We start from the raw sequence: 56,623 nt of genomic DNA, 5'->3' as shown, positions 1-56,623 counted from the left end.
TCGGCACGGCGGTCGTCCTGGCGGCCATGCGCGCGCGGCGGGTCGGCCGGCTGGTGCTGGCCTCGTCGATGGTCGTGTACGGCGAGGGGGCGTACCACCTGCCGGGCGCGAGCACCGCCGTGCGGCCGGCGCCGCGTCTGATCCGGGACCTGGAGGCGGGCGTGTTCGATCCGCGCGATCCTGCGACCGGGGCCGTGCTCGTGCCGGGTTCGATCGACGAGACCGGCGCGACCGATCCGCGAAACGTCTACGCCCTCACCAAGCTCGCCCAGGAGCACCTCGCCGCCAGCTGGGTGCGCGAGACGGGCGGCAGCGCGGCGCTGCTGCGGTACCACAACGTCTACGGCGCGGGGATGCCGCGCGACACGCCGTATGCGGGCGTCGCCGCGATCTTCCGTTCGGCGCTGGCTCGGGGCGAGGCGCCGCGGGTCTTCGAGGACGGGCGGCAGCGGCGCGATTTCATCCATGTCGACGACGTCGCGGCGGCGAACCTCGCCGCGGCGGAGTGGACGGCTGCCGTCGGGGCGACCGCACGCCCGTTCAACATCGCCACCGGACGGGTGACGACGGTCCACGGGCTGGCGAGCGCCCTGGCGGACGCGATGCACGGACCGGATCCGGTGGTGACGGGGGAGTACCGGGCGGGCGACGTGCGCCACATCACGGCATCCGCCGACCGCGCCCATCGCGAGCTGGGGTGGCGTGCCGAGGTCGACCTCGGGGCGGGACTGGCCGGCTTCGCCGCCGAGCACACCGGCTGACGGCCCGGTCAGAGCGCGCGGGCGCCTTCGGCCGGAAGACGGATGTCGAAGCGGCAACCCACGGCGAGGTTCTGCACCGCGACGTCGCCGCGATGGGCGTGGACGATCCCGCGCACGATGGCGAGTCCCAGTCCCGCGCCGGGAGGCGCCGCGTCCCCGGCGCGCGGCGTGCGGGCCGACGACCCGCGCCAGCCCGCGTCGAACACGCGCGAGAGGTCCGCTTCGGGGATGCCGGACCCCTCGTCGATGACCGAGACGGTCGGATGCCCGTCCACCACCTCGGTGCGCACGGTCACGGGCGTTCCCCGCGGCGTGTGCTGCGCGGCGTTCATCACGAGGTTGCCGATCGCGCGCGAGAGCTCGGCCGGGTCGACCGACACCACCAGGTCGTGGTCGAGGGTGCTGTCGACGACGACCTGCCGGTCGCGGATCGCGGGGCGCACGTCGGCGACCGCGTCGCTGACGACGTCGAGCAGCGAGACGTCCATCAGGGTCAGCGGCCGCGATCCGGACTCGAGGCGGGACAGCTCGAACAGATCGTCGACCATGCCGGCCAGCAGGTCCACCTGGCTGCGCATCTGCCGCAGGTAGCGCTCCGGCTCGTCGGTCATGCCGTCCTCGAGGGCCTCGGCCATGGCGCGGATGCCGCCGAGCGGCGTGCGCAGGTCGTGCGAGATCCAGGCGACCAGCTCGCGCCGCGACGCCTCGAGGCGCGCTTCGCGCTCGCGCGACTCCTTCAGCTGGGCGCTCGTCTGGGCCAGGGCCGCCTCCAGGCGCGACAGCTCGGTGCCGACCGTGAGCGGCGACGCCGTCACGACCTCGCCCTGCGCCATGCGCTCGACGGCGAGCGACAGTGCGCGGGAGTTCCGCACGATCCACCAGCACACCGCCGCGCCCACGAGGGCCGAGCTCAGGCCCGCCGTGATCGACACCGCGATCGCGACGACCAGATCGTGACCGGACAGGTACATCATGTTGGCGACGGTGATCATGCTGATGACCACCGACGCGACCCCCGCCAGCAGCGCGACGATCAGCTGCACGAACAGACGCACGTGGCGCAGCATCAGCAGCACGAGGACGCACGCGCCGCCGACCGCGAGGCTGACGATCGAGGTCAGCGCGGTGACGGTGAGCAGATCGGTCAGGTTCACGGCGCGGGGCGGTCCTGCTCGTGAGGCGCCTCGCCCGAGGGCTGGAAGCGGTAGCCGACGCCCCACACGGTCACCAGGTGCCGCGGGTTGGCGGTGTCGGGCTCGATCTTCTCTCGGAGCCGCCGCACGTGCACCGTCACGGTCGACAGATCGCCGTACGTCCAGCCCCACACCGACTGCAGCAGGGTCTCGCGGTCGAAGGCCTGCTGGGGTCGCCGGACCAGGAACGCCAGCAGATCGAACTCGCGCACCGTCAGCGACAGGTCGCGGCCGTCCATCCGGGCGATGCGCGCCGCCGGGTCGACGAAGAAGCGGCCGATCGAGACCGGGTCCTCGGATGCGGGCTCGGCGAGCGTCCGGCGCAGCACCGACTGCACGCGAAGCACCAGCTCGCGCGGTGAGAAGGGCTTGGTGACGTAGTCGTCCGCCCCCGCCTCGAGCCCGCTGATGCGGTCGTCCGCCGAGGTCCTCGCCGTCAGCATCAGGACCGGGGTGTCGCGCTGCTCGCGGATGCGGCGGCACGTCTCGATGCCGTCGACGTCCGGGAGCATCAGGTCGAGGACGACCAGGTCGGGGGAGAGCTCGGCGACCCGCTCGAGCGCCTCGCGCCCGTCAGCCGCACGGTCCACCAGGAAGCCGGCCGCCCGCAGGTAGGTCGTCGCGACCTCGGCGACCGTGTCGTCGTCCTCGACGACGAGCACGCTGCGCCCCGCGAGGTCTCCCGCGGGCGCGACCGGATCGGCGATGCTCATCACGCCTTCACCCTACGACCGTGCGCGCCTGCGGCACACGGTGCGCGCGGCTCTCGAGAGCACCGTTCCGTGTTCCGTAATGGTTGCCCCCCTGACGCGGAGCGCCGGGGGCTCTACGGTCGGATCATGGAGTCCGTGGACATCGTCCTCCCGTGCCTCGACGAGGCCGCGGCGCTGCCGTGGGTGCTCGGGCGCGTCCCGGCGGGCTGCCGGGCGATCGTGGTCGACAACGGGTCCACCGACGGCTCCGCCGGGGTCGCCCGCGACCTCGGGGCGACGGTGGTGACCGAGCCGCGGCGCGGGTTCGGCGCCGCCGCCCACGCGGGTCTTCTGGCGGCGACGGCACCGTTCGTGGCGTTCTGCGACGCGGATGCGTCGCTGGACCCCGACGAGATCCCCGCCCTGGCCGCCCTCGTGCGGGACGGCGAGGCGGACCTCGTCCTCGGGCGTCGCCGCCCGACGACACGCGGCGCGTGGCCCTGGCACGCACGTGCGGCCAACCGCGTGCTGGGCGCCCGCATCGGCCGGGTGGCCGGCATCCGGCTCCACGATCTCGGCCCGATGCGGGTCGCACGCCGCGAGGACCTGATCGCCCTCGAGCTGCAGGACCGCCGCAGCGGCTATCCGCTCGAGATGGTCCTGCGCGCGGCGGCGGCCGGCTGGCGGATCGCCGAGCGGGACGTCGCCTACCGGCCGCGCGTCGGGGCGTCGAAGGTGACCGGCACCGTCCGTGGCACGCTGACGGCGGTGGGGGACATGTCCCGCATCCTGTCGGAGGCGTCGCGATGAGCGCGGGGGTCACCGTCGCGGTGGTCGCGAAGGAGTGCCGTCCCGGCCGGGTCAAGACCCGTCTGACCCCGCCGCTGTCGCCCGAGCAGGCGGCCACGGTCGCGGAGGCGGCCCTGCAGGACACGCTGTCGACGCTCACGGCGCTTCCCGCCGCGAGGCGCGTGCTGTTCTGGGACGGGCCGGCCCGGAAGACCCCCGACGCCGCGGCATGGGAGACGATCGCCCAGCCGGGCGGCGATCTGGACGAGCGACTGGCGTTCCTGTTCGACGCGGTGACCGGTCCGACGCTGCTGGTCGGCATGGACACGCCCCAGATCGACGCCCTGATCCTGGAGGCCCCGCTCACGGCGTGGCCCGATCAGGTCGACGCCTGGTTCGGTCCGGCCGCCGACGGCGGCTTCTGGGCGCTGGGACTGCGCGAGCCGGACGGGGCCCTGGTGCGGGGCACGGCGATGTCGCGCGCGGACACCGGCGCGGAGCAGCTCACGCGCCTGCTCTCCGCCGGTCTGCGGGTGCGCTTCCTCGAGGAGCTCACCGATGTCGACGACGCGGCGTCGGCCGCGTCGGTCGCCGACCAGGCCCCGGAATCGCGTTTCGCTCGGGCATGGCGCGCCGCGGCCCTGGAGCTGCGATCGTGACCGCGCGACGCCCCGGAGAGACGACGTTCGCCTCGGGCGGCGGCGAGCCCTGGGGCTTCGCGCTGCAGGGCGAAGGCGGCGGCCGGCTCCACCTGCGACGCGTCGCCGGCGACACGATCGAGGAGGTGTGGTGGGTCGACGCGCTGTGCGGTCCGGCCGACGCCGCGGACCTGTCGATCCTGGGAACGGCCGAGGGGCCGCTGCTGGACGTCGGATGCGGGCCGGGACGCATGGTGCGCGCCGCAGCGCAGACGGCGTCGGCGGCGCTCGGCATCGACGTGTCGGCCGATGCCGTCTGGCGCGCTCGTGCGGCCGGAACGCCGGCGCTCGTGCGATCGATCTTCGAGCGGCTGCCCCTCGAGGGACGCTGGCGGACCGTGCTGCTGCTCGACGGGAACGTCGGCATCGGCGGAGACCCCGACGCGCTCCTCCGGCGCTGCGGGGAGCTGCTGGCGCCCGACGGGATGGTCGTCGTCGAGACGGCGGCGCCGGCGGACCTGGACGACCGCGCCGTCTTCACGGTCCACGACGATCACGGCCACGTCAGCGCACCGTTCGCCTGGGCGCGTGTCGGGTGGCGCACTGCCGAACGCTGCCTCGCCGCGGCCGGGTTCGACCACTGCGAGCACACCGTCGTGGCCGACCGTCACATCGTGCGCGCGTGCCGGGCGCGCATCGCGCCGGCGATCACCGCGCCGACGGCGATCCCGATCGCCACGACCCAGCAGGCCGAGAGCACGACGACGTAGTCCACGGTGTGGATGGTCTCGTTGCGCGGCCCGAGGGCGCGGACGACGATGCCGGGCACGGCGATGAGCGTGCAGCAGGCTGCGGCGACGAGGGCGCTGCGGGCGACGGCGGCGGCGGTGGTGCCGATGCGCTGCGCGGTGCGGCGGCCGATGAGCGCGACGGCCACCACGAGCGGCGCGACGAGCCCGTCGTGGATCACGATCGCCGCGAGCGCCCAGACCACCACCGACGCGTAGCGTTCGGGCGGAATGGCGACGATGGCCATGACGATCCCGGCGAGGATCAGGGCGACGCCGCTCGCGCCGATGACGATGCGCGCGACGTCGGAGCGGCGCAGGGGCGGATCGACGATGATCACGTCGTCACCTCCACCGAGCTCAGCCACTTGGTCTGCCGCACCCCGGGCCTGCCGGGGGCGATGACGCGAGCGGGGTATCCGTGCTCGATGTCGAGCGTCTCGCCGCCCAGCCGCAGGGCGATCAGGGACCAGGGGTCCGCGACGTACTCGCGGCGCATGCGGGACGTCGCGAACGCGCCGCGGGTCTGCAGGCTCGTGAAGCGCACATCGCTGTCGGGACCGGCTCCGACGAGCGCGATGACGTCCTGCACCCGGACGCCGGTCCACACCGCGTTCTGGCTCCAGCCCTCGACGCACGCGATCGGAAGCTCCACGGTCTGCTGGGGCATCGCGCGCAGGTCGAGCAGCGACAGCTCGGCTGATCCGTCCGGACCCATCACGCTCAGCCGCCACTGCGGGGACCGGGCCGAGGCCATCACGCCGGCCTCCGCGGCCGTCCGGTTGACCGGGAGTCCCTGCGGGCCGATGCCCGGGCGGCGCGGGGCCAGGACGGCCAGCGGAGCGAGCGGAGCCACCGTCTGCCCGGCGGTCGCGAGCGCCACGACCCCGGCCGCGGAGCCGACGGCGATCAGCGCGCCGCGTCGCGAGACGCCCTCGGCGACGGTCGGCGGCCGCTCGAGGTCCGGGTCCGGCGTGTCCGGCCACGTCCGCGGCTCGGTCGGCTCGTCCGCAGAGGGGTCCTCGCGCACGCGACGCCAATGGGCTGCGATCAGCGGGAGCTTGATGGCGATGTGGAGGGTCATCGCCCCGATCAGGACCCAGGCCAGCACGAAATGCACCGCACGGAACGAGAGCGGGAACGGGTACCACTGAGCGATGTTCATCGCGCCCAGCCCGACTTCGAGGAGGGCCGACCCGACCAGCAGCGCGATCGAACCGCGCTCGAGCAGGCTCACCGGGCCGGTGATCGGCGGCCATGCGAACAGCCGCGGGTAGACGCTCCACAGCTTCCCGAGGAGAACGGGGACGAGCGCGAGCCCCGTGATGACGTGCGCGCCCTGGGTCACGCGGTACAGGTGCACCGGACGCGGCAGCAGCGGCAGCCAGTCCACCGGGTTCTGCAGGACGTGGCTGTACAGGCCGGTGGCGAAGCACACGATCAGCAGCACGCCGAGGGCGCGTCCCAGGACCACCGTCGTGCGCGTGCGGCGACCCGGCGTCGACGTGCGGGCGCGGGCCGTGCCGAAGAACCGCTCGAGGCGGTCCGACGCGCGCGCGGTGAGACTGGCCATGTCTCCAGGGAACACCCGGAGTGCGTCCGAGATCCTTACAGTCCGCGGATGCCGCGCCCTCCAGCCATTCGCCGCCGGGGCGACGATAATCGAGGGGTGCCCACCTACCGCGACGAGGCCGTGGTCCTTCGCACCCACAAGCTGGGCGAGGCCGACAGGATCGTGACCATGCTGAGCCGCCGACACGGCAAGATCCGTGCGGTGGCGAAGGGCGTGCGCCGTACCGGGTCGCGCTTCGGCTCCCGCCTCGAGCCGTTCATGGTCGCCGACGTGCTGCTGTACGAGGGGCGGAGCCTCGACGTCGTGCAGCAGGCGGAGTCGCTCGGCTCCTACGGCGCCGAGATCGTCGTCGACTACGGGCGCTACACGGCGGCCAGCGCCATGGTCGAGACCGCCGACCGCCTCAACGAGGCGGAGGCGACGCCCCAGCAGTACCTGCTGCTGGTCGGCGGCCTGCGCTCGCTCGCGCGGGGCGAGCACGCCGCGCGCAGCATCCTGGACTCCTACCTGCTGCGGGCGATGGCGCTCTCGGGCTGGGCGCCCGGACTCACCGGCTGTGCGCGGTGCGGGGCCACCGGCGCCCACACGTCCTTCGTCGCGCAGCTGGGCGGAATGGTCTGCGCCGACTGCGCGCCCGCCGGATCCGCGCGCGTCGACGACGCGACGGCGGGCCTGCTCACCGCGCTCATGGCGGGGGAGTGGGATATCGTCGACGGCGCGTCGCCGCACGCGACCGCCGCCGCATCCGGCCTCATCGCCGCGTACGCGCAGTGGCACCTCGAGCGCGGCATCCGCTCCCTCTCCCACGTCTCATCGGAGCCCTCGCGATGACCCCCAAGCCGTACACCCACCGCGACGCCGTGCCGTACCGCCCGATCGACTGGACCGGCGTCCACCCGCCCGCGTTCCCCGCGGGAGGCGTCCCGAAGCACATCGCGATCGTCATGGACGGCAACGGCCGCTGGGCCAACCGGCGCGGCCTCACGCGCGTCGAAGGCCACAAGGCGGGCGAGGAGGTCCTGCTCGACGTCGTCGCCGGCGCCATCCAGGCCGGGGTCGAGCACCTCAGCGTCTACGCGTTCTCGACCGAGAACTGGGCGCGCTCGCCCGACGAGGTGCGGTTCCTGATGGGCTACAACCGCGATGTGCTCCACCGCCGGCGAGACCAGCTCAACGAGTGGGGCGTGCGCGTGCGGTGGTCGGGGCGCAAGCCGCGCCTGTGGGGCTCGGTCATCAAGGAGCTGCAGTTCGCCGAGCAGCTCACGCGCGACAACGACGTCATGACCCTGACGATGTGCATCAACTACGGCGGTCGCGTCGAACTCGTCGATGCGATGCGGTCGATCGGCGACCAGATCGCCGCCGGCCGGCTCAAGCCGTCGGCGATCAGCGAGAAGCTCATCCGCCGGCACCTCTACCAGCCCGACATGCCCGACGTGGACCTGTTCATCCGCTCCAGCGGCGAGCAGCGCACGTCGAACTTCCTGCTGTGGGAGTCGGCGTACGCCGAGTTCGTGTTCCTCGACACGCTGTGGCCGGACTTCTCGCGCACCGATCTCTGGCACGCCATCTCGCTGTACCTGGATCGCGATCGGCGGTTCGGAGGAGCGGTGGACACTCCCGACGCGCCCGCCGCACGCTGACGATGGCGACCGTGTCCCGCCGCAGGCGGCTGCGGCGCGAGTCGTGGGGATTCGCCCTGGGGTCGGCGTGCTTCATCGTCGGTGCGGTGCCCTGGTACGCCTCGGCCGTCGGGCCGGTGTGGGATGCGGCGACCTTCGTCGCCGGATCCGTGCTGTTCACGCTCGCCGCGCTGATCCAGCTGCTGCTGAGCGGGCGCAGGCCGCCCTGGCGTCCGGGCTCGCGCGCCGACGCTCTGGACTGGTGGTCGGCCGCCGTTCAGCTGGTCGGCACGGTGCTGTTCAACGTCAGCACCGTCGTCGTGCTCGCCGCGGCGGTGCGCGATCCGACGAACGCGGCGGCGGGCTGGTACCCGAACGCGTGGGGATCCATCGCGTTCCTTCTCTCGAGCACGCTGGCGCTGCTGGCGGCGGCCCGGCGCTGGGAGCTGTCGGACCCGGCGGCCCGCACGATGCACGGCGCATGGCTGAACATGGCCGGCTCGCTCGCCTTCGGCATCGCCGCGGTCGGGGCGTTCGTCCTGCCCGCCACGGGCGGGCTCGTCAACGTGCGGTGGATGAACCTCGGGACGGGTCTCGGCGCGCTGTGCTTCCTGGTCGCCGCGATGGTGTCCTTCCGCTCCGACGATGCCCGCCGGGCGGCGACCTGAGCGGATCGTGCGGGGGAGGAACGAGGGGGAGACCGAGGCGTCCAGAGCTCCGGCTCCGGCGATCGACGGTGTCTTCGTCTGTCGGCATCGTCGGCGCAGTCCGATGTCGGAGGTGCGTTCTAGAGTCAGAGCATGGACGAGGACGCGAATTTCGACGAAGCGCTCTCCAGCGGCGACGTCGGCTGGCACGTCGATGACGGCCGCTTCCCGGACACCGAGCCGTACATTCCCGACGACGTGAGCCTCGTCGTCGAGACGGCGAACATGGTGTCGGTGTTCGCCGCCGAGCGGTACCAGCGCATCGACGGGCTCCGCGTTCGCGCCCTCGCGGATGCCGCGCGCTACGGCGACGCGATCGCTCCGGTGATCGAGCGCTCGGTTCGGCTCGAACTCTCGGCGGCGCTGCGCGTCGGCGAGACCGTCGCCGGCGGCATGATGGCCGTTGCGGAAGCTCTCGTCCACCGCTACCCGACGGTGCTCGACGCGCTCGGGCACGCGCAGATCACGGATGATCACGCGCGGGCGCTGGTGGCGGGCGTCGAGGTGCTCGAGCCCGCCCTGGCGGAGAAGATCGTGCCGCCGGCGCTCGCGATCGCCGAGGAGACCACGGTCGCGGCGTTCCGGCGGGCGTTGACCACGCTGATCGAGACCGAGCGCGCCCAGACGCTCGCGGAGCGGCACGCGGAGGCTCTCACGAGCCGGCGTACCGCGGTGGAGAACGTCGGAGACGGGATGGCATGGTTCCACGCGTACCTGCCCGCGGTCGAGGCGCACGCGATCTACGGCCGCATCACGACGATCGCGAAGACCATCACCAGGCAGCCGGGCGAGGACCGCACGCTCGACCAGGTGCGCGCGGATGTGTTCGCCGACCTGCTGATCGACGGCGACACCGGTTGCCTGCCGCCCACCGCGCGCGGGATCCGGCCGACGGTCGTGGTGACGGTGCCGGCGCTGTCGGTGCTGTCCGGTGAGGGCGCCGAGGGTGGTGACCCGGCGGTCGTCGAGGGTGTGGGCCCGATTCCGCTGGAGCGGGCGCGGGAGCTGTGCGGGCAGGCGCGGGACTGGATCCGCGTCCTCACCCACCCCGAGACCGGCATGGTGCTCTCGGTGGGCCGAGACCGGTACGACCCGCCGAAGATGATCCGGGATCTCGTGACGTGGCGCGCCGATCGCTGCATGGGGCCCGGATGCGGGATGCCGGCGTCACGGTGCGAGATCGACCACACCCTCGCGTGGGTGGACGGGGGATCGACGTCGCTCGCCAACCTCGCGCCGCTGTGCAAGGGGCATCACACCATCAAGCACCACGGCGGGTGGCGGATCCGACAAGTCCCCGGCAGCGGGGGAGCGATCGAATGGACCTCCCCCTCGGGCAGACAGTACGTGGTGAAACCCGAACGACGCGTCCCAGCGTTCCGACCTGCGGATGCCGGTGACGCACCCTTCTGACCTCGCCTGAACCGGCCGGTGCCGACGCGAGGGCGCGGACGAGCCCCCGTGCCCCCGGCGGGTCACTTCGGTGTGCCGTTTCCGACACGGTGGACGTGTCCACACATCGGGCTCCCGTCCAGCCGGGTTCTGGGACAATGGAGCGATGTCCACCGCCCTCGCCCCCGCCCGCACCCTGCGCATCGGCCCCATCGAGCTCGATGCGCCGGTCGTGCTCGCGCCGATGGCGGGCATCACGAACACCGCGTTCCGCCGGCTGTGCCGCGAGTACGGTGCCGGACTCTACGTCAGCGAGATGATCACGTCCCGCGCGCTGGTCGAGCGCAACGCGACCACGATGCGCCTGATCACGCACCACGAGTCCGAGACGCCCCGCTCGATCCAGCTGTACGGCGTGGACCCGGCGACGGTCGAGTCGGCGGTCCGCGTCCTCGTCGAGGAGGATCGCGCCGACCACATCGACCTGAACTTCGGCTGCCCCGTGCCCAAGGTCACCCGCAAGGGCGGCGGCGCGGCGCTTCCGTGGAAGCTCGAGCTCTTCCGCGACATCGTCACGCGCGCAGCCCGCGCGGCCGGGGACATCCCGCTCACGGTCAAGATGCGCAAGGGCATCGACGGCGATCACCTCACGTACCTCGACGCCGGCCGCATCGCCGAGGACGCCGGTGTCGCCGCGGTCGCCCTGCACGCGCGCACCGCCGCCGAGTTCTACTCCGGCCAGGCCGACTGGTCGGCGATCGCGACCCTGAAGGAAGCCGTCACGAGCATCCCGGTGCTCGGCAACGGCGACATCTGGTCGGCCGACGACGCCGAGCGGATGATGGCCGAGACCGGCTGCGACGGGGTCGTGGTCGGACGGGGATGCCTCGGCCGGCCGTGGCTGTTCGGCGACCTCGCCCGCACGCTCGGGACGCCCGCAGCGGCGGTCGGCGAGCCGGTCGACGCCACGCTCGGCTTCGTGGCCCGCGCGTTCCGACGCCATGCCGAGCTGCTCGTTGAGTTCTTCGAGGACGAGGGCCGCGGGTGCCGCGACATCCGCAAGCACGTCGCGTGGTACTTCAAGGGCTACCCGGTGGGAGGCGACACGCGCGCCCGCCTGGCGACCGCGTCGAGCCTCGCGGAGATCGACGAGATCCTGGCCACCCTCGATCTGGACGCGCCCTACCCGGGGGCCGCCGCCGAGGGTCAGCGAGGACGTGCCGGCACCCCGAAGCGTCCCGCCCTGCCGCACGGCTGGCTGGACTCACGGGACCTCGGCGAAGAGGCATCCACAGCCATGTGCGAGGCGGAGCTCGACCACAGTGGCGGCTGACAGCCGCGCGTCGGGAGCTGCCTGGCGTCCCGACGGATACGAAGACCGGGACGCCGCGCGCTTCGCGGACGAGCTGCACCGTTCGCAGCGGGACGACTTCGCCCGCGACCGCGCGCGCGTGCTGCATTCGGCGGCCCTGCGGCGCCTGGCAGCGAAGACGCAGGTCCTCAGCCCGGCATCCCCGGCGGACTTCGCGCGCAACCGGCTGACGCACTCGCTCGAAGTCGCCCAGGTCGGTCGCGAGCTCGCCACCGCACTCAACCTCGCCGCCGACGTGGTCGACACCGCGTGCCTCAGCCACGATCTGGGCCACCCGCCGTTCGGGCACAACGGCGAGCGCGCGCTCAACGACTGGGCCGAGGACATCGGCGGCTTCGAGGGGAACGCGCAGACGCTGCGCATCGTCTCGCGGCTCGAACCCAAGGTCATCGATGCGGACGGCACGAGCCACGGCCTCAACCTCACGCGGGCCAGCCTCGACGCGACCTGCAAGTACCCGTGGACGAGCGAGCATCCGCTGCCCGATCCCGGCGGCCGGCTGAAGTACGGGGTGTACCCCGAGGACGAAGCCGTCTTCCGCTGGATGCGCGACGGCGCGCCGGGTCGCGTGCGCTGCATCGAGGCCGAGGTCATGGACCTGTCCGACGACATCGCCTACTCGGTGCACGACTTCGAGGACGCCGTGATGAACGGCTACCTCGATCCTGCGCGGCTCGCCGACCCGGCCGAGCACGATGCCCTGCTGGACGCGATCCAGTCGTGGGTGGGCTTCGACTTCGCGCGCGACGAACTCGCCGACTCGCTGTACCGGCTGATGCGGATGCCGGTGTGGATCCGCGAGTTCGACGGCACGCGCCCGGCTCTGGCCGGGCTGAAGAACCTCACGAGCGACCTGATCGGACGCTTCGCGCGGGCGGCGACCCACGCCACGCGCGATGCGTACGAGGGCCCGTCCCTCACGCGCTACCGAGCGCACGTCGTGGTCCCGCGGGTCATCGAGGCGGAGATGGCGGTGCTCAAGGGGATCATCGGCGCGGTCGTCGTATCGATCGACGGGCGCAAGGAGCTCTACAAGGAGCAGCGTCGCGTGCTCAAGCGGCTCGCGACCGCACTGTGGGAACAGCCGGCGGAGCTCGACGCGATCCACACCGCGGACTTCCGCAGCGCGGAGTCGGACGCGGCGCGCCGGCGCGTCATCGTCGACCAGGTGGCGAGCCTGACCGACCAGCTGGCGATCTCGTGGCACGGTCGTCTCGTGGGCGACGTGGATGCGGCATCCCTCGGGATCTGGGCGCCCGGGGCCCGGCCGGGACCGCGCGTGCGCGCCGAGGCCGGCTGATGCCGGGACGGATCCGGCAGGCCGACGTCGAGGAGGTCAAGGCGCGCACCAACATCGCCGACATCATCGGCGAGCGGGTCGCCCTCAAACCCGCCGGCGTCGGGTCGATGAAGGGCCTGTGCCCTTTCCACGACGAGCGCAGCCCCAGCTTCAACGTGCGGCCCCAGGCGGGCTTCTACCACTGCTTCGGCTGCGGCGAGTCCGGTGACGTGTACTCGTTCCTGCGGGCGATGGACCACGTGACCTTCACCGAGGCGGTCGAACGCCTCGCCGGACGCATCGGCTACCAGCTGACCTACGAGGACGGGGGAGCGGCGCCCGAGGGCGGTGCCGGTCGCACGCGCCTGTACGCGGTCAATTCGGCGGCGGCGGAGTTCTTCCGCGGGCAGCTGTCGTCGCCCGAGGCCGAGACTGCGCGACGCTTCCTCGGCGACCGCGGCTTCGACGCCGGAGCCGCCGCCCATTTCGGGGTCGGCTACGCGCCCAAAGGGTGGTCGGCGCTGCACACGGCCCTGCGCGGGCAGGGGTTCTCCGATGAGGAGCTGACGGCCGCGGGCGTCGTCTCGCAGGGACAGCGCGGCGTCTACGACCGGTTCCGCGGGCGCGTGATCTGGCCGATCCGCGACGTGACCGGGCAGGTGATCGGCTTCGGCGCGCGCCGTCTGTACGACGACGACAAGGGTCCGAAGTACCTCAACACGCCCGAGACGGCCGTGTACCGGAAGGCCCAGGTCCTGTACGGTCTCGATCTGGCGAAGCGCACCATCTCGCGCGAGCATCGCGTCGTCGTCGTCGAGGGCTACACCGACGTGATGGCCTGCCACCTGGCCGGGGTCACCACGGCGATCGCGACGTGCGGCACCGCGTTCGGAGCCGACCACATCACCGTGCTGCGCCGGGTCATGGGCGACGACTCGGCGGCCGGGGAAGTGGTGTTCACGTTCGATCCGGACGCCGCCGGCCAGAAGGCCGCCCTGCGAGCCTTCGCCGATGCCAAGCGGTTCAACGCGCAGACGTACGTCGCGACCGGACCCGAGGGTCTGGACCCCTGCGACCTGCGGCTCGCCCGCGGCGACGCGGCCGTGCGGAGCATGGTCGAAGAGAAGATGCCGATGGTCGAGTTCGTCATCGATCAGCGCATCGGCGGATTCGATCTGGCGAGCGTCGAGGGACGCGTCGGCGCCCTCCGGCAGGCCGCGCCGGTCGTCGCCGAGCTGCGCGACCCCCTGCTTCAGCCCGAGTACATCCGCGTCCTCGCGCGTCGCCTGGGCATGGACACCGAGGATGTGCGCCGCGAGGTCGAGCGAGCGGGGCGCGCCGAGAACCGGCGTCCGGCACCCGCCCCGCGCCCGTCCGGGGACGAGCCCGAACCCGAACCGGTCGCACGCGTGACGCTGGCCGGGCTGCCCCGCTCGGCGGAGGTCGCGCTCGAGCGCGACGCGCTGATGGGGTTCCTCCAGTTCGGTCACCGGCTCGACCGGGAGCTGCTCGTCCGAGCGGTCGCCCAGCCGTTCCGGCACCCCGCCCTCGAGGCCGTGCGGCGCGCCGTCGCGGAAGCCGGCGACCTCGACCGCGCGGGCTGGGCGAGCGAGGCCGTCGGCACCGTGCGCGAGCCCTTCCGGGGGCTCGGCGCCGAACTGCTCGCCGCGGATTTCCCTGCGCTCACCGACAACGAGGCCGTGGCCTCGACCGCCGACCTCGCGCGGCGCCTGCTGCTGCGGGCGCTCGACACCGAGAAGGCCGAGCTCCTGGGCGCCGTCCAGCGTGTGTCGCCCGAGTCGGAGCAGGGTCGCGCCATCCGGGTCCGGCTCCGCCAGCTCGATCAGGAGCGGCAGCAGATCATCGCCGACCGCTGACCGGTCGCCGCGGCGGGTGGCGATCCGGCCGTGGTCACGGCAGGATGAGCACATGCCCCGACGACATGATGCCGATGTGGCGATCCGAGCAGTCGACCTCTCGATCGCGCGCGCCGCGCGCGGTGGTCCGGACCTGCGCGTCGTCGACGGTGTCTCGTTCGTCCTGCCGCACGCGCGTGCGCTCGCGGTGCTGGGCCCCACGGGCTCGGGCAAGTCGACGCTCGCAGCCGTGCTGGCGGGAGCCGCCGGTGACGGCGTCGCCGTGGTCGGGGGAGACGCCGAGGTCGTCGGCGTCTCGGTGCGGCGCCCCGGTCGCTCCCATCGCTACCTGACGTATGCGACCGGCTACCTGCCGCAGTCGGCGGGGGCGAACCTTCCGTCGCGCCTGACGGTCTCCGAGGTGATCTCCGAGCCCATCACGAGCCGGGACTCGCGGGTGAACCAGAAGGCGCTCGCGATCCGCGTCGCGGCGCTCCTCGACGAGCTGATGCTTCCCCTGGGCAGCGCCGGCAAGTACCCCTACGAACTGAGCGCCGGCATGCGTCAGCGCGTCGCCATCGCCCGCGCGCTGGTGCTCCAGCCGCGTCTGCTGGTGGCCGATGAGCCGTTCGCGAACCTCGACATCGAGGTGCGCCAGGCGGCCCGCGATGCGATCCTTCGCCGCCGGGAGGACATCGGGATGTCGGCGCTGGTGGTGACGAACGACACCGCGGCGGTGCGCGAACTCGACGCGGACGTGCTCGTCCTGCGCGGCGGTCGTCCGGTCGCGTACGGCCACAGCACCGACGACCTGCTCTGGACGCCGAGCGGCGACGCGGACCCCCGGCTCATCGCATCCTGATCCGCACCCGCGGTACAGAGCACCCTCAGAGCTTTGCTAAGATAGTCGAGTTGCCTCCGCGGAGGCGGCAGTTTTCCTCCATAGCTCAATTGGCAGAGCAATCGGCTGTTAACCGGTAGGTTCTTGGTTCGAGTCCAAGTGGGGGAGCCACAGAAAGCCCCGAGCGAGAGCGCGGGGCTTTCGCCGTTTCGTCCGCCGGCCGCCTACGCGTCGAGGTCGTCGACCCCCGGCATCCACGAGGCGCCGGGACGGCCCCAGCCCTGCTTGCGCGCGATCTTCTGCGCGGTCTTCCAGTCGCCGTCCGAGATGCGGTCGACGTAGAGCACGCCGTCGAGATGGTCGAACTCGTGCTGCATGATCCGGGCCCGCCAGCCGTCGACCTCGATGCGGACCGGGTCGCCCTCGAGGTCCGTGCCCGTGACCAGGACGGCCTCCGAGCGGCGCAGCGGGAACCTCTCGCCGGGGAACGACAGGCAGCCCTCCGACTCCTCGTCCGGGTCCGGCGCGCCCGGCACGAGCGGCCGCATCCACAGCTCCGGATTGATCACCACTCCGCGCCAGGGCGCGCCGTCGTCGTCCTGATAGGTGTAGACGAAGATGCGCAGACCGACACCGACCTGCGGTGCGGCCAGGCCCACGCCGGGGGCCGCGTCCATGGTCTCGTACATGTCGGCGACCAGTGTTCGGATCTCGTCCGTGATCTCGTCGACGGGGGCGGCCGGCGCGTGGAGCACGGGGTCGCCCATGATGCGAATCGGGAGAACTGCCACGCGCCGAGCCTATCCGAGCGTCCCGGGCGGATAAGGTCTATTCGTGGTCTGGTCTGCGGGCGAACTCGAAGAGGTCGGCGACACTCTCGTCGGCGCTTTCCAGAACCCCGGCATCCTCATCGGCATCCCGCTGGCGCTCATGGGGGCCGTCTTCATGTCGTTCGGTGCGCAGTATCAGCACCGCGGCGTCGTCAAGGTCGAGGCCATGTCGGGCGCCGCGGCGTCGCAGGGCCTGACGCTCGCCCAGCTGGGTCGACTGCTCTCACGCCCGTCCTGGGTCCTGGGCACCTCCATGCTGGGCCTCGCGATCGTGTGCCAGCTGGCGGCGCTGACGTTCGCACCCCTGATCGTCGTGCAGCCGCTGGGTGCGGTGTCGCTGGTCATCACGACGCTGCTGAACGCGCGCATCAGCGGTCACCGGCCCACGCGTCGGTCGATGATCGCGATCGGGGCGTGCGTGGGCGGCATCTTCGTCTTCGTGACGATCGCGGCGCTGTTCGCCACCGAGAAGCCGATCACCGACCGTCAGCTGATCACGGTCCTGCTCCTGCTGGCAGCGGTGACGATCGTGTTCGCCGTGCTGTGGGTGTGGCTGCGGGCGCGCATGGGCGCGTTGTTCTACATCATGGCGGCCGGCGTCATCTACGGATTCGTCGCGACGCTCGCGAAGGTCGTCATCAACCGCATCCAGTCCGAGAACTTCGAGTGGCTCACGCTGACGTGTCTCGCCGCGCTCATCGCGGGAACCGTCATCGGCGCGTACTTCGTGCAGACGGCATACTCGTCGGGCCCGCCCGACCTCGTCATCGCGGGGCTGACCGTCATCGACCCGATGGTCGCGATCTTCATCGGGCTCCTGGTCCTCGACGAGGCGGCGGGCGCTCCGCTGTGGGCGTACATCAGCTTCGGCGTCGTGGGCGCCATCGCCGTGTGGGGTGTGTTCCAGCTCGCGCGCCACCATCCCCAGATCATCAGCGACAGTCAGGAACTGCCCCTCACACGCGGCAGTTCGGGCGACGGCGAGATCGCCCACCCGACGACCGGCTCGATCAAGATCACCGAGGCCGTCCAGAAGGTGTGGCCGGAGCCGCCGGTGCACGACCCCGAGGACGACGAGAAGGACTCGACGGCCTGATCCGGCCCGGGTCTGAGCTGGCGACGGTCTGATCCGGCGACGGTCTGGTCCGGCGCGGGCCCGATCAGGTGTCGTCGCGGAGGACGATCGTCAGCCGGCCGTCTTCCACGCGCCCATCGCCGTCCGGCGTGGGGGCCGGGGCCGGCAGCTCGAGCCGGCTCTCCCAGTCGGCGCGGGCCTGCTCGGCCGTCGGCTGCCACACCGCGTCGAAGCCGGCCCCGACGCCCGCGAGCGAGCCGCCGGCGGAGCCTTCCAGTTGGCGCCGGCGCTGGTCGCGCTTCATCCGCGGCGCCAGGGCCACGAGCGTGACGACCACGGATGCCGCGAGCACGGCGATCATCCACGCGGCGGCGTCCATGCTTCCATCGTGCCATGGCGGGGTCGGGCGCGCCCTGCCGGTAGGCTCGTGGGGGAAGGGGCGGTGGCCAAGCTGGTGAAGGCAGCGGGCTCATAACCCGACGATCGTGGGTTCAAGTCCCACCCGCCCTACCGTGTGCAGCGACCCGGTGATGTCTCTCGATCGACGTCGAGACGAGTCCACCTCTCGGGCGCACGCCCCGATAGCATCGCGGCATGGGCGGGTCTGCGGATGTCGCGATCGTGCTGTCGTTCGTGCGCGCGTTCCACGAGCAGGATCGCGCGCAAGCCGAAGCCCTGATGGCCGACGACTTCGTCTTCACGAGCCCGCAGGACGACCACATCGACAAGGCGACGTGGCTTCAGCGGTGCTTTCCGTCGGCGGATCACTTCGACGGCCCCTCCGAGACACTCCAGATCACCGCCGTCGGCGACATCGTGCTGCATCGGTACGAATATCGGGTCGGCGGAGTGAGATGGCGGAACGCCGAGGCGATCCGGGTCGCGGACGGCCGGGTGCGCGAGGTGGAGGTGTACTTCGGGGGCGCCGTCGATCCCCGGGCAGGCGAAGGCTGAACCCCCGTCATTCGTGCTCGGGAAGCAGCGGCGTCGACCACCCGGGGTCGCGACCGAGCTGCGCGGCGCGTGCGACCGACGCGGCGCCGAAGCGATCGCGCACGGCGTCCAGCACCGTGTCGAGCCGCTCTCCGTCGCTCCAGTCGATCGGCAGCTCGGGTGGGAGGGTCTCCGCGCGCACCAGGTGCGACAGCGAGACGCCGATCAGGGTGATGCCGCGGCGCGCGATCTCGGGCTGTGCCGCGTCGAGCAGTCCGTGAGCGACGGCGAGCAGCACGGCCGTGCGATCCGACGCCGAGCGCAGCGTGCGCGAGCGCGTGGCCTTCGTGTAGTCGCCGAAGCGCAGGCGCAGCACGACGGTGCGGCAGCCGCGCCCGCCGTCGCGCAACCGCCGGGCGAGACGATCGACGATCTGCGTGAGGATGACGACCAGCTCCTCTGGCGAGCGCGGACGATTGCCGAGAGCGCGCTGAGAGCCGATGGATCCGCGGCGCCGGGTCGAGTCCACGGGGCGCGGATCCCGGAGCCGGGCCAGCGCGTGCAGGTGCGCGCCGGCCGCCCTGCCGAGGAGCTCCTCGGCCGCCGATGACTCGAGGTCGGCCAGCTGCCCGACGGTGCGGATGCCGAGCCGGTGCAGCTTCTCGGCGGTGACGGCTCCCACTCCCCACAGCCGCTCCACGGGCAGGGGGAGCAGGAACGACTCCTCCTGCTCAGGCTCGACGATCAGGAGTCCGTCGGGCTTGCTGACGGCGCTGGCGACCTTCGCGAGGAACTTCGTGCGCGCGACGCCGACGGAGATCGCCAGCCCGACCTCCGTCCGCACGCGCTCCCGAAGGCGCACCGCGACCTGCTCGGGCGTCCCGGCGATGCGTCTCAGCCCCCCGACCTCGAGGAAGGCCTCGTCGATCGAGATCCCCTCGACCTCGGGGGTCGTGTCGCGGAAGATCGCGAAGACGGCCCTGCTCGCCGCGGAATACGCCTCCATCCGCGGCGGGACGACGACGGCATCCGGGCACACGTCGCGCGCCTGCCGTCCGCCCATCGCCGTGCGCACACCCCGGGCCTTCGCCTCGTAGCTCGCCGCCAGCACCACACCGCCGCCGACGATGACCGGCCGGCCGCGCAGCTCGGGCGCGTCCCGCTGCTCGACCGACGCGTAGAAGGCGTCGAGATCCGCGTGCAGCACAGTCGCCTGGCCTCGCATCCGCCCTCCCGTGACGCATCTGTCGGGAGGATCGTCGCACGGGCCGGGGACATGACCGGCTCCGGATCGGCGGAGCGGGGGGATGCGCTCGGGCGGACGCCTCCTACATCGCCTCGCCGATGTAGGAGTACTTCACGAACACCTCGGACTCGATGCCCGCCTCCTGAAGCACCCCCTGCACGGCGGCGAGCATGTAGCTGTAGTCCCAGCCCATGTAGAGGTGGTTGTCGTCGTCGAGGCGGTCCCACTGGCCGTTCCACGACGGCGCGGTGTAGACGGGGCCGCCGCGGCGCGCGCTGTACGACACGACCGACGCGCGGGAGTCCGCCCACAGGCGCTTGAAGATGCGGTTGAAGAGGTACTTGACGTCGGGCACCTCCCAGTGCTCGCCGCGGTACTCCACGTACGACCACTCGCGCTGCCATCCCCGCGGCCAGCCGCGACGGCGCACGGCGTCGAGGATCGGGGTGAGGCCGTCGTCGTCGATCACCCGCCCGCCGGTGCGCGGCCACACCTGCACGAAGCGCTTCGTCAGCTCCGCCGAACGGGCGGCGATCCGGGCGGTGCTCCAGTCGGGCAGCCCGGCGAGATCGCGTGTGAGGGGGAGCCCGCTGCGGCCGTACAGGGGCGTCTTGTCGGGGAACGAGCGGTCGAACGCCTGAGCGGCGAGCTCCTCTTCGAGCAGCGTCAGGTTTCCGAGGGTCTTCGCGACGGCGCGGAAGCTGTTCTGCTCGTCCTCGGTCAGTTCGCCCCATTCGCGGGCGCCGTCCGCGGTCCACGCGTCGGACGGCGCGGCCGGCACGATGTGGTCGACGTCCAGCTGCGCGCCCGGCTCGGCGCCGGCCAGCCGCCCGAGGACGTACTCGGGGTGGACGAGCTCCGTGTACTTCAGCGCGACGCGCACGCGATCGTCCGAGGGCGTCACGCGCGAGATGGCGGTCACGAGCGCCTCGTGGCCGTCGTCGTAGGCGCGACACAGCCGGGCGACGAGACGGTCGTTGTTCACAGCGACGGCGGCTCGCCGAAGGAGCATCGACTGCAGCATCTCGAGCAGCTCGATGAGGCGGTCCCGGCTCATGAGGCCGAGCTCGTGATCGCGATAGGCCCGCATCACGAGCGGGTAGATCGTCGAGCCGAACGTGTTCAGGTACGCGAGGTGCCGGCCCACCTCGTCGTCGAGCGCGGTCGCCGGCTCGAGGAGGATCCGGTACACGGCCGCGAAGGCGCGCCAGTCCGAGGCATGGCCGCGCAGGTCGTCGATCTCGAGAAGCGGGAACTCCTGACGGAAGACGTCGTAGACGCCGCGCCCGCCGGTCACCGACACCTCGCGGCCGGTGTGCATCACGAGGTACTGACGCCAGAACGCCGCGATCGACTCTCCGGTGCTCCGCTCGATGGGCAGCCAGTAGTCGTCCTCGATCTCCCGCTGCTGCGCATGCGAGAGCCCCATCAGCACGTAATTGTGGATCAGCTCGTGATCGCGCAGCGGCTCACCCGTGGAGTTCAGGCTCTCGAAGATCTGCTGCGCGTTGGCGCCGGCGCCGAGGGTGATCGCCACGTGCTCGAGCTTCTGCAGACCGCGCCAGATGCGCGGGGCCTCGGCGGCGCTGATCTGGCTGCGGAAGAACGCGTAGTTGTCGTCGAACCGGGATGCGCGCGATGCGTCGGGGGCCGGCAGGTCGAGCACGACCCTCTCGAACACGTCGGCCCACGCCCGGTGCGGGCGCAGCTTCGTGCGGCCGGCGCTCGACGGGCGCTCGAGCACCCGCTCCAGCTCCGCCGCCAGTTCCGGGTCGCTGGCGCGCACCGTGTGGCTGAGCGCCGCGACCAGCAGCATGAGCGTCGTCATGCGCTGCTGGCCGTCGATGAGGACCAGCTCGTCGCCGTCGGCGCCCGGGGAGACCGCCGAGAGCACCGAGCCGATGAAGTGCATGCGGCGGTCGTCGAGTTCGGCGACCGCACGGATGTCGCCCAGCAGCTGCTCGCATCCGCCGATGTCCCAGCGGTACTGGCGCTGGTAGACCGGCACGACGATCGTCCACTCGCCCGACGCCAGCCATCCGATCGTGTTGACGGCGGTCGCGTCGACGTTGGTGGCTGTCAGGGCTGTGACCATGGGGTGGATCGCCTTCCGGATGCTTCTCGCGCCGCAACCGGCTCGCCGGGCACGCCGCCGTCGAGTTTAGTCGAGCGCTGTGCGCACCCTGGGGAACCGCCGCGAACACCGGACTCTCAAGCGGCCGCCAGTAGGCTTGCCTGTTGCCGGGCCTGTAAAAACGCGCTGGCCCGCTGACCGAAAGGCATGATTCCTCACCATGGGTTACATCAAGTCCGCCGCCCTCGAAGAGACCGGCTTCGTCGTCCTCGACTCGTACGACAAGCCGATCGACCCGAAGGAGTGGCTCGACATCGAGTACGTCGACTGGAAGTCCTCCGGTGACACCCGCTTCGCCCCGCTGGCCTCGGCCAAGGGCGAGATCGAGTGCAACGGCTTCTGGAACCACACGCCCGCACGCACCGACAAGGACGGCGTGTGGATCGACGCCCAGACCGCCCTGGCGCCGACGCTGACGGCCCGCGCCCAGGAGCCCGGCGCCAACGTCGGCCGCTGCCGCATCATCGAGCTGCAGCCGAACTCGTACGCCGACTGCCTGTACAACCTGCACCAGGACGACAACAACCGCCTGAACCCCGACGGCACCGGCTGGGTCGTGCGCGGCTTCTTCAACCTCACCGACGACAAGGACAGCTACTTCGTCCTGCGTGAGAACCGCACCGACCCGAGCATCGAGTACCGCATCGCGCTGCCGGCCGGCGCGCAGCTGATCGTCGACACGCAGCGTCTGTGGCACGCCGTGCACCACTCCGGCGACGAGCCGCGCTACTGCCTCATCACCTCGTGGACGTCCGGCCCCGAGCTCGACGCCTACATCGAGAAGTACCACGGCACCACCGAGTACACGCAGTACCCCGTCGACCAGGAGACCATCGACGCCGGCCAGGCCGAGCAGGCCCGCCGCGACGCCGCCCGAGCCGCGTACTACGCCGCCAAGGGCAAGGCCGAGGTCCGCGCCATGAGCGAGGCCTGAGCCGCCGCATCCGCAGCGAGCCCCGCCCGCGGCCGCTCCGACAGGAGCCGGCCCGCGGGTGGGGCTCTGGCGTGTCGCGAATGACATGCTTGTGATTCGCGCAGGTCGTGGGCGATAATGGCCCCGACACAACAGAACATCGCCACGGCATCCGTGCCAGGTCGTAGGGGAAGACGTACCTGGACGAAACGGAGAGATCATGGCGGCATCACAGGCGCGTGGGGTGATCTTCATCCACTCCGCGCCACGCGCGTTGTGTCCCCACCTCGAATGGGCGGTGGGGCGGACGCTCGGGCGAGCGGTGAGTTTCGACTGGGCGGATCAGCCCGTGCTCAGCGGCACCCGGCGTTCGGAGTTCTACTGGGAGGGCCCCGTGGGAACGGGGGCCGCCCTCACCAGCGCGATCCGCGGGTGGGAGCACCTGCGGTTCGAAGTCACCGAGGATCCCACCCCTCGCAGTGACGGCGGCCGATGGCTGCACACCCCGGGGCTCGGCATCCACTATGCGCAGACGGATGGCGCCGGGAACGTGGTGATCGGCGAGGACCGCATCCGCTACGCCATGGAGGTCGCCGCGGGCGACGCGGTGGAACTGCGCCGCGAGCTCGACATCGCCCTCGGGTCGGCGTGGGATCAGGAACTCGAGCCGTTCCGGCACGCCGGCGACGACGTCCCCGTCGTGTGGCTGCACAAGGTCGGCTGAGCGCCGGCCTCCCGAAAGGCTCAGGCCGGCGCGGCGCAACTACCGAAGCTCGGAGGCAGACCTTCCCGGGAAGCGGAAACGCGAATCGCCGCCTGACACGATAGACGCCCCCGGAACTTCCTCCCGGGGGCGTCTGGACGTGTGCGTCAGACCGAGGCGAACGCCGCGACGGCGTTGTGGCCGCCGAAGCCGAACGAGTTGCTGATCGCCAGCTGGTCGCCGGAGCCCAGCGGCGTCGCCTCGCCGGACAGGCGGAAGGGGACCTCGGGGTCCTGCGTCGTGATGTTGATCGTCGGCGGTGCGACGCGCTCCTGCAGCGCCATCACCGTGAAGAAGGCTTCGAGTGCGCCGGTGCCGCCCAGCAGGTGACCCGTCGAGGCCTTGGTCGCCGACACCGGGATCTCGTCGATGCGGTCGCCGAAGACGGCCTTCAGGGCCTGGTACTCGTTGGGATCGCCGACGGGGGTCGACGTCGCGTGTGCGTTGATGTGCGTGACGTCGTCGGGCGACGCACCCGCCGACGCCAGCGCGAGCTGCACCGCACGGGCCGCGCCGCGGCCCTCGGGGTCGTTCGCGGTAATGTGGTACGAGTCCGCCGTCACACCGCCGCCGACCACGGCCGCGTAGATCTTCGCGCCGCGGGCGCGAGCGTGCTCCTCGGTCTCGAGGATGAACACCGCGGCGCCCTCGCCCATGACGAAGCCGTCGCGGTCGATGCTGCCGGGGCGCGATGCCGTCTCGGGGTCGTCGTTGCGACGCGACAGCGCCTGCATCGACGAGAACGATGCGATCGTGACCGGGTGGATCGCCGACTCGGTGCCGCCGGCGATCACGACGTCGGCGAGACCCGCGCGGAGGTGCTCGACGGCGTTGACGATCGACTCGGTGCTCGACGCGCACGCGCTGGCGACGGTGCGGGCGAACGCCCGCGCGCCGAAGTGCAGCGAGAGGTTGCCCGCGGCGGCGTTCGGCATGAGCATGGGCACGGTCATCGGCAGAACGCGCCGCGGGCCCTTCTCACGCAGGGTGTCCCACGCGTCCAGCAGCGTCCACACACCGCCGATGCCGGTGGCGAAGTCGACGCCGAGCCGCTCGGGCTCGACCTCGGGGGCACCCGCATCCGCCCATGCCTCCATCGCCGCGACCATGGCGAACTGCGACGCCGGGTCGAGGCGCTTGGCGACGGGGCGCTCCAGCACGGTGTCGGGCCGCACCTTCGCCTCGGCGGCGAACGTGACCGGCAGCTGATACTGCTCGACCCAGTCGTACTCGAGCGTGTGCGCTCCGGACACGCCGTCCAGAAGGGCCGACCAGCTCTCGGGCGCGGTGCCGCCGATGGGCGACGATGCGCCCACGCCGGTCACGACGATGCGGGATGTGCTCATGCGATTCGAAGATCCTCGGGTGGGAAGGGAGCGGATGTCCGGTGGGGGCGTGGAGCCCCCACCGGTGCGGACTACGCCTGGTTCGACGTGATGTAGCTGACGGCGTCGCCGACCGTCTTGAGGTTCTTGACCTCGTCGTCGGGGATCGTCACGCCGAACTTCTCCTCGGCGTTGACGACGATGGTCATCATCGAGATCGAGTCGATGTCGAGGTCGTCGGTGAACGACTTCTCCATCGCGACCTCGTCAGCGGCGATGCCCGTCTCGTCGGTGATCAGCTCAGCGAGTCCGGCGAGGACCTCGTCGGTGGTGAATGCCATTGTTCTCCTGCTTTCTTCGGGGTTCGCGGTCCCGGGAAGGGCCGGGACTCAGTCTAGGGTCGGGTCGGTTCGGGCTACGGGAGGACGACGACCTGGGCGCCGAAGACCAGACCGGCGCCGAAGCCGATCTGCAGCGCCAGGCCGCCGCTGAGCTCGGGGTGCTCCTCGAGCAGTCGGTGCGTGGCCAGCGGGATGGACGCGGCCGAGGTGTTGCCGGTGGTCTCGATGTCGCGGCCGACGACGACGGTGTCGGGAAGGCCCAGCTGCTTGGCGAACTCGTCGATGATGCGCATGTTCGCCTGGTGGGGGACGAACGCGGCGAGATCGGATGCTTCGACTCCGGCCTCCTCGAGCGCGCGACGTGCGACCTTCACCATCTCCCACACGGCCCAGCGGAAGACCGTCGGCCCCTCCTGACGCAGGGTCGGCCACGGCGACTCGCCGTCGCGGAACTCGGTGAGGGTGTGGTTCATGCCCACGGCATCCGCCTTCGAGCCGTCGGAGCCCCACACCGTCGGACCGATGCCCGGGGTGTCGCTCGGACCGATCACGACGGCGCCCGCCCCGTCGCCGAGCAGGAAGGAGATGCTGCGGTCGGTGGGATCGACGATGTCGCTGAGCTTCTCGGTGCCGATGACGACGGCGTAGTGCGCGGAGCCGGCGCGGATGAGCGCGTCGGCCTGCGCGACGCCGTAGGCGAAGCCTGCGCACGCGGCGTTGAGGTCGTAGGCGGCGGCGGGGTTCGCGCCGACGCGGTCGGCGACGATGGCCGAGACAGACGGAGTCTGCTTGGGGTTGCTGATGGTCGCGACGATGACGGCGTCGATCTGGTCGGGCGCGATGCCCGAGCGCTCGATCGCCTCGCGGGCGGCGTCGGTGGCGAGGTCGATGGCGTCGGTCTCGGGAACGGCGCGCATGCGTGTGACGATGCCGGTGCGCTGGCGGATCCACTCGTCGCTGGAGTCGATCGGGCCGACGAGGTCGTCGTTGGGGACGGCGACCTCGCCGCGGGCGGCGCCGTAGGCGTAGATGCGCGTGTGCGCGGGGCCGGTGGACTGGGCGAGCGTGGCGGTCATGGGTGCTCCGGTCAGGCGTCGGCCGGGCGCACGAGGGCGTCGGCGGCCGCGAGATGTTCAGGTGTCTTCACGGCGACGGCGGGTGTGCCGCGCAGAGCGCGCTTGGCGAGGCCGGTGAGGGTGCCCGCGGGCGCGAACTCGACGAGGCCGTCTGCGCCGGCGTCGGCGAACGCCGCCATGCACAGGTCCCAGCGCACCGGCGAGGCGACCTGCGCGACGAGCGCGTCCACGAAGGAGCGGCCGTCGGTCACGGACGAGCCGTCGCGATTGGTCCAGATCGTCACGCTCGGGTCGGTCGCGGCAGCGTCGGCGGCGGCCGCGCGGAGGGTCTCGACGGCGGGAGCCATGTACGACGTGTGGAAGGCTCCGGCGACCTGGAGCGGGATCACGCGCGTGGCGGCGGGCGGCTCCGCAGCGAGCGCGCCGAGGGCGTCGAGGGCGCCGGCGGCGACGATCTGCCCGGCGCCGTTGTAGTTGGCCGGGGTGAGCCCGAGGTCGCTCAGGCGCGTGACGACGGCGTCCTGGTCTCCGCCGATGACGGCGCTCATGCCCGTCTGCTCGGCGGCGGCCGCCTCGGCCATGGCGCGGCCGCGGATGCCGACGAGGCGCAGCGCGTCCTCCTCCGAGAGGATGCCGGCGGCCGCTGCCGCGGCGAACTCGCCGACCGAGTGGCCGGCGACGCCGGCGATGTCGTCCTTGGTGCTCAGCGCGTTCCACGACAGCAGGCTCGCTGCGACGATGAGGGGCTGGGCGACCTTGGTGTCGCGGATGGCGTCGGCGTCCCACTCGGTGCCCGCGGCGACCAGGTCCACCTCGGCCCACTCGGAGTACTGCGCAAGCCGGTCGGCTGCGCCGTCGAGCTCGAGCCAGGGAGCGAGGAAGCCGGGAGACTGAGACCCCTGTCCGGGGAAGACCGCGATGATCACGCCTCCCATCCTGCCAAGGATCGAGAGGGGCCCTCTGGCGATCCCGTCACAAGAATCGTGCGCGGCTTTGTGGTGACCGCACAGACTAGGTGTGGGCGCGTCGCGTCGAGGTCGGGCGTCGGCGCGTCGTGTCGGTGCCGATGGAGCCGAGGATGAGCGCCGTCTGCAGGATCAGCGCCTCGCGTGGGCCGGTGGCGTCCCAGCCGATCACCTCCGAGACCCGCTTGAGCCGGTATCGCACCGTGTTGGGGTGCACGAACAGCTCCCGCGCCGTGGCCTCGAGCGAGCGCCCGTTGTCGAGGTAGCTCCACAGGGTCGCGACCAGGTCGGCGCTGTGAGCCTGCAGCGGCCGGTAGATGCGGTCGACGAGCGTGTGCTTCGCGAGCGGGTCGCCGGCGAGCGCGCGCTCGGGCAGCAGGTCGTCCGCTTCGACGGGTCGCGGGGCGTTGCGCCACGACCGGGCGACGGCGAAGCCGGCGAGGGCCGCCCGAGCGCTCTGACCGGCATCGACCAGGGCAGGCACCGTGGGGCCGAGCACCAGGTGCCCGGAGCCGAAGCCGGGTTCGAGGCGCTTGGCGATATCGAGGAACGGCAGATCGCTCGCACCGTCCTCGGTCTTGACCGGGGTGTCGGAGCGTCCCACCACGAGCACGAGCCGCGACCCCTGCACGCCGATGAGCACGTCCGCGCCGAGCTTGCGGGCCGTCCGGCGGAGCTGGTCGACGTCGAACTGCGGGGGAGTGGTGCCCACCAGGACCGAGACTTCGCCGTGGCCGTGCCAGCCCAGCGCCGCGATCCGGCTCGGGAGCTCCTCGTCGGCTTCGCCGGTGAGGATGGAGTCCACCACGAGCGCCTCGAGGCGGGCGTCCCACAGGCCGCGCGCTTCGGCGGCACGCGCGTACACGTCCGCCGCCGCGAAGGCGACCTCGCGCGAGTACAGCAGGATCGCCTCGCGCAGGTGCGCGCCGCGCCCGCCGACCCGCTCCTCGGTGACCTCGACCGTGACGCGGATGAGCTGCAGGGTCTGCTGCAGGCTCACGCTGCGCAGCAGTTCACGGGGAGCGGCGGCGAAGATGTCGGCGGCGATCCACGGCGTCGACTCGGGATCGTCGTACCACTGGATGAACGAGGTGATGCCCGCCTGCGCGACCAGTCCGACGGCGGACCGGCGCGCAGGCGGCATCTCGGCGTACCAGGGGAGGGTGTCCTCGAGCCGCTTGATCGTCACCGTGGCGATGTCGCCCGAGATGCGTCGCAGCCAGGCGAGCGTCTCGGCCTTGTCCATCGCCGGCTGACCTGTGGGCATGCGGTGGATCAGCTCTCGCCGCCGGCGTTCCCGCTGGTGCCGGCGGTCACGTCGTGCAGGCGGTACTTCTCGATCGCCTGTGCCGACAGGGAGGCGTCGACCTTGCCCTCGGCGGCGAGCGCCTGGAGGGTGCGGACGACGACCGACGGCCCGTCGATCTTGAAGTACCGGCGAGCGGCCGCACGGGTGTCCGAGAAGCCGAACCCGTCGGCGCCGAGCGTGACGAACTGGTTCGGGACCCACGGGCGGATCTGGTCCTGCACCGCGTGCATGAAGTCGCTGACGGCGACGACCGGACCCTCGGCGCCCTGCAGCTTCGACGTGATGTACGCCGTGCGCGGCTCGGCATCCGGGTGGAGGAAGTTGTGCTCGTCGGCGTCCAGGCCGTCGCGGCGCAGCTCGGTCCACGACGTGACCGACCACACGTCGGCGTCCACGCCCCAGTCCTCGCGCAGCAGTTGCTGCGCCTCGAGCGCCCACGGCACGCCGACGCCGGAGGCGAGGATCTGAGCCTTGGGGCCCTCGCCGGTGCCGGAGGCGATGCGGTGGATGCCGCGGACGATGCCGTCGACGTCCACGCCCTCGGGCTCGGCGGGCTGGACGAGCGGCTCGTTGTACACCGTGATGTAGTACATGACGTTCGGGTCGGCGTGGTTGCCGCCGTACATCCGGTCGATGCCGGCGCGGACGATGTGAGCGATCTCGTAGCCGTAGGCGGGGTCGTACGACACCGTCGCCGGGTTCGTCGACGACAGCAGGTGGGAGTGTCCGTCGGCGTGCTGCAGGCCCTCGCCGGTCAGCGTGGTCCGGCCGGCGGTCGCGCCGATGATGAACCCGCGCGCCATCTGGTCGCCCGCCGCCCACTGGGCGTCGCCGGTGCGCTGGAACCCGAACATCGAGTAGAAGACGTAGACGGGGATCAGCGGCTCGCCGTGCGTCGCGTAGGACGTGCCGGTCGCCGTGAACGCCGCGACCGCGCCGGCCTCGTTGATGCCGACGTGCATGATCTGGCCCTGCGGGCTCTCCTTGTACGCCAAGAGGAGCTCGCGGTCGACCGAGGTGTAGTTCTGCCCGTGGGGGTTGTAGATCTTCGCCGTCGGGAAGTACGCGTCCATGCCGAACGTGCGTGCCTCGTCGGGGATGATCGGCACGATCCGGTGCCCGAAGTCGGGCGCGCGCAGCAGGTCCTTCAGCAGGCGCACGAACGCCATCGTGGTGGCGACCTCCTGCGTTCCGGAGCCCTTCTTCGGCAGGGCGTAGGCCTTGTCGTCGGGCAGCTGGAGACCCACGTGGTGCGAGCGGCGCTCCGGCAGGAATCCGCCCAGCGCACGGCGACGCTCGAGCATGTACTGGACCGTCTCGTCCTGCTCGCCGGGGTGGAAGTACGGCGGCTGGTACGGGTTCTCCTCGAGCTGCGCGTCCGTGATCGGGATGCGCATCGAGTCGCGGAAGTGCTTCAGGTCCTCGAGCGTCATCTTCTTCATCTGGTGGGTCGCGTTGCGTCCCTCGAAGTGGTGCCCGAGGCCGTAGCCCTTGATGGTCTTGGCGATGATGACCGTCGGCTGGCCCTTGTGCTCGACCGCGGTCTTGTAGGCGGCGTACACCTTCTGGTAGTCCAGCCCGCCTCGGCGCAGCTTGCCCCAGATGTCGTCGTCCGACCAGTCCTTGACCAGGGCGGCGGTGCGCTCGTCACGGTCGAAGAAGTGCTTGCGGATGAACGCGCCGTCCTCGGCGCGGTAGGTCTGGAAGTCGCCGTCGGGCGTCGTGTTCATCAGCCGCACGAGCGCGCCGTCGGTGTCGTGGCTGAGCAGCTCGTCCCAGCCGCGGCCCCACACGACCTTGATGACGTTCCAGCCGGCACCGCGGAAGAAGCTCTCGAGCTCCTGGATGATCTTGCCGTTGCCGCGCACCGGGCCGTCGAGGCGCTGCAGGTTCGCGTTGATGACGAAGGTCAGGTTGTCCAGGCCCTCGTTCGCGGCGACCTGGAGCTGGCCGCGGCTCTCGACCTCGTCCATCTCGCCGTCGCCGAGGAACGCCCAGACGTGCGAGTTCGACAGATCCTTGATGCCGCGGTTGGTCAGGTACTTGTTCGTCATCGCCTGGTAGATGGCGTTGATCGGACCGAGACCCATGGAGACGGTGGGGAACTGCCAGTACTCGGGCATGAGCCGCGGGTGCGGGTACGACGGCAGTCCGTTGGGCGCCGCGGACTTCTCCTGACGGAACCCGTCGAGCTGCTCCGCGCTGAGGCGCCCCTCGAGGAACGAGCGGGCGTAGATGCCGGGGGAGGCGTGGCCCTGGATGAACACCTGGTCGCCGCCGCCCGGGTCGTCCAGGCCCCGGAAGAAGTGGTTGAAGCCGACCTCGTACAGCGAGGCGGAGGAGGCGTACGTCGAGATGTGACCGCCGACGCCGATGCCCGGGCGCTGCGCGCGGTGCACCGTCAGAGCGGCGTTCCACCGGATCCAGCGGCGGTACCGGCGCTCGAGCTCCTCGTCACCGGGGAAGGCGGGCTCCTTGTCCGGCGTGATGGTGTTGATGTAGTCGGTGGTCGGCACCTGGGGGACGTTCAGCTGCAGGTCGTGCGAGGACTGCAGGAGGCTGAGCATGATCTCGCGCCCGCGCCCGCGGCCCTTGGCCTCGACGAGCTGGTGGAGAGACTCCTGCCACTCGGCGGTCTCCTCGGGGTCGCTGTCCTGCGGCCCCTGGGAGTACGGATCCTGATCGTTGACAGTCACAGAAGACCTTTCGTCGTCTGGCAGATCGTGCCAGGGAATCGCTGCCGGCGCGCGGTCCCTTTTGTCTCGGACGCACAACGCACCGCACTCAGCCTAGTCAGATCACGGACGGTGCGCGGCCACCGATCCCGGTCCTCGTACAATCCCAGTGGGGGCCTTTAGCTCAGCTGGTAGAGCGCCACGTTTACACCGTGGATGTCGTCGGTTCGATCCCGGCAGGGCCCACGTTGCGATCCCGGTGCGCGGGGTAGGTTTGGTTGCGTGAACGCCAGCCCCGAAGATCAGCGCCGCCTGCTCGACCTCGCCGACCTCGATGAGCGCATCCGTCGCGCCGAGGGCGCCCGGAAGAACCCGCCGCAGGCTGCTCGCGTACAGGAGCTGCTGGCTCAGCGGCAGACGCTGTCGCAGGAGCTGTCCGTGCGGATGGGCGCACGCGACGATCTGCGCACCGAGCTCAAGCGCATCGAGTCCGACGTGGACGTCGTCGACGCACGCGCCAAGCGCGACGCGGAGCGGCTGCAGGCATCGTCGAACCCGAAGGAGGCGCAGAGCCTCGAGCACGAGCTGGCCTCGCTCGCACGCCGCAAGAGCGACCTCGAGGACGCCGAGCTGGTCGTCATGGAGAAGCTCGAAGAGGCCGACGCGGCGGTCGCCGAGCAGGAGCAGCTGATCGCTCAGACCAACGCCGAGGGCGCCGAACTCAGCGCGGCCGCCAAGAGCCACGTCGCGCAGGCGACGGCGGATGCCGAGGCCGCCGGTCGCGACCGCGTGGCCGTCGCCGCGTCCATCCCCGACGCGCTGGTGTCGATGTACGAGCGCATCGCCGCGCGCGGTGTCGGCGCGGCCGCGCTGGTCCGCCGCACGTGCGAGGGTTGCCGGATGGTCCTCTCGGGCACCGACCTGAGCACGCTGGGGCGTGCCGCCGAGGATGCCGTCGTCACGTGCCCCGAGTGCGGCTGCATCCTCGTGCGCGGCGAAGATTCGGGGTTGTGACCGGCGTGATCACGCCGCCGCACCGTGGGTGATCCCGCCTTCGCCGTCCTCGGGCGCGACGGGAGGGTGATCGACGCGGCGCTGACCGACGACACGGGCGGCGCGGTGGAACGGGTCCGGCTCGACGACGACACGCTGCCGGGGTGGGTGCGCGACCGCGAGTCGGCGGGGAGGATCCGCTGGGTCTGGAACGACACCGCACGCTGGTATCCCCGACTCCTGCGGGCCGGTGTGACCGTCGCGCGGTGCTGGGACCTGCGGCTCGGCCACGCGATCCTGCGCTGGGCGCAGTCCGTGCCCGCCGACGACCCGGTCCGCACGGCCGGGCCGTGGGCTTCCGCGAGCGCTGATCCGGCCGCCGAGCCCGACAGCCCCGCGCTGTTCGAGTGGGACGGCGGCGCCGGCGCGCACACCGGACTTCCGTCCGGACTCGACGCCGCCCTCGCCGAATGGCGGTCCCAGGAGGCCGCGGTGCGCCGCAGCGAGGATCCCGCCCGCCTGCGCCTGCTCCTGGCGGCGGAGTCCGCCGGCGGGCTCCTGGCATCGGAGCTGACCGCGGCGGGCGTCCCCTGGGACGTGGCGGAGCACGAGCGCGTGCTCACCACGGCCCTCGGCGAGATCGGTCCGGGTGGCCGGCCCCGACGGCTCGAGGAGCTCGCAGCCGGCATCCGCACCGCACTCGGCGACCCGGCTCTGAATCCGGACTCTCCGCCGCAGCTGCTGCGGTCGCTGCGCCGGGCCGGCATCACGGTTCAGACGACGGGGCGCTGGGAGCTCGCCCAGCACGAGCACCCCGCCATCGCCCCGCTGCTCGAGTACAAGAAGCTGGCGCGTCTGCTCACCGCCAACGGCTGGGCGTGGCTGGACGAGTGGGTGCGCGACGGGCGCTTCCGGCCGGTGTACGTGCCCGGGGGCGTCGTCACGGGTCGCTGGGCGTCGTCGGGCGGCGGTGCGCTCCAGATCCCGCGTCAGCTCCGCCAGGCCGTGCGCGCGGATCCGGGATGGAAGCTGGTCGTCGCCGACGTCGCGCAGCTCGAGCCGCGCGTTCTCGCCGGCATGAGCTCGGATGCGTCTCTCGCGCAGGCGGCGCGCGGCCGCGACCTGTACGCCGGCATCGTCGAGGCCACCGCGATCGCGACGCGACCCGAGGCCAAGGTCGCGATGCTCGGCGCGATGTACGGCGCGACCACGGGGGACTCCGGCCGGCTCGTCCCGCATCTGCGCCGGTCGTTCCCCCGGGCGATGCGGCTGGTCGACGATGCGGCGCGGATCGGCGAGGACGGCGGCGCGGTCTCGACCTGGCTCGGGCGGACCTCCCCGCCCCCCGACGAGCGGTGGCGGGGCGTGCAGCGACGCGCCAGCGAGGCGGGCGCGACGGCTGCCGACATCGACCGTGCGCGACGCGCGGCCCGCGACCGCGGCAGGTTCACACGCAACTTCGTGGTGCAGGGGACGGCGGCCGAATGGGCGCTGGCCTGGCTCGCCGACCTGCGGGGGCGCCTTTCGGCGCTGCCGGCGGCGTCGGCATCCGCTCCCGGGTCCGGCCCCGTCTTCTCGACGCGCGCGCACGCGGCGTTCTTCCTCCACGACGAGGTGATCGTGCACACGCCCGCCGAACTCGCCGACGACGTCGCCGCGGCCGTGCAGGCGTCGGCGGCGGAGGCCGCGCGTCTGCTGTTCGGCGACTTCCCGCTCGACTTCCCGCTGGACGTGCGGATCGCGGACGCCGCCGACAAGGCCTGACCGGGCGCTTGCCCAGGTGCCGCGACTAGAATCGAGACCGCGAATGGGTCGGCCGGACGGTCGCGTCGCGAGCGGTTCGCCGCTTCGCGCCGAGGAACGTCCGGGCTCCGCAGGGCAGGGCGGTGGGTAACACCCACCCGGAGCGATCCGCGAGACAGTGCCACAGAGAGCAGACCGCCGGGCAGCGCCCGGTAAGGGTGAAAGGGCGGTGTAAGAGACCACCGGGGTCGCGGTGACGCGACCCGCATGGCAAACCTCGCCCGGAGCAAGGCCAGACAGGGGATGACGACGCGGCCCGCCGAGTCCCCGGGTAGGCCGCTGGAGCGGCACGGCAACGTGTCGCCGAGAGAGATGACCGTCGACGGGGCGTCAGCCCCCGAACAGAACCCGGCGTACAGGCCGGCCCATTCGCCCTCCTGCGGTCAGCCGTGCAGCGCCAGTGCCGCGGCGCCGATGATGCCCGCGTTGTTGCGGTGCACCGCCGGCACGATCGGCGTCTTCAGCTTGAGCAGCGGCAGGAACTTGTCGGCGTGCTTGGACACGCCGCCGCCCACGACGAACAGGTCGGGGCTGAAGAGGAACTCGATGTGGCCGTAGTACCACTGCAGGCGCTTGGCCCACTTCTCCCACGTCAGGTTCTCGCGCTCCTTCGCGGAGTACGCGGCATACGCCTCGGCGTCCTTGCCGTGCTTCGCGCGCGCGACGTGGCCGAGTTCGGAGTTCGGGATGAGCACGCCGTCGTAGAGCAGCGCGGAGCCGATGCCGGTGCCGAGGGTCGTGAGGATCGTGAGACCCCCCTGACCGTGCGCCGCGCCGAAGCGCAGTTCGGCGACGCCTGCGACGTCGGCGTCGTTCGCGAAGTGGATCTCGCGGCCGAGGCCGTCCTCGAAGAACTTCTCGGCCTCGAAGTCGATCCACCGGTCGGACACGTTCGCCGCCGACAGGGTGCGGCCGTGCTTGACGATCGCCGGGAAGGCCACACCGAGGGGCACATCGGCATCCGACACGTGCAGCCGCTCCAGGACGAGGTGGACCGCCGCGAGCACGTCCTTCGGCTCCGCACCCCGCGGGGTCGGGACCTTCACACGGTCAGACAGCAGTTCGCCGTGCTCGAGATCCACCAACGCGCCCTTGATGCCGGTTCCGCCGATGTCGATGCCGACCGCGCGAGCCCCCTGTGATGTCATGTGCCCAGCCTAGCCAGCAGGCGGCCCGTCATCAGTAGGATCGGAGGCGTCGGGACGACGATGCCCCCGGATGGGAGGACCCTGTGACTTCGGACAGTGAGAAGTACTGGTACAACATGACCACCGGCGAGGTCGAGTTCGGCTACGCCTCGCCCGCGATCGACCGGGCGGGCCCGTTCGACACGGCCGAGGAGGCCGCACGCGCACCCGAGATCCTGCGCGAGCGCGCCCGGGCGTGGGCCGAAGAGGACGCGCAGGAGGACTGACCTCCCCTCGCACGCGTGTGCGGCGGGGACGGGTGCGCGCGGCGAGTAGTCTGGCGGGAGCCGATGCGGCTCGAGAGAGGATGCGATGGACAAGCAGCGGGACTTCGTGCTCCGGACGATCGAGGAGCGAGGCGTCAAGTTCGTGCGTCTGTGGTTCACGGACGTGACGGGCACGCTCAAGTCGGTCGCCATCGCCCCCGCCGAGGTCGAGGGCGCCTTCACCGAGGGGCTGGGCTTCGACGGCTCCGCGATCGAGGGTCTCACGAGGTCCTACGAGTCGGACCTGCTGGCCCACCCGGACCCGACGACGTTCCAGACCCTCCCGTGGCGCGGCGAGATCGACCCGACCGCGCGCATGTTCTGCGACATCACGACGCCCGACGGCCAGCCCGCGGTGGCCGATCCGCGCAACGTCCTCAAGCGCGCGCTGGCGAAGGCCGCGGACGCGGGGTTCACGTTCTACACGCATCCCGAGATCGAGTTCTATCTGCTGAAGTCCTCGCAGTACGGCCCCGAGGGGCCGATCCCCGTGGACTCCGCGGGCTACTTCGACAACGTCCCCGGCGGGACGGCCCATGACTTCCGGCGCCGCTCGGTGCGGATGCTCGAGGATCTGGGCATCTCGGTCGAGTTCAGCCACCACGAGGGCGGGCCCGGCCAGAACGAGATCGACCTGCGGTACGCCGACGCCCTGGCGACGGCCGACAACATCATGACGTTCCGCACCGTCATCAAGGAGGTGGCGATCGAGCAGGGCGTCTACGCGACCTTCATGCCCAAGCCTCTGAGCGGCCAGCCCGGCAGCGGGATGCACACCCACATGTCGCTGTTCGAGGCCGACGTCAACGCCTTCTACGAGGAGGGCGCGCAGTACCAGCTGTCGAAGGTCGGCCGTCAGTTCATCGCCGGCCTGCTGCGGCACGCCAACGAGATCGCCGCGGTCACGAACCAGTTCGTCAACTCGTACAAGCGCATCTGGGGCGGCGACGAGGCGCCGAGCTTCATCTGCTGGGGTCACAACAACCGCTCCGCGCTGGTGCGGGTGCCGCTCTACAAGCCCAACAAGGGCCAGTCGTCGCGGGTCGAGTACCGCGGCCTGGACTCGGCCGCGAACCCGTACCTCGCCTACGCGCTCATGCTCGCCGCGGGGCTGAAGGGCATCGAGGAGGAGTACGAGCTGCCGCTCGAGGCCGAGGACAACGTGTGGTCCCTCACGGACTCGGAGCGTCGCGCGCTCGGCTACGCTCCGCTGCCCGCGAGCCTCGACCACGCGCTGGAGTTCATGGAGGAGTCCGAGCTCGTCGCCGAGACGCTGGGCGAGCAGGTGTTCAACCACGTGCTGCTCAACAAGCGCCGCGAATGGCAGCAGTACCGCTCTCAGGTCACCCCCTTCGAACTGAAGAGCAACCTCGAGATGCTCTGACCGCCGGCACATGACTGCCAGCGATCGCTCCTCGTCGCTCACACGGCTCGCGCGGCTGGGCTTCAGCCGCCTGGCCGAGGCCGACGGTCTGCTCACCGAGCTCTCCGACGCGACCGGCGTCGGACGCGACATGCTGTGCGAGCACTCCCCGACGGCCGCCGACCCCGACGCGGCGCTGATCGCGCTCGAACGGATCGTCCGACGTGATCCTCGCGCGCTCGCGCCGCTGGGGTCCGACGACGACGCGTGGCGGGCGCTCTGGGCACTGCTGGGCGCCTCGACGGGGTTCGCCGACTTCTATGTGCGGCATCCGGAGGAGATCGCCGACATCGTCGTGCGGGGGCGCTACCTGCCGACGGGCGACGAGCTGCGCGAGACCCTGCTCGAAGCGGTGGACGACGAGGACGGCTTCGCCGCCGACGGGGGAGAGGCGTCTTGGATCGCACTGCGGGTGCGCTACCGGCGCATGCTGGCGCGCATCGCGGCCTACGACCTGCTGGAGCCGTCGGCGGTCGATGCGCTGCCGGCCGTCGCCGCCGCGCTGGCGGATGCCGCCGCCGCCGCGCTCGAGGCGTCGCTGAGCGTCGCGCGCACGCGTGTCACGCGCGGCGGAGCGGGCGCGGGGCTGTTCCCCCGCGAGGAGGTCGCGGCGACGAGGCTCGCCGTCATCGGCATGGGCAAGACCGGCGCGCGCGAGCTGAACTACGTCAGCGACGTCGACGTGATCTTCGTGGCCGACGCAGATCCGGAGGCGACCGTCGACCCGGGCGAATCGCGGGTGGTGGACATCGCCACGCGGCTCGCGGTCCAGCTGATGCGGGGCATCTCGGAGGTCGAGGTGGAACCGCCGCTCTGGGAGGTCGACGCGAACCTGCGCCCCGAGGGCAAGCAGGGCGCGCTGGTGCGCACCCTGGACTCCCACCTGTCGTACTACGAGCGGTGGGCCAAGAGCTGGGAGTTCCAGGCGCTCCTGAAGGCCCGCCCGATCGCAGGCAGCCGCGAGCTCGGCGACGCATATGTCGCGGCCGTCCAGCCGAAGGTGTGGACGAGCGCCGCGCGGGAGAACTTCGTCGACTCGGTTCAGCGCATGCGCGAGCGCGTCACCGAGCACATTCCGGCCGCCGACGTGCCGTACCAGATCAAGCTCGGTCCGGGCGGCATCCGCGACATCGAGTTCACCGTGCAGCTGCTGCAGCTCGTCCACGGGCTCACCGACGAGGACATCCGCCAGCGGGGCACCCTCGACGCGCTGGACGCCCTCGTCGCCCAGGGGTACATCGGACGCGCCGAGGCGTCCGCGTTCTCGGACCACTATCGCGTGCTGCGGGTGCTCGAGCATCGCGTGCAGCTGCGCGGGCTCCGCCGCACGCACCTCATGCCCGCCAAGCCCGAGGACAGACGGATCCTCGCCCGCGCGACCGGACTGGCGTCCTCGGGCGACGCCGTGTGGGAGCTGTGGGAGCGCACCAAGCGCGACGTCCGCGAGATCCACGTGCGGCTGTTCTACCGCCCCCTGCTGGCGGCTGTGGCCTCGCTCCCCGAAGAGGAGCGCGTGATCTCGCCCGAGCAGGCGCACGACCGCCTCGCGGCCATCGGCTTCACCGATCCGGCCGGCGCGCTGCGGCACATCGGCGCGCTCACGAGCGGCATCAGCCGCAAGGTGGTCATCCAGCGGCACCTGATGCCGGTGATGATCCGATGGTTCGCCGACGGCGTGGACCCCGACTACGGTCTGCTCGCGTTCCGCCGGCTCAGCGAGCGGCTGGGCGACACCCCGTGGTTCCTGCGGATGCTGCGCGACTCGTCCGGGGCGGCCGAGAGCCTCACACGCGTGCTCTCGGGCTCGCGGTACATCGGCGAGCTCATGGAGTGGATCCCGGAGTCGGCCGCGTGGCTCGATGATGAGGAGCAGCTGGTGCCGCGGACGGGTGTCGCGCTGCAGCAGGAGGCTCGTGCGATCCAGACGCGCCATCAGACGGTCGACGATGCGATGCGCGCGGTGCGCGCGCTGCGCCGTCGGGAGCTGCTGCGGACCGCGATCGCGGGCATGGTCGGCGTGGCGACCATCGAGGACGTCGCCCGTTCGCTGACGACGATCACCGAGGTCACCATCCAGGCGGCGCTGCGCGCGGTCCGCCGAGAGGTCGTCCCGCCCGAGGACGCCGAGCTCGACTTCTCGGTGATCGCGATGGGCCGCTTCGGCGGGAGTGAACTCGGATTCGGGTCGGATGCGGATGTCCTCTACGTGTACCGCGCGAACGGCGTCGATCCCGAGCGGGCCGGGCGACTCGCCACGCGCATCGTCCAGGAGCTGCGACGGCATTCCGAGGACCACCGCGTCCCGCTCGACCTGGATGCCGACCTGCGCCCCGAGGGCCGCAGCGGCCCGATGGTGCGGTCGCTCGACAGCTACACCGAGTACTACCATCGCTGGTCGCTGTCCTGGGAGGCCCAGGCGCTCCTGCGGGCGCGGGGCGCCGCCGGCAGCGTCAAGCTGATCCGCGACTTCATGGCGTTGGCCGACGAGGTGCGCTATCCGGCCGCCGCCGACCCGCAGGGACTGCGCGAGATCAAGCGCATCAAGGCGCGGGTCGAGAACGAGCGTCTGCCGCAGGGCGTCGATCCGCGACGGCATCTCAAGCTCGGCCCCGGTTCGCTCTCGGATGTCGAGTGGCTGGTGCAGATGCTCCAGCTCCAGCACGCCCACCGCATCCCCGAGATGCGGACGACCTCGACGATGGCGGCGCTGCGCGCGGCGGAGGCGGCGGGGATCGTCGCCCCCAGTGACGCGGAGCGGCTCTCCTCGGCGTGGCGCCTGGCCAGTCGCCTGCGGTCGGCGAACACCCTCCTGTCGGGGCAGACCAGCGACGTGCTGCCGACCGACAGGGTGCGGCTGGACGGCATCGGTCGCCTGCTGGAGTATCCGCCCCGCTCGGCGACGCAGGTCGAGGAGGCCTACATGGGGGCGACGCGGCGCGCACGGCGCGTCTTCGAGAAGCTCTTCTACGGCTGACGGGAACCGCTCGCCCGGCGCCGCGTGCGTCCGAGCGGGGGAGATGTCGCGCGCACGCCGAAGGGGCCCCGGTCGTGAAACCGGGGCCCCTTCGGGAGTGCTGTCGAGCGACTCAGACGCCGAAGTACAGCTCGAACTCGAACGGGTGCGGACGCTGCGCGAGCGGCTGGATCTCGTTCTCGATCTTGTACTCGATCCACGTCTCGATCAGCTCGGGCGTGAACACGTTGCCGCGCGTCAGGAACTCGTTGTCGGCGCGGAGCGCCTCGAGCGAGTCCAGAAGCGAGTTCGGCACCTGCGGGATGTTCTTGGCCTCCTCGGGCGGCAGCTCGTAGAGGTCCTTGTCCACCGGCTCGTGCGGCTCGATGCGGTTGATGATGCCGTCGATGCCGGCCATCATCTGCGCGGCGAACGCGAGGTACGGGTTGCCCGAGGCGTCGGGCGCACGGAACTCGATGCGCTTGGCCTTGGGGTTGGTGCCCGTGATCGGGATGCGGATGGCAGCCGAGCGGTTGCCGGCCGAGTACACCAGGTTGACCGGAGCCTCGAAGCCCTTCACCAGACGGTGGTAGCTGTTGAGGGTCGGGTTGGTGAACGCGAGGACGGCCGGCGCGTGCGCCAGCAGACCGCCGATGTACCAGCGGGCGAGGTCCGACAGACCGCCGTAGCCCTTCTCGTCGTAGAAGAGGGGCTTGCCGTCGAGCCACAGCGACTGGTGGGTGTGCATGCCCGAGCCGTTGTCGCCGAAGAGCGGCTTGGGCATGAAGGTCGCGACCTTGCCCCACTGCTCGGCGACGTTCTTCACGATGTACTTGAACTTCAGGATGTCGTCCGCGGCGTGGACCATCGTGTCGAACTTGTAGTTGATCTCCTGCTGGCCGCCGGTGCCCACCTCGTGGTGCGCACGCTCCAGCTCGAGGCCGCCCTCGATCAGCTTGAGGCTGATGTCGTCGCGGAGGTCCGCCGTCTTGTCGACGGGGGAGACGGGGAAGTAGCCGCCCTTGTAGGGGGTCTTGTTGGCGAGGTTGCCGCCCTCTTCCACGCGGCCGGTGTTCCAGGCGCCTTCCTCGGAGTCGACCGAGTAGAAGCTGGAGTTCTGCTTCACCTCGTAGCGGACGTCGTCGAAGATGTAGAACTCGGCCTCGGGGGCGAAGAACGCCGTGTCGGCGATGCCGGTCGAAGCGAGGTACTTCTCGGCCTTCTTCGCGACCTGGCGCGGGTCCTTCGCGTAGATCTCGCCGTTGCGCGGGTTGTAGATGTCGAAGACCATCACGAGGGTCTTCGCCTCGCGGAACGGGTCGAGGTAGGCGGTCGAGACATCCGGGATCAGCTGCATGTCCGACTCGTGGATGTTGGCGAATCCACGGATGGAGGAACCGTCGAACAGCTGTCCGACGGTGAAGAACTCCTCGTCCACGGTGGAGGCCGGGATGTTGAAGTGCTGCTGCACACCAGGGAGATCCGTGAAACGGATGTCGAGGAACTTGACGTCCTCGTCCTTGATGAACTTCAGCACCTCGGATGAATCACTGAACATGAACTCTCCAGAGGTCTGGGCATCGGGAAGTGCCGCCCGCAAAGCGAGCTTGCAGGAAACGTACCGGTGGGGCATTGCCCGACAGTGACCGGTTTGTTTCGAGCATGTTACACCGGCCTGAGTACGCTGAGGAGGTGACACAGGTCCCCCAGGATTACCCCGGAGAACGGCTCGGACTGCCTCGTGAAGGATCCGGCTCGATCGGGCGGCTCGGCCGGCGCGTCGCGGCCCTCTTCTTCGACTACGGCGCCGCGTACCTCATCTCAGGATTCTTCGGCTGGGATCCGCTGGCGATCCTCGCGATCTTCGCGATCATCCAGATCGCGTTCATCCCGACGGTCCAGGGGAGCCCCGGGCACCGGATCTTCGGACTGCGCCTGCAGCGCGTCGACGGCGGGTGGGTCGGGCTGTGGCGACCGATCGTGCGCACGGCGCTGCTGATCATCGTGATCCCCGCCGCCATCTGGGACGCGGATCAGCGCGGACTGCACGACAAGGCGGCCGGGACGGTCCTCGTCCGGGCGTGAGCGGCGAACCGGCGGCGGGGGCTCAGCGGGGACGCTGAGCGCGCACGCGCTGCGGGTCGATCCCCTTGGGGATCGGCAGCGACGTCACGGACTGCGAGACCGAGTCGATGCGCTTGATGACGGCGGCCATCGTGGCCCGGTCGATCTTCTTCGGCAGCTTCTTGATGGTCGGCGCCAGCTTCGAGATCGGGACCTCGTCCTCGCCGTGGCCGACGTACAGGACGGTGACGGGGACGCCCTGCGCGACGCGCTGGGCCTTGGATCGCTCGTCGTTCACGAGACGCGTCAGGCGTCCGCGGGCGCCTTCGCCGACGATGACGACGCCGCCGCGGCCGATCGCACGGTAGACGGCCTCCTGCGTCTTGGGGTTCACGCCCACCGGCATGTCGCTGGCCTGCCACTTGCGCCCCAGCGCCGTCGACATGACATGCCCCGCCGCCCCGGGCATGCCGTCGATCTGGCGGTACATCGCGATGGTCGACAGGCGCGTCATGATCATGGGCGAGCCGAGGATGCCGGCCATGAGGCCGGTGACGCCCCACAGGATGACGGTCCAGACCGCGACGGGCGGGATGAGGAATCCGATGCCGACGCCGGCGCCGGTGCCGAGCACGAGGATGCCCGCGAGGAGGAACGGCAGCCAGCCGAAGGTCTTCTGCGTGAAGGTGTAGAGGGTGCGGATCTGAGCGAAGAAGCCCGGCCGCTTCTCGGGTGCGGTACTGCGTGCTGCCATACCCTCCAGACTACCTTTTCCCGTCGCATCGCTGCTTCCTCCCCACAGACTCCGTGCGGCCGGATCATCCACAGGAGCACCGTGCCGGATCTCCCGCGGGCGTCAGCGCGGGACGGTGGGGGCATGACCGAGCACCCGTCTCCGCTGGCGCCCTATCGCACGCTGCGGCATCTCACGGCGGGTCGGGACGCGCCGTACGGCGGCATCCTGGTCCGGCACGGCGACGAGGACCCCTGTGTGATGGTCGATGGCCTCTCCTGCGGCGCGGACTGGCCCGGGTGGCGCGCCGAGCCGCAGGGGCACGTTCTCGCACCGGTCGACGTCGTGCGACGCGCCGGCGGTCACGACGTCGTGCTGCCGCACTGCCCCGAGACCGTCGACGGGTTCCTCGACCGGCGCGAGCGAGCCCTCCGTCCGCTCCGACTCGGGGAGGCGGTCACGCTCGCGGTCAGCGTACTGCGCGGCATCGCGGACCTCGAACCGGCTGCGCGACACGCGCGGGCGCAGTGGTGGCTCACCGCCGACGGCCGACCGGTGCTCGTCGCCGACGTCGGGGGCGCGTCGGCCCTCGACGCATGCTCCGGGCTGCTGACCAGGATCTCCCCGGACCCCGACGCCGACACCTGGTCACGGGTCCGCGCGACGCTGGGCGCCGAGCGCATCTCGGCGCGTGATCTCGACGAAGCCGAAGCCCTGCTGTTCGCGTCGGCGCCGGCGGAGCCGCTGCGAACCGACTCCCTGGAACCTCGGCTCGCGAGATCGCTGCAGACGCTCCCGGGCGGCGCCGACCCCGTCACATCCTCCGAGGACGCCGCGACCGCCGACGGCTGGCTGTCCCGTGCGGCGCGATCCGTCGACGCGGACGCCGCAGACGTCCTCTCGCGGATCACGACGGCGGTCTGGCGGTCGGCCCGCCGTGCGCCGCAGCGTCGCCGCGCATGGGCGGTGGCGACGGGAGCGGCCGCGCTCGTCCTGCTCGGCGGGCTGCTGTGGCCCGAGCCCGGAAGCGGTCGTGGCGCGGCGGACGCCCTGGAGCCGACGGTGGCCGAAAGCGGCGAGGCGGCGGTCGAAGCCGCCGACCTCGCGCCGATCGCGAGCGACGCCGACCCTCAGACGGATCTCGCGACCGCCACCCAGCGGCTGCTGGACGCGCGCATCCTGTGCGACGCGCACCCGACCTGTCTCGAGACGGTGCAGACGGACCCGTCCCGGCGGTTCGGCCCCGGGCCGGTCGACCTGGCCGGCGCCGACCGGCGGGCCGACCTGCTGGAGGACTTCGGGGATGTCGCGGTCGTCCGCATCACGGCGTCCGACGGCGCGGAGCCCGCCCAGATCGCCGTCATCGTCCGCCAGGAAGACCGATGGCTGCTGCGCGACGTTCACGACGTCGCGCAGCAGCCATCGGAGGGCTGACTCAGATGCCGAGCTGGGCGGCGAACTCCGCGTTCTCGAGGCGGGACTTGACGGCACTCAGGAAGCGCGCGGCGTCGGCGCCGTCGATGATGCGGTGGTCGTACGAGAGCGCGAGGTACACGTACGAGCGCACGGCGATGGCGTCCTGCCCGCCGACCTTCACCAGACCGGGGCGCTTCACGACCGTCCCGGTGCCGAGGATCGCCGACTGCGGGAGGAACACGACCGGCGTGTCGAACAGCGCGCCGCGCGAGCCGGTGTTGGTGAGCGTGAAGGTTCCGCCGGCGAGCTCGTCCGGCTTCAGCTTGTTGTCACGCGTGCGTGCCGCGAGGTCCGCGATCTCGTGGGCGATCTCGGCGAGGTTCTTGCTCGCGGCGTCGCGGAGGACCGGCGTGAGCAGGCCGCGCTCGGTGTCGACGGCGATGGAGAGGTTCTCGGTCGCCGGGTAGACGATCTGGTCTCCGTCGACGGTCGCGTTGATCACCGGATAGGCCTGGAGGGCCTCGGCGGCGGCGAGGGCGAAGAACGGCAGGAACGACAGCTTGTCGCCGGTCTTGGCGAGGAAGTCGGCCTTGACGCTGTCGCGGTACGCCGAGACGTTCGTCACGTCGACCTCGACCACCGTCGTCAGCTGCGCGGTGGCCTGCATCGAGGCGACGGCGCGCTCCGCCAGCACCTTGCGCAGACGCGACATCGGCTGCGTGGTGCCGCGCAGCGGCGAGACCTCGACGACCGGAGCCGCGGCGGGCGCCTCCGCGGCCGGCGCGGGCGCCTCCGCGGCCTTCAGGACGTCCTCCTTGCGGATGCGTCCCCCGACCCCGGTGCCGGTGACCGAGGCGAGGTCGACGCCCTGCTGCTGGGCGAGACGACGCACCAGCGGAGTGACGTAGGTGACCTGCTCGTCGGCGGCGGGCTCGGCGGCCGGTGCGGGCGCAGGAGCCGGTGCGGCGGCCGGAGCGGGAGCGGCGGCCGGTGCAGGGGCGGGCTCGGGCGCCGGAGCGGGCTCGGGCGCTGCCGCGGGGGCGGGCTCGGGCGCTGCCGCGGGGGCGGGCTCGGCGGGGGCGGCGGCTGCCGCGTCGCCGATGCGCGCCAGCACCGAGCCGACCGCGACCGTCTCGTCTTCGGCGACCAGGATCTCCTGCAGCGTGCCGGCGATCGGCGACGGGATCTCGGTGTCGACCTTGTCGGTCGAGATCTCCAGCAGCGGTTCGTCGACCGCGACGTCCTCGCCGACCTGCTTGAGCCAGCGGGTCACGGTGCCCTCGGTCACGGACTCGCCCAGTTCGGGGAGCACGACGTCCTTGCCGCCCGAGGCGGCGGGCGCGGCGGCGGGCGCGGGCTCCGCGGGGGCCGGCTCTGCGGCGGGTGCGGGAGCCGGCTCGGGCTCCGCGGCGGGCGCTGGAGCGGCCTCGGCGGCCGGCGCCGGAGCGGCGGCGGCCGAGCCGTCGCCGATCTTGGCGAGCACGGCGCCCACCTCGACCGTCTCGTCCTCCTGGACGAGGATCTCTTCGATCACGCCGCCGACGGGCGAGGGAATCTCGGTGTCGACCTTGTCGGTCGAGATCTCGAGCAGTCCTTCGTCGGCCTCGACGGTGTCGCCGACCTGCTTGAGCCAGCGGGTGACCGTTCCCTCGGTGACGCTCTCGCCGAGCGCGGGGAGGACCACAGAAGTGCTCATGGGGATGTCTCCTTCAGGATTCCTGATTGGTGTCTAGCTTAGTGATGCGAACGATGCCGCGACGTCACAGCGCGTGCAGGGGCTTGCCTGCCAGCGCGAGGAACGCTTCGCCGAGGGCTTCGCTCTGGGTGGGGTGTGCATGGATGAACGGTGCGATGTCCTCGGGATGGGCCTCCCACCCGATGGCGAGCTGCGCCTCCGTGATGAGTTCGCCGACGCGGTCGCCCACGAGGTGGACCCCGACGACGGGCCCGTCGACCCGGCGGACGACCTTGATGATGCCCGCCGTGCCGAGGATCTCGCTCTTGCCGTTGCCGGCGAGGTTGTACTCGTACGCGTGCACCGCGTCGGCGCCGAACGACTCCGCCGCGGCGGCCTCCGTGAGCCCGACCGAGGCGACCTCGGGGGAGCAGTATGCCACCTTCGGGATCATCTCATCGGCGACGAGCACCGGCGCGAGGCCCGCGATCTCCTCGGCGACGAAGATCCCCTGCTGGAACCCCCGGTGGGCCAGCTGGGGACCGGGGACGATGTCGCCGACGGCCCACACGTGCGCGGCGCCCGTGCGCAGCCGGTCGTCGGTGCGCACGAAGCCGCGCTCGAGCTCGATGCCGGCATCCTCGAATCCCATGCCGGCCGTGGCGGGGCCGCGCCCCACGGCCACGAGCAGCACGTCCGCCGTGAGGCTGGTGCCGTCGGCGAGCTCGACGCTCACCGCGTCCGCGGTCTGGCTCGCCGAGCCGAAGCGCACGCCGAGACGCTGCGTGATGCCCCGTCGCCGGAACGCGCGCTCCAGAGCCTTGCTCGAGGCGACGTCCTCGGCCGGGAGCAGGTGGTCGAGCGCTTCGACGATCGTGACGTCCACGCCGAAGGAGCGCCAGATGCTCGCGAACTCGACGCCGATGACGCCGCCGCCGAGGATGATCGCGCTGCGGGGGACCTCCTCGAGGTCGAGCGCGTGCTCGCTGGCGATGATGCGGCCGCCGAGCTCGAGGCCGGGCAGCGTCCTGCTGGTGGAGCCGGTCGCGAGGACCACGTCCGCGCCGGTGTAGGTGTCCTCTCCCACGCGCACCCGCGGGCCGGGCTCGAGGCGGCCCTCGCCTGCCACGACGGTGATGCCGCGCGCTTTGATGAGTCCTTCGAGGCCCTTGTGCTTCTTGTGCACGATGCCTTCGCGATACGAGCGGACCGCGGCCGCGTCCACGCCCTCGAAGGACGTGCGGATGCCGATGGCCGAGCCGTGCCGAGCCGACTCCGCAACTTCGGCCGCGTGGAGCAGCGCCTTGGTCGGGATGCACCCGCGGTGCAGGCAGGTGCCGCCGACCAGCGACTTCTCGATCAGGGCCACCGATCGCCCGAGTTCGGCCGCGCGCAGCGCCGCGGCGTACCCGCCGCTTCCCCCGCCGAGCACGACCAGGTCGAAGGCGTGATCGCTCATGCGGGGCGCTCGGTCGTGAGGAACCGGATGAGGCTGCGGACCGACGCCGCGGTCGGCCCCTTCTCGGTGTAGCCGTACGGGCCGCCCTTGTTCCAGCCCGCGCCGGCGATGTCCAGGTGCACCCACGGGATCCGCGGCGCGTCTTCGCCGTCGTCGACGCGGCCGACGAAGTGGCGCAGGAAGAGTCCCGCGAACATCGATCCGCCCGCGGTGTCGCCGATCTTGGCGTTCTGGAGGTCCGCGATGGGCGAGTCCAGCTCCTCGACCATGTGATCGGGCAGCGGCAGCTGCCACGCGAGCTCGCCGACGTCGGCGGCGGCCGCCAGATACTCGGCGACGGCCGCGTCGTCGCCCATGACGCCGGTGTGGCGCGTTCCCAGGGCGACCGTGATCGCGCCGGTCAGGGTGGCGACGTCGACGATCGCGTCCGGCTTCTCGCGGCTCGCGGCGACGAGACCGTCGGCGAGCACGAGCCGGCCCTCGGCATCCGTGTTGAGGACCTCCACGGTCGTCCCGTCGGCCATCCGCAGCACATCGCCCGGGCGGGTGGCGCGCCCGGACGGCATGTTGTCGGCGACGCACAGCCAGGCCGTGACGGCGACCGGTGCGCCCACCGAGGCGACCGCGCGCAGGACGGCCAGCACAGTGGCGGCGCCGGCCATGTCGTACTTCATGCCCACCATCGACGACGACGGCTTGAGCGAGAGACCGCCGGTGTCGAACGTGATGCCCTTGCCGACGAGCGCGACGTGGCGCGGCGCGCCCTCGGGCGCATACGCGAGACGGATCAGGCGCGGCGGGCGATCCGAGCCCTGCCCGACGCCGAGGATGCCTCCGAAGCCGCCGGCGCGCAGGGCGCTCTCGTCGTAGACCTCGACCGTCACGGGCAGTCCGTCGACGGCCTGCTCGGCGCGCACCGCGAAATCGGCCGGGCCGAGCCACTCGGCCGGGATCGACACGAGGTCCTTGACGAGCGCGACCGCGTCCGATTCGGCGCGGACGGCGTCCAGCGCGTCGGCGTCCGGGGCATCGTCGCCGTGCACCAACACGGCGGAGGCGCGGGGCTTCGGCGCCTCCGACTTGTAGCCGTCGAACCGGTAGCCGCCCAGCGCGGCTCCCTCGGCGACGGCGCGCCACAGCGCGGGCGCGGCCGGTGCGGCGACCGAGACCTTCTCGAACCCGGTGAGCGTGCGGACGGCGGCTCCGACGGCGAGGCGGACGGCCGTGGCGTCGGGGTCGGCCCCCGTGCCGACGACCGCGATGGGGAGCGTCGTGGCCTCGGGCGCGTAGACGCGCTGGAAGGACGACGGTGCGCCGGTGAACCCGGTCGCCTCGAGAGCGGCGGCCAGCCCCGGCCAGTCGGACAGGACCTCCTCGGGGATCTCGGAGAGCGGCGGCAGCGCCAGCAGGAGGGCGTCTGCGTCGGACTCTCGAATGGGCTCGGTGCGGTACTCGAGGTCGGGGAGCGACATGACTCCCATCCTAGGGACGTCGTGTTCGCTGAGAGCGGGACGTCACGCCGACCGAGGTCCGCGCCCGGCTCGTAGCATTGAAGACATGCCGTTCCCGGGACCGATCTTCGAGCGCGCGGCGACGGCTCCGCCGGTGCCGCGGGGTCTGCCGCTGGTGATCGCGCTGACCGGATTCACCGACGCGGGCAGCGCCGTGAGCCAGGTCGTGTCGTTCGTGCGCGACGATCTGGATCCGACGCCGCTGGCGGTGTTCGCCAACGACACGCTGCTGGACTACCGGGCGCGCCGCCCGATCGTCGCCTTCGACAAGGACCACCTGAGCGACTTCCGTCCCGCGCGGCTCGAGCTCTCGCTCGCGCACGACAGCGTGGGGCAGCCGTTCCTGGTGCTCGCCGGCTACGAGCCGGACTTCGCCTGGGATGCGTTCACGCAGGCCGTGCTCCAGCTGTGCGCGGAGTACGAGGTCTCGACGGTGACGTGGGTCCATGCCATCCCGATGCCGGTGCCCCACACGCGGCCGCTCGGCACCACGGTGAGCGGCACGCGCACCGAGCTCACGGCGGCGCACTCGGTGTGGCAGCCGCAGACCGAGGTCCCCGCGACCGCCGGGCACCTCATCGAGTACCGGCTCGCGGCCTCGAGCACGCCGGTGGCCTCGTTCGTCCTGCTCGTGCCCCATTACCTCGCCGACACGGAGTACCCGGCGGCCGCTCTGGCGGCGCTGGACTCGCTCACCGCGGCCACCGGCCTCGTCTTCAACGGGGACGCGCTGCGCGAAGAGAACAAGGACTACCTCACGAAGGTCGACGAGCAGGTCGTGGCCAGCGAGGAGCTCACGCGCATGGTCGAGCAGCTCGAGGAGCGCTACGACTCCTACATGGCCGGATCCACCAACGCCACGGCGATGGTGCACACCGGCGATCTTCCCAGCGCGGATGAGCTCGCCGCCGAACTCGAGCGGTTCCTGGCCACGCGGCCTTCGCCCGACGAGGACCCGTTCGGCTCCTGAGGGAATTCCGTCGACGCGCCGGGCGTTGGAAGACACAAGGCGCGCGGACGCTTCACCGTGCCCGCGCGACGAGTATGCGATAATGGACGCTCTGACCCGTTGTCAACCGTGTCGTGACCGCTTCGTGCGGCTCGGGGGGACTTGACAAGGGTCTTACTAGTGTCCGAAGACGACCGGCGAGGGTTCGGGAACCGTCGGTGAAAGGCGAGACGTGACTCCAGGCACGAACACCAAGGCACGCACAGCGGCAGCGAAGGACACCGAGACGGACGACGTCGAGGCGACCGAGACGACGACGACGGCCAAGAAGGCGCCGGCCGCCACGTCGGGGACTGCCAAGAAGGCGCCCGCGCGCAAGGCCAAGGCGTCTCCGAAGACGGCCGCCAAGAAGAAGAAGAGCGACGCCGAGGACGAGGACGACGAAGTCGGCGTCGAGGCCGCCGACGCCGCCGAGGGCGACTCGAGCGACGCCGGAAAGGGCGGCGCCAAGGGCTCGTCCGACGATGACGACGACGACAGCGCCCCGAAGCCGGCGGTCGAGCCGCTTCCGACCGGCGCGATCGTCATCCGCTCGGGCGACGAGGACGAGGTCCCCGTCTACTCCACGACCATCACCGGCGCCACGGCCGACCCGGTCAAGGACTACCTGAAGCAGATCGGCAAGGTTCCGCTGCTGAACGCGGCCGAAGAGGTCGAGCTGGCGATGCGCATCGAAGCGGGCCTGTTCGCCGAGGAGAAGCTGTCGCACATGTCGGCGGCCGAGAAGTCCTCGCAGCTCGGGCTCGACCTGCAGTGGGTCGCCCGCGACGGCCAGCGCGCGAAGAGCCACCTGCTGGGCGCCAACCTGCGCCTGGTCGTGTCGCTCGCCAAGCGCTACACCGGCCGCGGCATGCAGTTCCTGGACCTCATCCAGGAGGGCAACCTGGGCCTCATCCGCGCGGTGGAGAAGTTCGACTACACCAAGGGCTTCAAGTTCTCGACGTACGCGACGTGGTGGATCCGCCAGGCGATCACCCGTGCCATGGCCGACCAGGCCCGCACCATCCGCATCCCCGTCCACATGGTCGAGGTCATCAACAAGCTCGCGCGCGTGCAGCGCCAGATGCTCCAGGACCTGGGCCGCGAGCCCACGCCCGAGGAGCTCAGCCGCGAGCTCGACATGACCCCCGAGAAGGTCATCGAGGTGCAGAAGTACGGCCGCGAGCCGATCTCGCTGCACACGCCCCTCGGCGAGGACGGCGACAGCGAGTTCGGCGACCTGATCGAGGACACCGACGCGGTGGTCCCCGCCGACGCGGTGGGCTTCACGATGCTGCAGCGCCAGCTCGAGTCGCTGCTGGACTCGCTGTCCGAGCGCGAGGCGGGCGTCATCCGCATGCGCTTCGGTCTCGGCGACGGCCAGCCCAAGACGCTGGACCAGATCGGCGACACGTTCGGCGTGACGCGCGAGCGCATCCGACAGATCGAGTCGAAGACCATGGCCAAGCTCCGTCACCCGTCGCGGTCGCAGTCGCTGCGGGACTACCTCGAGTGAGCGCGCAGGCCAACGCCGGCAAGGCGCTCGAGATCCAGGTCGACGGCTCGTCGTACCAGCGCATTCCGATCCGCACGCGGGTCGTCATGCCCGGAGACGACCTCGAGGCGTTCATCACCGACTACGCTCCCGCCGTCGTCCAGCCCGGCGACATCCTGTTCGTGACCGAGAAGATCGTCGCGATCACGCAGGGCCGCTCGTACCTCGTGGAGGAGATCCAGCCCCGCAAGCTCGCGTTCTTCCTGTCGAAGTACGTCACGCGCACGCCGTACGGCATCGGCCTCGGCATGCCCGAGACGATGGAGATGGCGCTGCGCGAGTGCGGCACGCCCCGCATCCTGTTCGCCGCGGCGGTCTCGGCCGTCACCAAGGCATTCGGCCGCAAGGGCGACTTCTACCGCATCGCCGGCGACAAGGCGCGCGCCATCGACGGCCCCACCAGCGGCACCATCCCGCCGTACAACAAGGCGGTCGTGCTGGGCCCGAGCAAGCCGCGCGAGGTCGCACGACACCTGCAGACGCTGCTCGCGAGCGGCGTCGAGGTGGCGGTCGTGGACATCAACGACCTCGGCGGCAACATCCTCGGCTCGACGCTCGACGCGGCGGGGGAGAAGCGCCTGGTCCAGATCCTGGGCGACAACCCGCTCGGCCAGGGCCACCAGTCGACGCCCCTCGGCGTCGTCCGCCCCGCCTGACAACTCAGACGATGCAGCCCCGGTCCCGCTTCGGCGGGCCGGGGCTGTTTCGCGTCGATGCTCAGAACCCGATGGCGTCGCGGTAGCGCTGCTTGTGCCCGGTGCGGATGCCGGTGACGCTGGGCTTGTTCTCGTAGACGCCCGCGCCCCAGTTGCCCTCGACGAGCACGGGGCCGTCCGGCGTCACGACGATGTCCCAGCCGACGTACTGCACCTGCGGGACGACGCGCGCGACCTCATCGACGAACGCCGTGACCTCGTCGACCATGGGCAGCTGGAAGTCGGCGATGCGCAGTCCCGAGTCCGGGTGCACCTCGTGGACGTGGGCGTGGGAGTCGTAGCCCGGGCCGACCGCGTGGCCGTTCTCGTCGAGCATCGTGTAGAACCCGCCGAACGTCATCTGGTCGCTGACCTCACCGCGGCCGAACTTCTGCGCCATGGCGAGGATGTGGGTCTTCTCACCGTCGAAGAACGCCGTCACGCGGGTCGTGTTGACCGTCCCCGGGCACACCGCCGCGAGATCGGCGTGCTGGCGGATGACCTCTTCGATGAGGAGCTCCCCGCGCTCGAGGAGCCCACGGTGGAAGGCGTCCCAGTCGTCGATCTCTGCCGCGTGGTAGCGGTGCACACCCGTTCCCGCCTGACCGATGGGCTCCTTGGTCACGACGGTGCCCAGACGCTCCACGAAGGCGCGCACGGCGTCGGCGTTGCCCTCCTCGACGACCATCCAGTCCCGGCGGAGGAATTCCGAGAACTCGCGGTCGAACGCGAGCTTGTCGTGGAAGATGTGCCGGTAGGCGGGGTCGTCGAACCTCTGGGACAGCTCGTTCGAGACCGGGTGCGTCATGTAGGTGGCGCGCTCGGCGGCGCTGAGGATGGCGAAGTCGTAGTCGACGTAGTCCTGGAACCCGACCTGACGGAACCCGGCCGACCAGAGCATGTCGACGAGGACCGCCGCCATCCACTTGCCGTGCTGCTCGCTGGTCTCCTTCGCACGCTCCCACACCGAGCCGACGTCGATGCGGCGGGCGCGTGCGGCCAGGTAGCGGAGGCGGGGAGCGAGGCCGAGCGTGGGCATGGGTCTCCAAAGTCGAGGATGGGGGACCCGGATAGTCTAGGGGGCGTGACTGCGGCGAACCTCGGCGGACGACTGCGCGCCGGAGGCAGCGCTCCCCGCGCGGTCGTGTCGCGCGGAGCCCTCGCGCACAACGCCGGGCTGGCCGTCGCCACCGCCGATGCAGCGCTCGTCGGCGACGTCCGGGCGGATGCCTGGGGGCATGGCGCCGTCGCCGTGGGGCGCGCCCTGCTGGCGGCGGGCGTGCCGGTGCTGCGGGTCGACGACGCGGCGGCGGCCGCCCTGTCCGCCGCAGGCGTGGCGGACGACGCCGTCTCGGCCACCGCCGAGCCGACGCTCGACCCCCGCACCGTGCTCGGGCTGCCGGGCGGCGACGCGGCCGCCGAGCCCGCCCTGACGCTGTACGGCGCCATCCTGTCGGTCAAACCGCTGCTGGCCGGCGAGGGCGTCTCGTACGGCTACCGGCATCGCGCATCGGCGGACACGACCATCGCGCTCGTGACCGGCGGCTACGCACAGGGGATCGTCCGCTCCCTGGGCGATCGCGTCGAGGTCGCCAGCCGCGCCGGCCGCCACGCCATCGTCGGGCGCGTCGCCATGGACGTCTGCGTCGTCGACATCGGCGGTGCCGACCTCTCGCGCGGGGACGAGATCGTGTTCTTCGGGGATCCGCGCGCAGCGGCGCCGTCGCTCGCGCCGTGGGAGGCCGGCTCGGGACTGTCAGCAGGCGAGATCGTCGCCGTGATCGGCGCGCGTGCGCTCAGGGAGGACGCCGCGTGAGGGCGGAGCTCGTCATGGACTCGGAGGCGTTCGTCGCGAACCTGGCGGCGATCCGCGCACGCGTGGCGCCCGCGCAGCACATGCTCGTGGTGAAGGACGACGCCTACGGCCACGGCCTTTCCGCGACCGCCGAGCGCGCCTGGGCGGCCGGGATCCGCAGCTTCGGCGCCTTCGACGTGCGCACCGGTGCGGCGGTGCGGGCGGCGGTCGGCGAACAGGCCTCCATCTTCGTGTGGATCGTGGGCACGGCGACGGAGGCTGCCGACGCGATCGCGGCGGGCCTCGAGATCGGCGTCGGCGACGCGCTGCTGCTCGAGGACGTCGCCGACGCCGCGCGGCGCGACGGCCGTGCGGCCCGGATCCATCTGAAGGCCGACACCGGCCTTCACCGCAACGGCGTGCGCCCCGAGGACTGGGATGGCTTCGTCCGCCGGGCGCGCGACCTGGAGCGCCAGGGGGTCCTCGAGGTCGTCGGCGTGTGGAGTCATATCGCCGAGGCGTCGGACGCGGAGGACGACGCGGCGCGCGACCGGTTCGACGTCGCCGTGGCCCGCGCACGCGATGCCGGTCTGGCGCCGCGCGTGCGGCACCTGGCCGCCAGCGCGGCCTCGTTCGCGCGCCCCGGGTTCCGCTACGACATGGTGCGGGTGGGCGCGTTCGCCTACGGCATCCGTCCGGCGGGGGGACCGGGGTCCGCCGACCTCGGCATCCGGCCGATCGCGAGCCTGCGGGCGCCGATTCTGCGCGTCTCGGGCGATCAGGCGATCGCGGCCGTCGGCTCCCTCGACGGGCTGCCGTCGTCGCTCGCGGGTCTCGTCGAGGTCGGGACGCCCGGAGGCAGTCGTTCCCTCCTGGGTATCGGCGCCTACGAGTCGGCCGTGCAGTCGTGGCCGGATGCACGCCCCGGCGACGTCGTCACGGTGTTCGGTCCCGGCGGCAGCGGCGAGGGATCGCCGACCGATCTCGCCGAGGCGATCGACACGATCGGCGAGGAGATCGCGGTCCGGGTGTCACCCGGGATCCCGCGGCGCTGGAACTGAGGCCGGGCGCCCGGGGCGTCAGACGTCGTCGGCCAGGCGCGCGGTCTCGTCGTGCCACGTGGAGGCGACAGCGCGGAGCTTCTCCTCGTACTTGCGGCCGTGGTGCGCGCAGAAGAGCAGCTCGCTGCCGTTGACCTCGGCGGCGATGTACGCCTGCGCTCCGCAGGAGTCGCACCGGTCGACGGCGGTGAGGCGGTACTCGATGAGGGCCGCGGGCTCGGCGGTCGTGGAAATCGTGGTCATGTCTGCCTCCTCGTTCGCGATCAGGTGCTTCTTCTGGTGCTGACATGTAACCACGGGATTGTTTCGAGAATGCCGCGAACGTGTCACAGTTCGCTGACCGCGTACGCGCGAGCCGCGAAGCCGTGTCTGTGCACGGCGACGTCGGGCCCCGCGGATACTCTTGGAGATTGTGACCGCCGAATACTCCGCTCATCACCTGCAGGTCCTCGAGGGCCTCGAGGCGGTGCGCAAGCGCCCGGGCATGTACATCGGCTCCACGGACTCCCGCGGCCTCATGCACTGCCTGTGGGAGATCTTCGACAACTCCGTCGACGAGGCACTGGCCGGTCACGGCTCGCGCATCGACATCGTGCTGCACCCCGACGGCAGCGTCGAGGTCCGCGACCGCGCGCGCGGCATCCCCGTCGACGTCGAGCCGCGCACGGGACTCTCGGGTGTCGAGGTCGTCTTCACCAAGCTCCACGCCGGCGGCAAGTTCGGCGGCGGCTCGTACGCAGCCTCGGGCGGACTGCACGGCGTGGGCGCATCGGTCGTCAACGCGCTGTCCGAGCGCCTCGACGTCGAGGTCGACCGCGGCGGCAAGACGTGGGCGATGTCGTTCCACCGCGGCGAGCCGGGCGTCTTCGCGAACGGCGCGCCGGATTCCGCGTTCACCCCGTTCGAGAGCAGCAGCGAGCTGCGTCAGATCGGCCGAGCACCCAAGGGCGTCACCGGGACCCGCATCCGCTACTGGGCCGACCCGCAGATCTTCACCAAGGACGCCGCCTTCCAGGCGCAGGAGCTCGAGCAGCGCGCACGCCAGACGGCGTTCCTCGTGCCGGGGCTCGAGGTCGTCATCACCGATCAGCGCGGCGACGAGCCCGTCGAGACCACGTACAAGTACGACGGCGGCATCTCGGAGTTCGCCGAGTTCCTCGCGCCCGACGCGCCCGTGACCGACACCTGGCGCCTGGACGGCAGCGGCACGTTCACCGAGACGGTCCCGGTGCTGCAGCCCAGTGGCGCCATGGTGCCGACCGAGGTCGAGCGGGAGTGCCACGTCGACGTCGCCGTGCGGTGGGGGACCGGCTACGAGACGGTCGGGCGATCGTTCGTCAACATCATCGCGACGCCCAAGGGCGGCACCCATCAGCAGGGGTTCGAGCAGGGACTCATGAAGGTCCTGCGGGCGCAGGTCGAGCAGAACGCGCGCAAGCTCAAGGTCGGTAACGACAAGCTCGAGAAGGACGACATGCTCGCCGGGCTCACCGTCGTGCTCACGGTACGTCTGGCCGAGCCGCAGTTCGAGGGTCAGACGAAGGAGGTGCTCGGCACGCCCGCGGTGCGCCAGATCGTGTCGAGCGTCGTCTCGAAGGAGCTCGCCGCGCGCTTCGCCTCCACCAAGCGCGACGACAAGTCGCAGACGACGCAGCTGCTCGAGAAGGTCGTCTCCGAGATGAAGGCGCGCGTCTCGGCGCGCGCCCACAAGGAGACCCAGCGGCGCAAGAACGCCCTGGAGTCCTCGACCCTGCCCGCCAAGCTCGTGGACTGCCGCTCGAACGACGTCGCCGATTCCGAGCTGTTCATCGTCGAGGGCGACTCGGCCCTCGGCACCGCCAAGCTCGCCCGCAACAGCGAGTATCAGGCGCTGCTGCCGATCCGCGGCAAGATCCTCAACGTCCAGAAGGCCTCGATCAGCGACATGCTGTCGAACGCCGAGTGCGCCTCGATCATCC

Annotated in this window: 51 protein-coding genes, 3 tRNA genes and 1 other RNA gene (2 of these 55 running past the window's edge); 33 read left to right on the top strand and 22 right to left on the bottom strand. The window is 71.5% G+C overall.

Annotated features, from left to right (window positions below):
• Positions 1–761: the 3' portion of an NAD-dependent epimerase/dehydratase family protein gene (locus HD594_RS11585; RefSeq protein ID WP_184751102.1), read on the top strand. Its footprint begins 289 nt before the window's first position; 761 of the gene's 1,050 nt are visible here — the last part of the coding sequence; its start codon lies off the left edge, out of view; its stop codon occupies positions 759–761.
• Between the two features lie 8 nt (positions 762–769).
• On the opposite strand, the gene HD594_RS11580 is transcribed toward HD594_RS11585, so the two are convergent.
• Positions 770–1,915 (bottom strand): sensor histidine kinase, encoded by a 1,146-nt coding sequence (locus tag HD594_RS11580; protein ID WP_271171205.1) that lies wholly within the window; start codon positions 1,913–1,915, stop codon positions 770–772.
• On the bottom strand, positions 1,912–2,667 hold the full coding sequence (locus HD594_RS11575) for a response regulator transcription factor (protein ID WP_184751101.1): 756 nt from the start codon (positions 2,665–2,667) through the stop codon (positions 1,912–1,914). The genes HD594_RS11580 and HD594_RS11575 overlap by 4 nt, the downstream gene beginning before the upstream one ends.
• A 126-nt stretch (positions 2,668–2,793) precedes the next feature.
• Between HD594_RS11575 and HD594_RS11570 the strand changes: the two genes are divergently transcribed.
• From HD594_RS11570 to HD594_RS11560, 3 genes are read left to right on the top strand one after another with little or no spacing between them, the layout of a single operon-like run.
• The gene (locus tag HD594_RS11570; protein WP_184751100.1) at positions 2,794–3,456 is read left to right on the top strand and encodes a glycosyltransferase family 2 protein; all 663 of its coding nucleotides are present in this window, start codon (positions 2,794–2,796) and stop codon (positions 3,454–3,456) included.
• Positions 3,453–4,094 carry a TIGR04282 family arsenosugar biosynthesis glycosyltransferase gene (locus tag HD594_RS11565; protein WP_184751099.1) on the top strand — a complete coding sequence of 214 codons (642 nt, stop codon included), beginning with the start codon at positions 3,453–3,455 and terminating at the stop codon, positions 4,092–4,094. The genes HD594_RS11570 and HD594_RS11565 overlap by 4 nt, the downstream gene beginning before the upstream one ends.
• Positions 4,091–4,843, top strand: coding sequence for a methyltransferase domain-containing protein (locus tag HD594_RS11560; RefSeq protein WP_221446612.1), 753 nt, complete (start codon positions 4,091–4,093; stop codon positions 4,841–4,843). Before HD594_RS11565 ends, HD594_RS11560 begins: the two co-directional genes overlap by 4 nt.
• On the opposite strand, the gene HD594_RS11555 is transcribed toward HD594_RS11560, so the two are convergent.
• Both HD594_RS11555 and HD594_RS11550 read right to left on the bottom strand, forming a co-directional pair.
• Positions 4,741–5,202, bottom strand: a complete 462-nt coding sequence (locus HD594_RS11555) for a hypothetical protein (protein ID WP_184751098.1) — start codon at positions 5,200–5,202, stop codon at positions 4,741–4,743. The genes HD594_RS11560 and HD594_RS11555 overlap by 103 nt on opposite strands.
• Complete coding sequence (locus HD594_RS11550) at positions 5,199–6,434, bottom strand: molybdopterin-dependent oxidoreductase (RefSeq protein ID WP_184751097.1); 1,236 nt, start codon at positions 6,432–6,434, stop codon at positions 5,199–5,201. Before HD594_RS11550 ends, HD594_RS11555 begins: the two co-directional genes overlap by 4 nt.
• Before the next feature lie 96 nt (positions 6,435–6,530).
• Between HD594_RS11550 and recO the strand changes: the two genes are divergently transcribed.
• The 9 genes from recO to HD594_RS11505 all read left to right on the top strand — a co-directional run bounded on the left by recO (position 6,531) and on the right by HD594_RS11505 (position 15,674).
• Positions 6,531–7,265, top strand: a complete 735-nt coding sequence (gene recO / locus HD594_RS11545; RefSeq protein WP_184751096.1) for a DNA repair protein RecO — start codon at positions 6,531–6,533, stop codon at positions 7,263–7,265.
• Positions 7,262–8,077 carry an isoprenyl transferase gene (locus tag HD594_RS11540; protein ID WP_184751095.1) on the top strand — a complete coding sequence of 272 codons (816 nt, stop codon included), beginning with the start codon at positions 7,262–7,264 and terminating at the stop codon, positions 8,075–8,077. Before recO ends, HD594_RS11540 begins: the two co-directional genes overlap by 4 nt.
• A gap of 11 nt (positions 8,078–8,088) precedes the next feature.
• Entirely contained in the window at positions 8,089–8,724 is a 636-nt protein-coding gene (locus HD594_RS11535) for a hypothetical protein (protein ID WP_271171204.1), read from the top strand.
• Positions 8,725–8,856: 132 nt separating this feature from the next.
• Positions 8,857–10,176, top strand: a complete 1,320-nt coding sequence (locus tag HD594_RS11530) for an HNH endonuclease signature motif containing protein (RefSeq protein WP_246414019.1) — start codon at positions 8,857–8,859, stop codon at positions 10,174–10,176.
• A 145-nt stretch (positions 10,177–10,321) separates the two neighbouring features.
• Positions 10,322–11,488 (top strand): tRNA dihydrouridine synthase DusB, encoded by a 1,167-nt coding sequence (dusB, locus tag HD594_RS11525; protein WP_184751093.1) that lies wholly within the window; start codon positions 10,322–10,324, stop codon positions 11,486–11,488.
• Positions 11,478–12,827: a deoxyguanosinetriphosphate triphosphohydrolase gene (locus tag HD594_RS11520; protein ID WP_184751092.1), complete on the top strand. Its 1,350-nt coding sequence runs from the start codon at positions 11,478–11,480 to the stop codon at positions 12,825–12,827. The genes dusB and HD594_RS11520 overlap by 11 nt, the downstream gene beginning before the upstream one ends.
• Positions 12,827–14,683, top strand: a complete 1,857-nt coding sequence (dnaG, locus tag HD594_RS11515) for a DNA primase (protein ID WP_184751091.1) — start codon at positions 12,827–12,829, stop codon at positions 14,681–14,683. Before HD594_RS11520 ends, dnaG begins: the two co-directional genes overlap by 1 nt.
• Before the next feature lie 52 nt (positions 14,684–14,735).
• On the top strand, positions 14,736–15,524 hold the full coding sequence (locus HD594_RS11510) for an ATP-binding cassette domain-containing protein (protein WP_184751090.1): 789 nt from the start codon (positions 14,736–14,738) through the stop codon (positions 15,522–15,524).
• 74 nt (positions 15,525–15,598) lie between these two features.
• Positions 15,599–15,674 (top strand) — tRNA-Asn (locus HD594_RS11505).
• Between the two features lie 53 nt (positions 15,675–15,727).
• Here the strand turns inward: HD594_RS11505 and def are convergent.
• A complete protein-coding gene (gene def / locus HD594_RS11500) occupies positions 15,728–16,294 on the bottom strand; it encodes a peptide deformylase (RefSeq protein ID WP_184751089.1) in 567 nt (188 codons plus the stop codon).
• 43 nt (positions 16,295–16,337) lie between these two features.
• On the opposite strand from def, the gene HD594_RS11495 reads away from it, so the two are divergent.
• Positions 16,338–17,429, top strand: coding sequence for a DMT family transporter (locus HD594_RS11495; RefSeq protein WP_184751088.1), 1,092 nt, complete (start codon positions 16,338–16,340; stop codon positions 17,427–17,429).
• A gap of 64 nt (positions 17,430–17,493) precedes the next feature.
• Here the strand turns inward: HD594_RS11495 and HD594_RS11490 are convergent, their stop codons facing one another.
• Positions 17,494–17,787: a hypothetical protein gene (locus HD594_RS11490; protein ID WP_184751087.1), complete on the bottom strand. Its 294-nt coding sequence runs from the start codon at positions 17,785–17,787 to the stop codon at positions 17,494–17,496.
• Positions 17,788–17,844: 57 nt separating this feature from the next.
• On the opposite strand from HD594_RS11490, the gene HD594_RS11485 reads away from it, so the two are divergent.
• A tRNA-Ile gene (locus tag HD594_RS11485) sits at positions 17,845–17,918 on the top strand.
• A gap of 84 nt (positions 17,919–18,002) precedes the next feature.
• Entirely contained in the window at positions 18,003–18,362 is a 360-nt protein-coding gene (locus tag HD594_RS11480; protein WP_184751086.1) for a nuclear transport factor 2 family protein, read from the top strand.
• A gap of 7 nt (positions 18,363–18,369) precedes the next feature.
• On the opposite strand, the gene dinB is transcribed toward HD594_RS11480, so the two are convergent.
• A complete protein-coding gene (dinB, locus tag HD594_RS11475) occupies positions 18,370–19,566 on the bottom strand; it encodes a DNA polymerase IV (RefSeq protein WP_184751085.1) in 1,197 nt (398 codons plus the stop codon).
• Positions 19,567–19,669: 103 nt separating this feature from the next.
• Positions 19,670–21,682 (bottom strand): DUF262 domain-containing protein, encoded by a 2,013-nt coding sequence (locus HD594_RS11470; RefSeq protein ID WP_184751084.1) that lies wholly within the window; start codon positions 21,680–21,682, stop codon positions 19,670–19,672.
• Positions 21,683–21,881: 199 nt separating this feature from the next.
• Between HD594_RS11470 and HD594_RS11465 the strand changes: the two genes are divergently transcribed.
• Positions 21,882–22,655, top strand: coding sequence for a hypothetical protein (locus HD594_RS11465; RefSeq protein ID WP_184751083.1), 774 nt, complete (start codon positions 21,882–21,884; stop codon positions 22,653–22,655).
• A 199-nt stretch (positions 22,656–22,854) separates the two neighbouring features.
• Positions 22,855–23,358 (top strand): DUF3145 domain-containing protein, encoded by a 504-nt coding sequence (locus tag HD594_RS11460; RefSeq protein ID WP_184751082.1) that lies wholly within the window; start codon positions 22,855–22,857, stop codon positions 23,356–23,358.
• Between the two features lie 146 nt (positions 23,359–23,504).
• Here HD594_RS11460 and HD594_RS11455 read toward each other — a convergent pair whose 3' ends face one another.
• The 6 genes from HD594_RS11455 to aceE all read right to left on the bottom strand — a co-directional run bounded on the left by HD594_RS11455 (position 23,505) and on the right by aceE (position 31,109).
• A complete protein-coding gene (locus tag HD594_RS11455; protein WP_184751081.1) occupies positions 23,505–24,743 on the bottom strand; it encodes a beta-ketoacyl-[acyl-carrier-protein] synthase family protein in 1,239 nt (412 codons plus the stop codon).
• Positions 24,744–24,814: 71 nt separating this feature from the next.
• Positions 24,815–25,063, bottom strand: a complete 249-nt coding sequence (locus HD594_RS11450; protein WP_184751080.1) for an acyl carrier protein — start codon at positions 25,061–25,063, stop codon at positions 24,815–24,817.
• Between the two features lie 74 nt (positions 25,064–25,137).
• Positions 25,138–26,139 (bottom strand): beta-ketoacyl-ACP synthase III, encoded by a 1,002-nt coding sequence (locus tag HD594_RS11445; protein ID WP_184751079.1) that lies wholly within the window; start codon positions 26,137–26,139, stop codon positions 25,138–25,140.
• Between the two features lie 11 nt (positions 26,140–26,150).
• A complete protein-coding gene (locus HD594_RS11440; RefSeq protein ID WP_184751078.1) occupies positions 26,151–27,065 on the bottom strand; it encodes an ACP S-malonyltransferase in 915 nt (304 codons plus the stop codon).
• An 85-nt stretch (positions 27,066–27,150) separates the two neighbouring features.
• Positions 27,151–28,371, bottom strand: coding sequence for a PucR family transcriptional regulator (locus tag HD594_RS11435; protein ID WP_246414017.1), 1,221 nt, complete (start codon positions 28,369–28,371; stop codon positions 27,151–27,153).
• Between the two features lie 8 nt (positions 28,372–28,379).
• A complete protein-coding gene (gene aceE, locus HD594_RS11430; RefSeq protein WP_184751077.1) occupies positions 28,380–31,109 on the bottom strand; it encodes a pyruvate dehydrogenase (acetyl-transferring), homodimeric type in 2,730 nt (909 codons plus the stop codon).
• Between the two features lie 152 nt (positions 31,110–31,261).
• Between aceE and HD594_RS11425 the strand changes: the two genes are divergently transcribed.
• The 4 genes from HD594_RS11425 (at position 31,262) to rnpB (ending at position 34,256) form a co-directional block, all read left to right on the top strand.
• A tRNA-Val gene (locus tag HD594_RS11425) sits at positions 31,262–31,334 on the top strand.
• Positions 31,335–31,370: 36 nt separating this feature from the next.
• On the top strand, positions 31,371–32,102 hold the full coding sequence (locus HD594_RS11420; RefSeq protein ID WP_184751076.1) for a zinc ribbon domain-containing protein: 732 nt from the start codon (positions 31,371–31,373) through the stop codon (positions 32,100–32,102).
• 24 nt (positions 32,103–32,126) lie between these two features.
• Positions 32,127–33,845 (top strand): bifunctional 3'-5' exonuclease/DNA polymerase, encoded by a 1,719-nt coding sequence (locus HD594_RS11415; protein WP_184751075.1) that lies wholly within the window; start codon positions 32,127–32,129, stop codon positions 33,843–33,845.
• Between the two features lie 44 nt (positions 33,846–33,889).
• Positions 33,890–34,256, top strand: an RNA gene (gene rnpB, locus HD594_RS11410) — RNase P RNA component class A.
• Between the two features lie 11 nt (positions 34,257–34,267).
• On the opposite strand, the gene ppgK is transcribed toward rnpB, so the two are convergent.
• Entirely contained in the window at positions 34,268–35,032 is a 765-nt protein-coding gene (gene ppgK, locus HD594_RS11405) for a polyphosphate--glucose phosphotransferase (RefSeq protein ID WP_184751074.1), read from the bottom strand.
• Between the two features lie 116 nt (positions 35,033–35,148).
• Between ppgK and HD594_RS11400 the strand changes: the two genes are divergently transcribed.
• The 3 genes from HD594_RS11400 (at position 35,149) to HD594_RS11390 (ending at position 39,734) form a co-directional block, all read left to right on the top strand.
• Positions 35,149–35,298 (top strand): SPOR domain-containing protein, encoded by a 150-nt coding sequence (locus tag HD594_RS11400; RefSeq protein ID WP_221446921.1) that lies wholly within the window; start codon positions 35,149–35,151, stop codon positions 35,296–35,298.
• Between the two features lie 85 nt (positions 35,299–35,383).
• On the top strand, positions 35,384–36,721 hold the full coding sequence (locus HD594_RS11395; protein WP_184751072.1) for a glutamine synthetase family protein: 1,338 nt from the start codon (positions 35,384–35,386) through the stop codon (positions 36,719–36,721).
• 10 nt (positions 36,722–36,731) lie between these two features.
• A complete protein-coding gene (locus HD594_RS11390) occupies positions 36,732–39,734 on the top strand; it encodes a bifunctional [glutamine synthetase] adenylyltransferase/[glutamine synthetase]-adenylyl-L-tyrosine phosphorylase (RefSeq protein ID WP_184751071.1) in 3,003 nt (1,000 codons plus the stop codon).
• Positions 39,735–39,846: 112 nt separating this feature from the next.
• On the opposite strand, the gene glnA is transcribed toward HD594_RS11390, so the two are convergent.
• The gene (gene glnA / locus HD594_RS11385; RefSeq protein ID WP_184751070.1) at positions 39,847–41,271 is read right to left on the bottom strand and encodes a type I glutamate--ammonia ligase; all 1,425 of its coding nucleotides are present in this window, start codon (positions 41,269–41,271) and stop codon (positions 39,847–39,849) included.
• A 134-nt stretch (positions 41,272–41,405) separates the two neighbouring features.
• Between glnA and HD594_RS11380 the strand changes: the two genes are divergently transcribed.
• Entirely contained in the window at positions 41,406–41,798 is a 393-nt protein-coding gene (locus tag HD594_RS11380) for an RDD family protein (RefSeq protein ID WP_271171203.1), read from the top strand.
• 22 nt (positions 41,799–41,820) lie between these two features.
• Here HD594_RS11380 and HD594_RS11375 read toward each other — a convergent pair whose 3' ends face one another.
• Entirely contained in the window at positions 41,821–42,531 is a 711-nt protein-coding gene (locus HD594_RS11375; RefSeq protein WP_184751068.1) for a DUF4191 domain-containing protein, read from the bottom strand.
• A gap of 123 nt (positions 42,532–42,654) precedes the next feature.
• On the opposite strand from HD594_RS11375, the gene HD594_RS11370 reads away from it, so the two are divergent.
• On the top strand, positions 42,655–43,944 hold the full coding sequence (locus HD594_RS11370) for a hypothetical protein (RefSeq protein WP_184751067.1): 1,290 nt from the start codon (positions 42,655–42,657) through the stop codon (positions 43,942–43,944).
• A 1-nt stretch (position 43,945) separates the two neighbouring features.
• Here HD594_RS11370 and sucB read toward each other — a convergent pair whose 3' ends face one another.
• From sucB to HD594_RS11355, 3 genes are all read right to left on the bottom strand, one after another.
• Complete coding sequence (gene sucB / locus HD594_RS11365) at positions 43,946–45,622, bottom strand: 2-oxoglutarate dehydrogenase, E2 component, dihydrolipoamide succinyltransferase (RefSeq protein ID WP_184751066.1); 1,677 nt, start codon at positions 45,620–45,622, stop codon at positions 43,946–43,948.
• Positions 45,623–45,686: 64 nt separating this feature from the next.
• Positions 45,687–47,060 (bottom strand): dihydrolipoyl dehydrogenase, encoded by a 1,374-nt coding sequence (gene lpdA / locus HD594_RS11360; protein ID WP_184751065.1) that lies wholly within the window; start codon positions 47,058–47,060, stop codon positions 45,687–45,689.
• Complete coding sequence (locus HD594_RS11355) at positions 47,057–48,532, bottom strand: leucyl aminopeptidase (RefSeq protein ID WP_184751064.1); 1,476 nt, start codon at positions 48,530–48,532, stop codon at positions 47,057–47,059. The genes lpdA and HD594_RS11355 overlap by 4 nt, the downstream gene beginning before the upstream one ends.
• Before the next feature lie 85 nt (positions 48,533–48,617).
• Between HD594_RS11355 and HD594_RS11350 the strand changes: the two genes are divergently transcribed.
• The 3 genes from HD594_RS11350 to HD594_RS11340 all read left to right on the top strand — a co-directional run bounded on the left by HD594_RS11350 (position 48,618) and on the right by HD594_RS11340 (position 51,770).
• Positions 48,618–49,541 (top strand): proteasome assembly chaperone family protein, encoded by a 924-nt coding sequence (locus tag HD594_RS11350; protein WP_184751063.1) that lies wholly within the window; start codon positions 48,618–48,620, stop codon positions 49,539–49,541.
• Positions 49,542–49,752: 211 nt separating this feature from the next.
• Positions 49,753–51,075, top strand: a complete 1,323-nt coding sequence (locus HD594_RS11345; RefSeq protein ID WP_184751062.1) for an RNA polymerase sigma factor — start codon at positions 49,753–49,755, stop codon at positions 51,073–51,075.
• Entirely contained in the window at positions 51,072–51,770 is a 699-nt protein-coding gene (locus HD594_RS11340) for a coenzyme F420-0:L-glutamate ligase (protein ID WP_184751061.1), read from the top strand. Before HD594_RS11345 ends, HD594_RS11340 begins: the two co-directional genes overlap by 4 nt.
• Positions 51,771–51,831: 61 nt before the next feature.
• Here HD594_RS11340 and HD594_RS11335 read toward each other — a convergent pair whose 3' ends face one another.
• Positions 51,832–52,848, bottom strand: a complete 1,017-nt coding sequence (locus HD594_RS11335) for a sugar-transfer associated ATP-grasp domain-containing protein (protein ID WP_184751060.1) — start codon at positions 52,846–52,848, stop codon at positions 51,832–51,834.
• Positions 52,849–52,893: 45 nt separating this feature from the next.
• Here HD594_RS11335 and HD594_RS11330 point away from each other — a divergent pair, with 45 nt between their 5' ends.
• Together HD594_RS11330 and HD594_RS11325 are read left to right on the top strand one after the other, a co-directional pair.
• Complete coding sequence (locus tag HD594_RS11330) at positions 52,894–53,625, top strand: alanine racemase C-terminal domain-containing protein (RefSeq protein ID WP_271171202.1); 732 nt, start codon at positions 52,894–52,896, stop codon at positions 53,623–53,625.
• A complete protein-coding gene (locus tag HD594_RS11325; RefSeq protein WP_271171201.1) occupies positions 53,622–54,665 on the top strand; it encodes an alanine racemase in 1,044 nt (347 codons plus the stop codon). The genes HD594_RS11330 and HD594_RS11325 overlap by 4 nt, the downstream gene beginning before the upstream one ends.
• A gap of 18 nt (positions 54,666–54,683) precedes the next feature.
• Here HD594_RS11325 and HD594_RS11320 read toward each other — a convergent pair whose 3' ends face one another.
• Positions 54,684–54,908, bottom strand: coding sequence for a DUF7455 domain-containing protein (locus HD594_RS11320; RefSeq protein ID WP_184751058.1), 225 nt, complete (start codon positions 54,906–54,908; stop codon positions 54,684–54,686).
• A gap of 169 nt (positions 54,909–55,077) precedes the next feature.
• Here HD594_RS11320 and HD594_RS11315 point away from each other — a divergent pair, with 169 nt between their 5' ends.
• Positions 55,078–56,623 carry the 5' portion of a DNA gyrase/topoisomerase IV subunit B gene (locus HD594_RS11315; RefSeq protein ID WP_373877191.1) on the top strand. 524 nt of this gene lie beyond the right edge of the window, so the window shows 1,546 of its 2,070 coding nt (coding positions 1–1,546); its start codon is at positions 55,078–55,080; its stop codon lies off the right edge, out of view.

It is taken from the genome of Microbacterium thalassium, assembly GCF_014208045.1.
Classification (GTDB): domain Bacteria; phylum Actinomycetota; class Actinomycetes; order Actinomycetales; family Microbacteriaceae; genus Microbacterium; species Microbacterium thalassium.
Note: the sequence above shows the minus strand (reverse complement) of the source record. Positions and strands in the feature narration are given on the sequence as shown.

Excerpts from the sequence above, each read along its gene's own strand:
- HD594_RS11575 (WP_184751101.1), bottom strand. The coding sequence starts at position 2,667 with ATGAGCATCGCCGATCCGGTCGCGCCCGCGGGAGACCTCGCGGGGCGC.
- HD594_RS11570 (WP_184751100.1), top strand. The coding sequence starts at position 2,794 with ATGGAGTCCGTGGACATCGTCCTCCCGTGCCTCGACGAGGCCGCGGCG.
- HD594_RS11565 (WP_184751099.1), top strand. The coding sequence starts at position 3,453 with ATGAGCGCGGGGGTCACCGTCGCGGTGGTCGCGAAGGAGTGCCGTCCC.
- HD594_RS11550 (WP_184751097.1), bottom strand. The coding sequence starts at position 6,434 with ATGGCCAGTCTCACCGCGCGCGCGTCGGACCGCCTCGAGCGGTTCTTC.
- HD594_RS11540 (WP_184751095.1), top strand. The coding sequence starts at position 7,262 with ATGACCCCCAAGCCGTACACCCACCGCGACGCCGTGCCGTACCGCCCG.
- HD594_RS11530 (WP_246414019.1), top strand. The coding sequence starts at position 8,857 with ATGGACGAGGACGCGAATTTCGACGAAGCGCTCTCCAGCGGCGACGTC.
- dusB (WP_184751093.1), top strand. The coding sequence starts at position 10,322 with ATGTCCACCGCCCTCGCCCCCGCCCGCACCCTGCGCATCGGCCCCATC.
- dnaG (WP_184751091.1), top strand. The coding sequence starts at position 12,827 with ATGCCGGGACGGATCCGGCAGGCCGACGTCGAGGAGGTCAAGGCGCGC.
- HD594_RS11510 (WP_184751090.1), top strand. The coding sequence starts at position 14,736 with ATGCCCCGACGACATGATGCCGATGTGGCGATCCGAGCAGTCGACCTC.
- HD594_RS11490 (WP_184751087.1), bottom strand. The coding sequence starts at position 17,787 with ATGGACGCCGCCGCGTGGATGATCGCCGTGCTCGCGGCATCCGTGGTC.
- HD594_RS11480 (WP_184751086.1), top strand. The coding sequence starts at position 18,003 with ATGGGCGGGTCTGCGGATGTCGCGATCGTGCTGTCGTTCGTGCGCGCG.
- dinB (WP_184751085.1), bottom strand. The coding sequence starts at position 19,566 with ATGCGAGGCCAGGCGACTGTGCTGCACGCGGATCTCGACGCCTTCTAC.
- HD594_RS11470 (WP_184751084.1), bottom strand. The coding sequence starts at position 21,682 with ATGGTCACAGCCCTGACAGCCACCAACGTCGACGCGACCGCCGTCAAC.
- HD594_RS11465 (WP_184751083.1), top strand. The coding sequence starts at position 21,882 with ATGGGTTACATCAAGTCCGCCGCCCTCGAAGAGACCGGCTTCGTCGTC.
- HD594_RS11460 (WP_184751082.1), top strand. The coding sequence starts at position 22,855 with ATGGCGGCATCACAGGCGCGTGGGGTGATCTTCATCCACTCCGCGCCA.
- HD594_RS11455 (WP_184751081.1), bottom strand. The coding sequence starts at position 24,743 with ATGAGCACATCCCGCATCGTCGTGACCGGCGTGGGCGCATCGTCGCCC.
- HD594_RS11450 (WP_184751080.1), bottom strand. The coding sequence starts at position 25,063 with ATGGCATTCACCACCGACGAGGTCCTCGCCGGACTCGCTGAGCTGATC.
- HD594_RS11445 (WP_184751079.1), bottom strand. The coding sequence starts at position 26,139 with ATGACCGCCACGCTCGCCCAGTCCACCGGCCCCGCGCACACGCGCATC.
- HD594_RS11435 (WP_246414017.1), bottom strand. The coding sequence starts at position 28,371 with ATGCCCACAGGTCAGCCGGCGATGGACAAGGCCGAGACGCTCGCCTGG.
- ppgK (WP_184751074.1), bottom strand. The coding sequence starts at position 35,032 with ATGACATCACAGGGGGCTCGCGCGGTCGGCATCGACATCGGCGGAACC.
- HD594_RS11400 (WP_221446921.1), top strand. The coding sequence starts at position 35,149 with ATGACCACCGGCGAGGTCGAGTTCGGCTACGCCTCGCCCGCGATCGAC.
- HD594_RS11395 (WP_184751072.1), top strand. The coding sequence starts at position 35,384 with ATGGACAAGCAGCGGGACTTCGTGCTCCGGACGATCGAGGAGCGAGGC.
- HD594_RS11390 (WP_184751071.1), top strand. The coding sequence starts at position 36,732 with ATGACTGCCAGCGATCGCTCCTCGTCGCTCACACGGCTCGCGCGGCTG.
- glnA (WP_184751070.1), bottom strand. The coding sequence starts at position 41,271 with ATGTTCAGTGATTCATCCGAGGTGCTGAAGTTCATCAAGGACGAGGAC.
- HD594_RS11375 (WP_184751068.1), bottom strand. The coding sequence starts at position 42,531 with ATGGCAGCACGCAGTACCGCACCCGAGAAGCGGCCGGGCTTCTTCGCT.
- HD594_RS11370 (WP_184751067.1), top strand. The coding sequence starts at position 42,655 with ATGACCGAGCACCCGTCTCCGCTGGCGCCCTATCGCACGCTGCGGCAT.
- sucB (WP_184751066.1), bottom strand. The coding sequence starts at position 45,622 with ATGAGCACTTCTGTGGTCCTCCCCGCGCTCGGCGAGAGCGTCACCGAG.
- lpdA (WP_184751065.1), bottom strand. The coding sequence starts at position 47,060 with ATGAGCGATCACGCCTTCGACCTGGTCGTGCTCGGCGGGGGAAGCGGC.
- HD594_RS11355 (WP_184751064.1), bottom strand. The coding sequence starts at position 48,532 with ATGTCGCTCCCCGACCTCGAGTACCGCACCGAGCCCATTCGAGAGTCC.
- HD594_RS11350 (WP_184751063.1), top strand. The coding sequence starts at position 48,618 with ATGCCGTTCCCGGGACCGATCTTCGAGCGCGCGGCGACGGCTCCGCCG.
- HD594_RS11335 (WP_184751060.1), bottom strand. The coding sequence starts at position 52,848 with ATGCCCACGCTCGGCCTCGCTCCCCGCCTCCGCTACCTGGCCGCACGC.
- HD594_RS11320 (WP_184751058.1), bottom strand. The coding sequence starts at position 54,908 with ATGACCACGATTTCCACGACCGCCGAGCCCGCGGCCCTCATCGAGTAC.